Annotated in this window: 56 protein-coding genes and 1 pseudogene; 31 read left to right on the plus strand and 26 right to left on the minus strand. The window is 45.3% G+C overall.

All coding sequences use genetic code 11. The annotated features are described in order from the left end of the window. Window positions 1-371 precede the first annotated feature (371 nt). The 17 genes and pseudogenes from AB4623_RS09995 to rlmJ all read left to right on the plus strand — a co-directional run bounded on the left by AB4623_RS09995 (window position 372) and on the right by rlmJ (window position 20,686). Complete coding sequence (locus AB4623_RS09995; protein ID WP_008216860.1) at window positions 372-581, plus strand: DUF3283 family protein; 210 nt, start codon at window positions 372-374, stop codon at window positions 579-581. A gap of 96 nt (window positions 582-677) precedes the next feature. Then, window positions 678-1,394, plus strand: a complete 717-nt coding sequence (locus AB4623_RS10000; protein ID WP_010432326.1) for a YebC/PmpR family DNA-binding transcriptional regulator — start codon at window positions 678-680, stop codon at window positions 1,392-1,394. A 161-nt stretch (window positions 1,395-1,555) separates the two neighbouring features. After that, a pseudogene (locus tag AB4623_RS10005) lies at window positions 1,556-1,720 on the plus strand (LysR family transcriptional regulator); the annotation flags it as partial. A 12-nt stretch (window positions 1,721-1,732) separates the two neighbouring features. Then, complete coding sequence (locus AB4623_RS10010; protein WP_102428112.1) at window positions 1,733-2,608, plus strand: NAD(P)-dependent oxidoreductase; 876 nt, start codon at window positions 1,733-1,735, stop codon at window positions 2,606-2,608. A 460-nt stretch (window positions 2,609-3,068) separates the two neighbouring features. Continuing rightward, window positions 3,069-3,749, plus strand: a complete 681-nt coding sequence (locus AB4623_RS10015; protein WP_372122578.1) for a hypothetical protein — start codon at window positions 3,069-3,071, stop codon at window positions 3,747-3,749. A 46-nt stretch (window positions 3,750-3,795) separates the two neighbouring features. Further along, entirely contained in the window at window positions 3,796-4,494 is a 699-nt protein-coding gene (locus tag AB4623_RS10020; protein WP_372146311.1) for an ABC transporter ATP-binding protein, read from the plus strand. Then, window positions 4,482-5,780 carry an ABC transporter permease gene (locus tag AB4623_RS10025; protein ID WP_372146313.1) on the plus strand — a complete coding sequence of 433 codons (1,299 nt, stop codon included), beginning with the start codon at window positions 4,482-4,484 and terminating at the stop codon, window positions 5,778-5,780. Before AB4623_RS10020 ends, AB4623_RS10025 begins: the two co-directional genes overlap by 13 nt. Continuing rightward, complete coding sequence (locus tag AB4623_RS10030) at window positions 5,773-6,567, plus strand: outer membrane lipoprotein-sorting protein (RefSeq protein WP_017072335.1); 795 nt, start codon at window positions 5,773-5,775, stop codon at window positions 6,565-6,567. The genes AB4623_RS10025 and AB4623_RS10030 overlap by 8 nt, the downstream gene beginning before the upstream one ends. Window positions 6,568-6,576: 9 nt before the next feature. Continuing rightward, window positions 6,577-7,869, plus strand: coding sequence for a hypothetical protein (locus AB4623_RS10035; protein ID WP_372146315.1), 1,293 nt, complete (start codon window positions 6,577-6,579; stop codon window positions 7,867-7,869). Continuing rightward, on the plus strand, window positions 7,869-8,903 hold the full coding sequence (locus AB4623_RS10040) for a sensor histidine kinase (protein ID WP_017072337.1): 1,035 nt from the start codon (window positions 7,869-7,871) through the stop codon (window positions 8,901-8,903). Before AB4623_RS10035 ends, AB4623_RS10040 begins: the two co-directional genes overlap by 1 nt. Before the next feature lie 72 nt (window positions 8,904-8,975). Further along, window positions 8,976-9,824: a LytTR family DNA-binding domain-containing protein gene (locus AB4623_RS10045; RefSeq protein ID WP_017066907.1), complete on the plus strand. Its 849-nt coding sequence runs from the start codon at window positions 8,976-8,978 to the stop codon at window positions 9,822-9,824. Window positions 9,825-9,999: 175 nt separating this feature from the next. Then, on the plus strand, window positions 10,000-12,762 hold the full coding sequence (locus AB4623_RS10050) for a M16 family metallopeptidase (protein WP_372146317.1): 2,763 nt from the start codon (window positions 10,000-10,002) through the stop codon (window positions 12,760-12,762). 298 nt (window positions 12,763-13,060) lie between these two features. Next, window positions 13,061-15,829, plus strand: coding sequence for a M16 family metallopeptidase (locus tag AB4623_RS10055; RefSeq protein WP_372146319.1), 2,769 nt, complete (start codon window positions 13,061-13,063; stop codon window positions 15,827-15,829). Between the two features lie 292 nt (window positions 15,830-16,121). Further along, on the plus strand, window positions 16,122-16,586 hold the full coding sequence (locus tag AB4623_RS10060) for a hypothetical protein (RefSeq protein WP_017072340.1): 465 nt from the start codon (window positions 16,122-16,124) through the stop codon (window positions 16,584-16,586). Between the two features lie 276 nt (window positions 16,587-16,862). Further along, the gene (gene secD, locus AB4623_RS10065; RefSeq protein ID WP_372146321.1) at window positions 16,863-18,662 is read left to right on the plus strand and encodes a protein translocase subunit SecD; all 1,800 of its coding nucleotides are present in this window, start codon (window positions 16,863-16,865) and stop codon (window positions 18,660-18,662) included. 2 nt (window positions 18,663-18,664) lie between these two features. After that, window positions 18,665-19,618 carry a protein translocase subunit SecF gene (gene secF / locus AB4623_RS10070; protein WP_372146323.1) on the plus strand — a complete coding sequence of 318 codons (954 nt, stop codon included), beginning with the start codon at window positions 18,665-18,667 and terminating at the stop codon, window positions 19,616-19,618. Window positions 19,619-19,819: 201 nt separating this feature from the next. Next, on the plus strand, window positions 19,820-20,686 hold the full coding sequence (gene rlmJ, locus AB4623_RS10075) for a 23S rRNA (adenine(2030)-N(6))-methyltransferase RlmJ (RefSeq protein ID WP_372146325.1): 867 nt from the start codon (window positions 19,820-19,822) through the stop codon (window positions 20,684-20,686). A gap of 298 nt (window positions 20,687-20,984) precedes the next feature. Here the strand turns inward: rlmJ and AB4623_RS10080 are convergent, their stop codons facing one another. The 3 genes from AB4623_RS10080 to AB4623_RS10090 all read right to left on the minus strand — a co-directional run bounded on the left by AB4623_RS10080 (window position 20,985) and on the right by AB4623_RS10090 (window position 24,131). Next, on the minus strand, window positions 20,985-22,073 hold the full coding sequence (locus AB4623_RS10080; protein ID WP_372057706.1) for an alkene reductase: 1,089 nt from the start codon (window positions 22,071-22,073) through the stop codon (window positions 20,985-20,987). 59 nt (window positions 22,074-22,132) lie between these two features. Beyond that, window positions 22,133-23,341 carry an MFS transporter gene (locus tag AB4623_RS10085; protein WP_065583950.1) on the minus strand — a complete coding sequence of 403 codons (1,209 nt, stop codon included), beginning with the start codon at window positions 23,339-23,341 and terminating at the stop codon, window positions 22,133-22,135. A 106-nt stretch (window positions 23,342-23,447) separates the two neighbouring features. Beyond that, on the minus strand, window positions 23,448-24,131 hold the full coding sequence (locus AB4623_RS10090; RefSeq protein ID WP_102332307.1) for an SDR family oxidoreductase: 684 nt from the start codon (window positions 24,129-24,131) through the stop codon (window positions 23,448-23,450). Window positions 24,132-24,304: 173 nt separating this feature from the next. Here AB4623_RS10090 and AB4623_RS10095 point away from each other — a divergent pair, with 173 nt between their 5' ends. The 4 genes from AB4623_RS10095 to AB4623_RS10110 all read left to right on the plus strand — a co-directional run bounded on the left by AB4623_RS10095 (window position 24,305) and on the right by AB4623_RS10110 (window position 26,751). After that, window positions 24,305-25,234: a LysR family transcriptional regulator gene (locus AB4623_RS10095; RefSeq protein ID WP_229647557.1), complete on the plus strand. Its 930-nt coding sequence runs from the start codon at window positions 24,305-24,307 to the stop codon at window positions 25,232-25,234. Between the two features lie 113 nt (window positions 25,235-25,347). Then, complete coding sequence (locus AB4623_RS10100) at window positions 25,348-25,740, plus strand: GFA family protein (RefSeq protein WP_017057647.1); 393 nt, start codon at window positions 25,348-25,350, stop codon at window positions 25,738-25,740. 29 nt (window positions 25,741-25,769) lie between these two features. Further along, on the plus strand, window positions 25,770-26,237 hold the full coding sequence (locus AB4623_RS10105) for an OsmC family protein (protein ID WP_017065091.1): 468 nt from the start codon (window positions 25,770-25,772) through the stop codon (window positions 26,235-26,237). Between the two features lie 169 nt (window positions 26,238-26,406). Beyond that, complete coding sequence (locus AB4623_RS10110; RefSeq protein WP_017061272.1) at window positions 26,407-26,751, plus strand: ribosome recycling factor family protein; 345 nt, start codon at window positions 26,407-26,409, stop codon at window positions 26,749-26,751. Between the two features lie 144 nt (window positions 26,752-26,895). On the opposite strand, the gene AB4623_RS10115 is transcribed toward AB4623_RS10110, so the two are convergent. From AB4623_RS10115 to AB4623_RS10190, 16 genes are all read right to left on the minus strand, one after another. Beyond that, on the minus strand, window positions 26,896-27,135 hold the full coding sequence (locus AB4623_RS10115) for an RNA-binding protein (RefSeq protein WP_017061273.1): 240 nt from the start codon (window positions 27,133-27,135) through the stop codon (window positions 26,896-26,898). A 131-nt stretch (window positions 27,136-27,266) separates the two neighbouring features. Continuing rightward, window positions 27,267-27,935, minus strand: coding sequence for an SDR family NAD(P)-dependent oxidoreductase (locus AB4623_RS10120; RefSeq protein WP_017065090.1), 669 nt, complete (start codon window positions 27,933-27,935; stop codon window positions 27,267-27,269). Window positions 27,936-28,206: 271 nt separating this feature from the next. Then, the gene (locus tag AB4623_RS10125) at window positions 28,207-28,470 is read right to left on the minus strand and encodes a hypothetical protein (RefSeq protein WP_017061275.1); all 264 of its coding nucleotides are present in this window, start codon (window positions 28,468-28,470) and stop codon (window positions 28,207-28,209) included. Between the two features lie 246 nt (window positions 28,471-28,716). Beyond that, a complete protein-coding gene (locus AB4623_RS10130; protein WP_065583946.1) occupies window positions 28,717-29,259 on the minus strand; it encodes a DUF3833 domain-containing protein in 543 nt (180 codons plus the stop codon). Further along, window positions 29,256-29,831, minus strand: a complete 576-nt coding sequence (locus AB4623_RS10135; protein ID WP_372146327.1) for a chalcone isomerase family protein — start codon at window positions 29,829-29,831, stop codon at window positions 29,256-29,258. The genes AB4623_RS10130 and AB4623_RS10135 overlap by 4 nt, the downstream gene beginning before the upstream one ends. 3 nt (window positions 29,832-29,834) lie before the next feature. After that, window positions 29,835-30,356: a DUF2878 domain-containing protein gene (locus AB4623_RS10140; protein WP_372146329.1), complete on the minus strand. Its 522-nt coding sequence runs from the start codon at window positions 30,354-30,356 to the stop codon at window positions 29,835-29,837. After that, complete coding sequence (locus AB4623_RS10145) at window positions 30,334-31,614, minus strand: class I SAM-dependent methyltransferase (protein ID WP_372146331.1); 1,281 nt, start codon at window positions 31,612-31,614, stop codon at window positions 30,334-30,336. The genes AB4623_RS10140 and AB4623_RS10145 overlap by 23 nt, the downstream gene beginning before the upstream one ends. A gap of 105 nt (window positions 31,615-31,719) precedes the next feature. Then, on the minus strand, window positions 31,720-32,526 hold the full coding sequence (locus AB4623_RS10150; RefSeq protein WP_017061280.1) for a DUF1365 domain-containing protein: 807 nt from the start codon (window positions 32,524-32,526) through the stop codon (window positions 31,720-31,722). Then, on the minus strand, window positions 32,523-33,794 hold the full coding sequence (locus AB4623_RS10155; protein ID WP_102393346.1) for an NAD(P)/FAD-dependent oxidoreductase: 1,272 nt from the start codon (window positions 33,792-33,794) through the stop codon (window positions 32,523-32,525). The genes AB4623_RS10150 and AB4623_RS10155 overlap by 4 nt, the downstream gene beginning before the upstream one ends. A 2-nt stretch (window positions 33,795-33,796) precedes the next feature. Continuing rightward, the gene (locus AB4623_RS10160) at window positions 33,797-34,528 is read right to left on the minus strand and encodes an SDR family NAD(P)-dependent oxidoreductase (protein WP_017061282.1); all 732 of its coding nucleotides are present in this window, start codon (window positions 34,526-34,528) and stop codon (window positions 33,797-33,799) included. Beyond that, complete coding sequence (locus AB4623_RS10165; protein ID WP_017061283.1) at window positions 34,528-34,959, minus strand: nuclear transport factor 2 family protein; 432 nt, start codon at window positions 34,957-34,959, stop codon at window positions 34,528-34,530. The genes AB4623_RS10160 and AB4623_RS10165 overlap by 1 nt, the downstream gene beginning before the upstream one ends. 14 nt (window positions 34,960-34,973) lie before the next feature. Then, the gene (gene phrB / locus AB4623_RS10170) at window positions 34,974-36,389 is read right to left on the minus strand and encodes a deoxyribodipyrimidine photo-lyase (RefSeq protein ID WP_372146333.1); all 1,416 of its coding nucleotides are present in this window, start codon (window positions 36,387-36,389) and stop codon (window positions 34,974-34,976) included. Continuing rightward, complete coding sequence (locus tag AB4623_RS10175) at window positions 36,386-37,333, minus strand: YbgA family protein (RefSeq protein WP_372146335.1); 948 nt, start codon at window positions 37,331-37,333, stop codon at window positions 36,386-36,388. The genes phrB and AB4623_RS10175 overlap by 4 nt, the downstream gene beginning before the upstream one ends. A gap of 174 nt (window positions 37,334-37,507) precedes the next feature. Then, window positions 37,508-38,188: a ChrR family anti-sigma-E factor gene (locus AB4623_RS10180; RefSeq protein WP_017060966.1), complete on the minus strand. Its 681-nt coding sequence runs from the start codon at window positions 38,186-38,188 to the stop codon at window positions 37,508-37,510. Further along, complete coding sequence (locus AB4623_RS10185; protein WP_372146337.1) at window positions 38,181-38,828, minus strand: sigma-70 family RNA polymerase sigma factor; 648 nt, start codon at window positions 38,826-38,828, stop codon at window positions 38,181-38,183. Before AB4623_RS10185 ends, AB4623_RS10180 begins: the two co-directional genes overlap by 8 nt. 110 nt (window positions 38,829-38,938) lie before the next feature. After that, entirely contained in the window at window positions 38,939-39,559 is a 621-nt protein-coding gene (locus AB4623_RS10190) for an LON peptidase substrate-binding domain-containing protein (RefSeq protein WP_017065084.1), read from the minus strand. A gap of 252 nt (window positions 39,560-39,811) precedes the next feature. On the opposite strand from AB4623_RS10190, the gene AB4623_RS10195 reads away from it, so the two are divergent. Continuing rightward, on the plus strand, window positions 39,812-40,198 hold the full coding sequence (locus AB4623_RS10195) for a tautomerase family protein (protein ID WP_017072356.1): 387 nt from the start codon (window positions 39,812-39,814) through the stop codon (window positions 40,196-40,198). A 158-nt stretch (window positions 40,199-40,356) separates the two neighbouring features. Here AB4623_RS10195 and AB4623_RS10200 read toward each other — a convergent pair whose 3' ends face one another. Further along, window positions 40,357-41,154 (minus strand): DUF4344 domain-containing metallopeptidase, encoded by a 798-nt coding sequence (locus AB4623_RS10200; protein WP_017060970.1) that lies wholly within the window; start codon window positions 41,152-41,154, stop codon window positions 40,357-40,359. Between the two features lie 326 nt (window positions 41,155-41,480). Between AB4623_RS10200 and AB4623_RS10205 the strand changes: the two genes are divergently transcribed. Further along, the gene (locus AB4623_RS10205; RefSeq protein ID WP_017060971.1) at window positions 41,481-41,837 is read left to right on the plus strand and encodes a YibL family ribosome-associated protein; all 357 of its coding nucleotides are present in this window, start codon (window positions 41,481-41,483) and stop codon (window positions 41,835-41,837) included. A gap of 316 nt (window positions 41,838-42,153) precedes the next feature. Beyond that, complete coding sequence (gene gltS, locus AB4623_RS10210) at window positions 42,154-43,380, plus strand: sodium/glutamate symporter (RefSeq protein WP_017060972.1); 1,227 nt, start codon at window positions 42,154-42,156, stop codon at window positions 43,378-43,380. A gap of 437 nt (window positions 43,381-43,817) precedes the next feature. Here the strand turns inward: gltS and AB4623_RS10215 are convergent, their stop codons facing one another. Together AB4623_RS10215 and AB4623_RS10220 are read right to left on the minus strand one after the other, a co-directional pair. After that, entirely contained in the window at window positions 43,818-44,474 is a 657-nt protein-coding gene (locus AB4623_RS10215; RefSeq protein WP_104216093.1) for an NAD(P)H-dependent oxidoreductase, read from the minus strand. Window positions 44,475-44,765: 291 nt separating this feature from the next. Further along, window positions 44,766-45,632 carry a glycerol kinase gene (locus AB4623_RS10220; protein ID WP_372146339.1) on the minus strand — a complete coding sequence of 289 codons (867 nt, stop codon included), beginning with the start codon at window positions 45,630-45,632 and terminating at the stop codon, window positions 44,766-44,768. A 571-nt stretch (window positions 45,633-46,203) separates the two neighbouring features. Between AB4623_RS10220 and AB4623_RS10225 the strand changes: the two genes are divergently transcribed. From AB4623_RS10225 to AB4623_RS10235, 3 genes are all read left to right on the plus strand, one after another. Beyond that, window positions 46,204-48,096 (plus strand): PTS mannitol transporter subunit IICBA, encoded by a 1,893-nt coding sequence (locus AB4623_RS10225; protein ID WP_017066361.1) that lies wholly within the window; start codon window positions 46,204-46,206, stop codon window positions 48,094-48,096. Between the two features lie 183 nt (window positions 48,097-48,279). Then, window positions 48,280-49,428 (plus strand): mannitol-1-phosphate 5-dehydrogenase, encoded by a 1,149-nt coding sequence (locus AB4623_RS10230; RefSeq protein WP_372146341.1) that lies wholly within the window; start codon window positions 48,280-48,282, stop codon window positions 49,426-49,428. 50 nt (window positions 49,429-49,478) lie between these two features. Next, the gene (locus AB4623_RS10235) at window positions 49,479-50,015 is read left to right on the plus strand and encodes an MltR family transcriptional regulator (RefSeq protein WP_198592367.1); all 537 of its coding nucleotides are present in this window, start codon (window positions 49,479-49,481) and stop codon (window positions 50,013-50,015) included. A gap of 261 nt (window positions 50,016-50,276) precedes the next feature. Here AB4623_RS10235 and nagB read toward each other — a convergent pair whose 3' ends face one another. Together nagB and AB4623_RS10245 are read right to left on the minus strand one after the other, a co-directional pair. Continuing rightward, window positions 50,277-51,077, minus strand: a complete 801-nt coding sequence (gene nagB / locus AB4623_RS10240; protein ID WP_017057618.1) for a glucosamine-6-phosphate deaminase — start codon at window positions 51,075-51,077, stop codon at window positions 50,277-50,279. Window positions 51,078-51,686: 609 nt separating this feature from the next. After that, entirely contained in the window at window positions 51,687-52,040 is a 354-nt protein-coding gene (locus AB4623_RS10245; RefSeq protein WP_017061517.1) for a DUF413 domain-containing protein, read from the minus strand. A gap of 154 nt (window positions 52,041-52,194) precedes the next feature. Between AB4623_RS10245 and AB4623_RS10250 the strand changes: the two genes are divergently transcribed. Beyond that, window positions 52,195-53,085 (plus strand): LysR family transcriptional regulator, encoded by an 891-nt coding sequence (locus AB4623_RS10250; protein WP_017061518.1) that lies wholly within the window; start codon window positions 52,195-52,197, stop codon window positions 53,083-53,085. A 183-nt stretch (window positions 53,086-53,268) separates the two neighbouring features. On the opposite strand, the gene AB4623_RS10255 is transcribed toward AB4623_RS10250, so the two are convergent. Beyond that, the gene (locus tag AB4623_RS10255; protein WP_017061519.1) at window positions 53,269-53,472 is read right to left on the minus strand and encodes a hypothetical protein; all 204 of its coding nucleotides are present in this window, start codon (window positions 53,470-53,472) and stop codon (window positions 53,269-53,271) included. Window positions 53,473-53,708: 236 nt separating this feature from the next. Between AB4623_RS10255 and AB4623_RS10260 the strand changes: the two genes are divergently transcribed. The 3 genes from AB4623_RS10260 (at window position 53,709) to AB4623_RS10270 (ending at window position 56,151) form a co-directional block, all read left to right on the plus strand. Continuing rightward, on the plus strand, window positions 53,709-55,085 hold the full coding sequence (locus AB4623_RS10260; protein ID WP_017061520.1) for an AlkA N-terminal domain-containing protein: 1,377 nt from the start codon (window positions 53,709-53,711) through the stop codon (window positions 55,083-55,085). 25 nt (window positions 55,086-55,110) lie between these two features. Continuing rightward, the gene (locus AB4623_RS10265; RefSeq protein ID WP_017061521.1) at window positions 55,111-55,593 is read left to right on the plus strand and encodes a methylated-DNA--[protein]-cysteine S-methyltransferase; all 483 of its coding nucleotides are present in this window, start codon (window positions 55,111-55,113) and stop codon (window positions 55,591-55,593) included. Between the two features lie 171 nt (window positions 55,594-55,764). Next, entirely contained in the window at window positions 55,765-56,151 is a 387-nt protein-coding gene (locus tag AB4623_RS10270) for a hypothetical protein (RefSeq protein WP_372146343.1), read from the plus strand. A 14-nt stretch (window positions 56,152-56,165) separates the two neighbouring features. Here the strand turns inward: AB4623_RS10270 and nhaD are convergent, their stop codons facing one another. Beyond that, window positions 56,166-57,605, minus strand: coding sequence for a sodium:proton antiporter NhaD (gene nhaD / locus AB4623_RS10275; protein WP_372100731.1), 1,440 nt, complete (start codon window positions 57,603-57,605; stop codon window positions 56,166-56,168). Window positions 57,606-57,671 lie beyond the last annotated feature (66 nt).

Here is a 57,671-nt window from a genome sequence, read left to right on the forward strand (position 1 = left end):
TTAGGCAACAACGCCTATCGGAGGCGGTATTAAAAACTTAGATGAATCAAACATTGCTCATAGAGTCACTTTTGAAGTTCCTTTAGACCTCCCTTGCCAAGCTTTTACTAATATAGAGTAAGCGTGTTAGTTATGCTGCTGCTTTTCTCGAAATGCAGCAGCATTGGCCATACAAAGATAACATTTACCCCTCTACTTTTTATCTTGTAACGGCTCTTTAGCCAAACACACTTTCCCAAACTAGCTTGACCTGCATCAGCGACTTGCTGCTTTCTCGTCCGACAACCCCCACTATTGCTCATAGTATTGGTTTTATGAGGCTGCTCTATGATATATTTCTCGGCCAAGCGTATTACAGACGAAGGCTAATAATGTCTATCAACCTTTCACTCCTTCCACCCAGTGAGAAAAATAAAATCGAACTGGATAAGCAAGCATCGTTTCTTGTATGGAAACTGAAGCAAGCGAAATGTGGCCCTGAAGCCATTGTTGAAGAAGCAATGAAGCTAGGTGACCCAGATGAAAAGGTGTGGTTTGAACAGTCTGTAGAAAAATACAAACGGGTAATGGGTGTCGCATAAACGCAGACAAACCTTGCCCAGCAGTGCTGTAGAATTGAAATGACACAGTAATTTGCTAGAATTTGCACCGTTAATTGAATCAGAGAGAAGATCCCGATGGGAAGAAGTTTTGAAGTGCGCAAGGCCTCAATGGCGAAAACTGCAGGCGCAAAAATTAAAGTTTATTCTAAATACGGTAAAGAGATTTACGTACTGGCTAAGAACGGCAGCTCTGACCCAGACATGAACCTACCTCTTAAGCACCTGATTGCTAAAGCGAAGAAAGACCAAGTACCAGCACACGTTATCGAAAAAGCGATCGATAAAGCGAATGGCGGCGGCGGTGAAGACTTCCAACCAGCTCGTTACGAAGGTTTTGGCCCAGGTGGCACAAGTGTAATCGTTGACTGTCTAACTGATAACGGCAACCGTACTTTCCAAGACGTTCGTCAATGTTTCGTTAAGACTGGCGCGAAAATCGGTGTTGAAGGTACTGTGTCTCACATGTTCGCTCACCAAGCTGTATTCCAGTTCAAAGGCGAAGATGACGAGATCATCCTAGAAACGCTAATGATGGAAGACGTAGACGTGACTGACGTTGAGCTAGAAGACGGTGTTATCACTGTATTCGCTCCAACGACTGAGTTCTTCAAAACGAAGACTGCACTAAACACTGCGTTCCCAGAGCTAACGCTAGACGTTGAGGAAATCACTTTCGTTCCTCAAACAACTACACCAGTAGCTGAAGAAGATTCTGAGAAGTTCCAGAAGTTCTTAGACATGCTTGACGACTGTGATGACGTTCAGCAGGTTTACCACAACGCTGAGCTGTAATCTTTACAGTAACAACAGTTATTAAAAAACCGAGCCTAGTGCTCGGTTTTTTTATGAACGTTATACCTGATTTTCCTTGATCATCGTTCCATAATGTACGGCTGACAAAGCGTTCTCTGGTCGCGATTTATCGCTGAACTTCATTATATTGTTCGTCTTATCCCGACATGAATCTGATTTAAGTACTCCCTGAGTATCATCGGGGTGATCGCCAAGCGTATTTAGTGTACAAAGAAAGAAAATATCAGCCAAAGGCTTTGACCCTGCTTATTGATGCATTGATTGAGAGTGTTCGATCTTTTCATAGCGATGGTTTGGTCAAATAAAAGGAGAAAGAAATGAAAGTAAGTTTTATCGGGCTAGGCGTTATGGGTTTCCCAATGGCAGGCCATCTAGTCAAAGCCGGTTTTGAAGTAACGGTATTTAACCGCACTCACAGCAAAGCGCTAGGCTGGGCTGATAAACACCAAGGTAAAGCGGCTGAATCTGTGGCTGAGTGTGTAGCGGAAGCTGACGTGGTATTGGTTTGTGTGGGTAACGATGACGACGTACGCAGCATGACAACCAGCGAAACAGGCGCATTGGCAGCGATGAAGCCAAACGCGATTCTTGTCGATCACACTACAACGTCTGCAGTTCTGTCTGAAGAGCTTGAAGTGGCAGCGAAGCAAGCCGGTATTCGCTTTATGGATGCACCTGTATCTGGTGGCCAAGCGGGCGCAGAAAATGGCGTGCTAACCATCATGTGTGGTGGCGAACAAGCGCTTTTCAACGACCTTCAACCTGTGTTCGAAGCTTACGGTAAGTCGTCAGTTCTTATGGGTAAAGTCGGCCAAGGCCAACGCGCGAAAATGGTTAACCAGATCTGCATTGCAGGAGTGTTGAATGGCTTATCTGAAGGCTTAGTGCTTGCTGAAAAATCAGGTTTGGATATCCCAACTCTGGTTGATTGCCTTAAAAACGGCGCTGCTGGCTCATGGCAGATGGAAAACCGTGCTACCACAATGGCACAAGACAAGTTCGATTTTGGCTTTGCAATTGATTGGATGATCAAAGACTTAGGTTTCTGTCTAGATGAAGCTGAGCGCCAAGGCATCCAGCTTCCACTGACTGAAAAGACCAACAACGCCTACAAGGCACTGTCTGCCGAAGGACAAGGCCGCATGGATACATCAGTATTGATGAAAGCCGTGGTTGAAGAGACAAAGAAGTAGAAAGATCGAAGTAATAGGAACTTCGTTTAGATAACTAAAAATAGCCGCGGATTAGCGGCTATTTTTTTGGTTTGAGCTCTGCCGAGTGCGTTAATCCAAAATAAATCCCCTCCTAGCCTCCCCTTGATTCATATGTAGATCCCTTGCTGATCGTGGAGAGGGGAGGAATAGAACATCGATCGTTAAAAGTGTCGATATATGTTCAGTGCTAAAGAAAGTTCTCCCCCTCTGCTAAAGATCTAGAGATATTGATGAACCCAGATTGAGGGGGAGTTAGAGGGGGAGGTAACTATGGCTAATTATGCGAATAGTGTTCGTCTAGTTCCTATAAGGTTGAGACCCCACTCACACCGCCTCTCAACCATTCACTCCTTATAATTACCATTCGTCGCATTGGTAAAACTGCACGACAAATTCTAGTTAACCTTTCAACGTCAACATTTGAAAGGGATTAGAAATCATGACTACTTCACACTCATTTAATTCAGGCTCTACAACTTCTGTGCTTAAGCGTTCATTACTGATTGCACTTGTTTCATTCGCACCCACTTTGGTGCAGGCCAACCCGAGTTCAGACGTGCTCGATATCTACAACCAAGCGGCGCAAGGCAATGAAGACTTGGTTGAGGTGGCTTATGAACGCCTTAATGACACGCTGCAACAAGACGGCGCTACGCCACTGACTTTAGTTTATTTAGGAAGCACAGAAACCCTGATGGGGCGTGATGCGTTCTTACCTTGGAACAAGATGAAGTATGTGGAGAGAGGCTTATCAACCATTGATAAATCACTGGTGCTGCTGAAAGACGAAGACCAACCAATTCATGAACAACCCCGTGTTCAAGGGCTGCCAGATTCTTACCTAACTCGCGCAATGGCCGCCGTTACTTACACCTCTCTGCCAGACATGTTTAATCATTTCGATCGTGGTTATGACCTGTTCCTCTCGCTATTGGCTGAAGATGCTTTCCAGCAACAGCATTTCGCTGTGACATCGTGGATTTACCGTTATGCGATTGAGGCATCGATTCGTGCTGAAGACCTAACGCAAGCACAAGCGTGGCTAGAGCAAATGGAAACGGCCGATGCCGACAACATCGAAACGATGACTGCGAAGGCCCTAATAGCGAAAGCGAAATAAAGGGCATGGAAGCTAAACAGTTGGTTAGTAATCAGAGGAAAACGGGATGATTGAATTTAAAGATATCGGCAAAGCATATATCACAGGCGGTCAACGTGTTGATGCATTAAACGGGGTCGATGGCCATATCCAGCGCGGTGAAATGGTGGCGTTGTGTGGCCCGTCGGGTTCTGGAAAAAGCACACTTTTGAATATTCTTGGTTTGTTGGATATGAGCTATCGAGGACAGATCAATATTGATGGCCAACCGTATCCGACAGAGCAAATCGCCGCTGCACGCTTTCGCCGTCAGTCGTTGGGTTTTGTATTTCAGCGCTTCAATCTGGTTCCAGTGATGACGGCACTTGAGAACGTGGCCTACCCATTGATGTTGAACCAATGTTCGAAACAAGAACAGCAGACCAGAGCACAAGAGATGTTGGAGCGTGTTGGGCTAGGCGAATATGTACATCATCGCCCAGACAATCTTTCAGGCGGCCAGCAGCAACGTGTCGCGATAGCCAGAGCGCTAATCCACAACCCAAGCTTAGTCATTGCCGATGAGCCGACCGCTAGCTTAGACAGTCACACCGCCAACCTTGTGATCGACATTATGAAAGAGCTCGGCCATGAAATGGGCACCACCTTTATTGTCGCAACGCATGACCCAAAAATGGCGCAGCGTTGTGACCGAGTCATTGAACTTATCGATGGTCAACTGGCACTACAAGCCACAGCAATGGAGGCAATCTCATGGGCAAGTTAACACAAAGAATGAGCACTTTTTTGCTTCCTACCTCGGTGCGTTTGGCGTGGCTTAATTTATTGAGAAACGGTCGCCGTAGTCTGCTTTCGGTATTGATCATCGCAATTGCCGTATTTGCGCTGACCTCGGCTGGAGGTTATGGGCTTTATACCTATGAATCTCTGCGTGAATCGACCGCGCGCGATACTGGTCATCTTACTTTGAGTACGCCGGGATATTTTGAGCAAGATGAAGACATGCCGCTGAGCAATGGTCTAGACAATGTTCAAGCCCTAACCAAGAGCATTATTGGCGACAGCAATGTGCGTGGGGTGCAGCCGCGAGTCTATTTTAGTGGTTTGGTGTCTAACGGCAGCAAGTCGAGCATCTTTATGGGAACAGGCGTTAATGAGCGCGAGTTCGACATGAAAGGACCTTTCCTTGACGTGCGCAGCGGTCAAACTCTCTCTGATGTGAAATCTCCCAGATACGACAGCCAAGAGCCACAAGTGATGCTGGGAACCGACCTTGCTCGCAACCTCAAAGTTGCGGTTGATGATTGGGTGACACTGCTCGCCACCACCAGTGACGGCGCATTGAACGCTTTTGATTTTAAGGTGCAGGGTATTTACTCGACAGGAGTGCCTGAGCTGGATAAGCGTCAGCTTTACGTTCATATCACCACCGCTCAAGAGCTTTTGGCTTCAGACAAAGTCAGTACCTTGTCGGTGTTCTTATTTGAGACAAGCAAGACCTCGACCGTTCAACAGCGTATCCAAACAGCTTTAGATCGAAATAGTGCGAGCCAAAGCGATCAAGGCACAGAGATCGAGATCACCCCGTGGCAAGATCGCGCGTTTTTCTACACCAAGGTGAAAGATCTTTACGACCGTATCTTCGGCATCATGGGCGCGGTGATGGCATTGGTAGTGTTTGTGTCGTTGTTTAACACCATGACCATGTCGGTGACCGAGCGTACTCGTGAAATTGGCACCTTGTCGGCACTTGGCAGTTACCCTTCTGAAATCGTGGCGGGTTTTCTAAAAGAGGCGGGCTTACTGGCGGTAATTGGCAGTGCGATAGGCGCACTAGTGAGCGGTTTAGTGTCGGTGTTATTGCTGGTGATTGATGTGCAAATGCCGCCACCTCCAGGCAGAACCGAAGGTTACCCACTCAACATTTACTTCTCACTGGAATTAGTTGGTTACGCCACTTTAGGTGTGCTGACGATATGTTTGCTGGCTGCTTATTTCTCTGCTCGAAAAGGTGTAAATAAGCCAATCACGGAGGCGCTGGTTTATGTCTAAATTAACTCATTCATTCAATACCTTGGCTTTAGCGTTGGGCTCTGTTTTGGCTTTGGTTCTAGCATCGACGCCAAGCTGGGCAGTTGATTCACAACAAGTCACAGAGATGATCGCGAAGGCGGATAGTTACCGGTTGAACAGCGCACAAGCCTCTAAGGTAGTGTCTTTAGTGGCGTTGTATCAAGACGAGCAACTGGACAAAACCCGTGAATACAACGTCTATACAAGACCAAATCGAGAGTCGTTGGTGGTGTTCAAATCAGCCGTCGAGGCAGGTCAAAAGATGCTGATGATAGAAGATAATTATTGGCTACTGATGCCGAAATCTCGCCGTCCCATTCGTATTACCCCGATGCAAAAGCTATTGGGTGAAGCCTCGGTAGGGGATATCTCGACGCTGACGTGGAGTGAAGATTACCAAGGTGAGTGGGTTGCTGAGCAACGAGTTGAGATGCCAAGTGGCGAGACACTCGATACCCATCACCTAAAGCTCGCGGCGAAAACTAAGGGTGCCAGCTATCAGTCGATTGATCTGTGGTTAACAGCAGACCGAGCGTTTCCAGTTAAAGCGGATCTGTACCTGCGTTCAGGTAAACTGGCGAAACAAGCGTGGTTTGCTGAAGGCGTGCGTGATGGACTGCCAACAGTGATGTCGATGACCCTGCTCGATAAGATTCAACCAAGAAAGAAAACCGTGATTGAGTACCGCGAAGTGAGTGAACAAAGCTTGGCGGATAAATACTACAACCCTGCCTACCTATCGCGTAACAGCGTGTCTGGACTTTAGGTGAGCGTCATGAAAGCTTCCAATCGCCGATTCCACATCAAGTATTCAGCCGTTACTTTGCTTGCTTTGTCTTGTGTGAGTAACACGATTCAAGCGGACGATCTGAACTTGGCGTGGGATTGGCAACTCAGTGCAGAAGCCGTTGAATCGCGAGAGTCGCCATTTAGCCCCTTACCAACTGATAATCGTCAGTCATTCAATGGCTTGCTGGATCTTGAGGTTGGATATGGCAATTGGCTTGGTCTGTTCGCAGTGAAAGCCAACGATATTCTAAGTAATAACCCTCAACAACAAGACGCGAGCTTTGAGTCTGAATTCATTGTGCGTGAGTTGTTTTGGCAAGGGGGCGCTGAGCTGTCGAATTCATTAATCGGCGACCATTACCTCGATGTCACGCTTGGCAAGGTTCGTTTGGATTGGGGCGTGGGTTATGGCTATCGACCGTTAGACATCATCAAGCCTTATCGACAAAACCCGGTGGGCATTGTCGCAGAAGAGGGCGCGGGTGTGGCCTCGGCGTCACTGTTCGATATGACGGGAGAATGGACACTGCTTTACAGCGATTCGTCATGGACTTCTCAAGACGTAAATGAATTCGAAAAGCAGAACCAGCAACAAGGCTTTGGGCTGCGTCGTTACAACCTAGTGGGTGACCATGAGTATCAGTGGGTCGCTTATTATGACGATGTACGTCACGGCTTGCTTGGGGCGAGTTTAGTGTCGGTATTAAACCTCGCGTGGGAGTTTCATGGCTCGGTGGTCTATCAACGACAAAGCCTTGGCTACAGTCAGCCTAATTCAATGCTTAAACCTGTGTATCTTGAAGAGCAGGGCGAAGCTTATCAAGCGTTGGCAGGACTAACATGGGCCAATGACACGGGTCACAATGTGGTCTTGGAATACTGGTTTGATAGCCGCGCTTGGAGCAATTCTGAATGGCAAAGCGCAATAGAAAGTGCAGAGTTTTTGTCTGTTAATCCGATGACAGCATCACTAGCAGGGTCTTACGCGCAAGGTTATCAACACGCCAATTTGGTTCAACACAACATCATGTTTCACTGGTCTCTGGATTCGACACATGGCTGGCTTGAAGATATCACGCCGACATTTGATGTGATGTTATCTCCTCAAGATGGCGGCTTTATTGCTACCCAGTGGCTCAACTATCAGGCTTTAGATAATGGCAATTCATCGTTGGATTTGGAACTTGCTGCACGCTTTCTAGGCGGTAAAAGTGATTCTGCTTACGCCAACTTACCCGATAGTCATATGATTCTCTTAAATATCAAAGGACGATTTTAATGGACACTTCTTCAAACAGTCGGTTTTCATGGATTAAGAGTTTCGCGTTCACCACGCTATTTTGTGTTCTTATTGCGATTACAACCCATACGATTTGGGGCGGCGGATTAACGGTTAACCTGGCAATCAGTTTTGGCTTTGGCTACAGCGCCGTGGGTTCTTCTTTCATCTTGGTGAAGTTGTTTAAGAGGACATCTCGAACGCTTGAGGTGGGTATCTCAATGGTGATCGCGATGACCTTTGGTACCTTGAATGCACACTATTGGTTGAACGGCTTTTTCGGCTCTAACCTTTCCGATCTTAAGTCTGTGATGCTGCTTGGTGTGATCTTTTGTTCCGTTTGTTATTACTATTTCTACACAAGAGAGCAGCAGCTACGTGCCGACAATGAATTAGAAGTGGCCAAGCGTCGCCAAGCTGATCAAGAAAAGGTGGTGGTGCTGAGTCAGCTTAAGCAACTGCAGAGCCAAATTGAGCCGCACTTCCTGTTCAACACGCTTGCGACCATCAATGTATTGATTGAGAGTGACAGCGCGAAAGCCAAGTTGATGCTCGAAAAACTGACCGACTTGTTGCGTGTGACTTTGAAAAACAGCCGCACTGAACAATCGACCATCGCACAAGAGGTCGACTTGTTAGACGCTTATCTTAATATCCAAAAGATACGCTTGGGTGAGCGCTTAACGTTCTCGATTGAAACACACGAGATTAGCGATTTGCAGGTGATTCCACCGTTCTTGATTCAACCTTTGGTCGAGAATGCACTCACGCACGGCATCGAGCCCAAAGCCGCTGGTGGCCAAGTGAATATTCGTATTACTCAACAAGCACAGCAGCTAAAAATTGAAGTGGCTGATAATGGCGCTGGGTTGAAAACGCCTTCTGCGAATACGGGTCACGGTGTTGGGTTAAGCAATATTCGTCAAAGAATCGAAACCCTGTATGGTGATAAGGCGAGCCTAACGATTACTGAACACGCTGAAGGCGGGGTAGTCTCGACGATCTTGTTACCGTTGACTGAGGCAGCCGCCTAGAATTACAGATCAGAAAACACCGAACAGTGACGCAAAATAGACGATTTACAGTGTGAATTTAAAGGACTAACCATGAACAACCCAACAGTACAGCCGAGCGTAACGGCGATAATCGCAGACGATGAAGCACTGTTAAGGCACCACTTAGACAAGAGCCTTGCTGAGGTTTGGCCGGAGTTAGAAATCGTCAGTAAAGCACAAAACGGTTTGGAGGCGATGGAGAGTATTCAGCAGCTTAAGCCCGACGTGGCTTTTCTCGATATTCGTATGCCGGAACTGGATGGTATCTCTCTGGCGAAACAACTCAACAAGTTAGATTCACCGCCATTGATTGTGTTTATCACGGCTTATGACGAATACGCGGTCAAAGCTTTTGATCACAATGCGATGGACTACCTGCTTAAGCCAATCAATGAAGAGCGTTTACTGGCCACATGTCAGAAAGTGCAAGCGCGTCTGTCGAGCAATCAAACACAAACAGGTACCACGCCAGAACAGCCCGATATCACGGCGTTAATGGCTCAGCTTCAACAACTATCCCAGTCGACGTCACAGCAAACGCAGCCTCCTTATCTATCGGAGAAAAAGTATCTCACATGGCTCAAAGCCAGTGTAGGGGAAGACATTCACCTAATCGCCGTCGATGATGTCGCTTACTTCAAAGCAGAAGACAAGTACGTGTCTATATTTAAGAAGGGTCAAGGGGGATCGCTAGAGGAGTATATTCTTCGCGTGTCACTAAAAGAGTTGATAGCGCAACTCAATCCTGATGAGTTTTGGCAAATCCACCGTTCAGTGGTAGTGAAAGTTTCCGCCATTGATAAGGTGAAGAAAGGGCTCTCAGGTCAGATGTCGGCGTATGTGTCAGGGGAAAAGCTACCGATCAGCCGTGCCTCGCAAGCGTTGTTTAAGGGTATGTAGCGTACGAGCAAAAGGCGCGACATATCACCTTTATAATTGATTCATGTAATTTATAAATTAAACACTTTCATATTTATATCGAGTGACTCTAAAATTTTAGTCGTTTGATTTAATGGCGAATTATTACACTTTGGCGATCGGATATATTGAAGCAAAGCCCTTCAAAGAGATCGTTATGAAAGCATACTATTTAGTCGTCGTATTGAGCTCCACATTGCTAGGTTGCAGTTCTACTCCTCATCAACAAACGTTATTGAAATCCGATCCATATTGGGTCACAGGTGAATTAGATAACGGTTTAACCTACCACGTTTACCCTGACCGAGAACAACCAGTATCGGTACGCTTACTTGTGCATGCCGGCTCTTTTCAAGAGAGCGATCAACAAAAAGGTTATGCCCATTTTGTTGAGCACATGGCGTTTAATGGCAGCAACAATTTTTCAGGGAATGATGTAGTAGAGTTATTTGAGCAATCTGGTGCTAGCTTTGGCGCTGACTTAAATGCTTATACCTCTTATCAAGAAACCCTCTATAAGTTAGATCTACCCGACAACAAGAATCTAGATAAAGCGTTGGCATGGTTTAGAGATATTGGCGATGGTTTACTGCTGTCCGGCGCTGAGATCGAAAAAGAGAAAGGGGTGATATTAGGAGAATTTCGACACACACGAGTTGAAAATAAGCCTCTCTCATTTAAATTCTACGATCATATGGTTGAAGGCACGAATTACCAAACCAACGATCCCATTGGCAATAAAGAATCCGTTTCTAATGCGAATGTTCAAGAGTTAAATAACTATTACCAAACCTGGTATCAACCTCAGTTAGCCGAGGTGATTGTCTCTGGTGATATCACTCTGGCAGAAGTGATCCCTTTGATTGAAGAAACTTTCTCTGATTGGCAAAGAGGCACAACACCGGTTCCCGTGAAGAACACGTCAGCGGATTACAATACTCAAGATTTTGTGGCGTATGGAGCTGGGAGCGAGCCACCGAGCATCGGGATAGTGATTGAGCGTGGGCAAAGAGTGACACAGAGCCATGAGCAACAACATCAGCTTTGGCTAGATGATATTGCTCAACAACTCATCCAACAAAGGTTGAATTCAGATTTTGTTGACGCTGCATTGCCAGTGCAATGGGTTGCTTCGACTCCCTATTTCTTAGAGTACCAAAGGTATTCCATTACTACGGTTGGCTTTCCTCTCGATAGTCGAGAGCAAAGCCAGCAGCAGTTTATTTCTACTCTCGCCTCATTGCGTGATTATGGTGTGAGCGAATATGAATTCACGAGTGTGATACAGCAATACCAAGCTAACCTTGATGACATTCAAGCTAACTGGGAGAGAATGGACGCAGTAGCTCATGCTGACGGTAAGTCGACGGCGCTGGTGATTAACCAAACGGTTCAATCACAGCTTGATTATAAGTCGAGCTTGAAAGAGTTTCTTTCGAGTACGGATCTAGAAGCCGTAAATGATAATTTAGATGATTTACTTTCTAGTCCATATATTTTGGGATTAGGTTTATCGTCTAAAGAAGACTTGCAGGCAATGAATAACGAGCTAAAAGATGTCAGAAAAGCCTATAAAAAGACAGGTAACAGACCATTGCTCGTTACTGCAAGCTCGGCGTTTAGTGTACCAGCGTCTCAAGGTGAAATTGTAAAACAAGTTCAGGTGAGTGACGATCCTAATTTGAAGCAATGGACACTAAGCAACGGCATTGAAGTTTTGTATCTCCGTAACTCTGAGGCTGGTAATAGTGTTGGGGTTTACTATGCAAGTGAGGGGGGAAAAGCGGCGCTGAGTCCTTCGCTGTTTCCTGCTGTAGAGATTGCTCTGCCAGCTTCGATTCGTAGTGGTGTTGGTAAATTTAGTGGTTCGGAGTTCACCGCTCACTTGAGACGCGAAGACATTGAAATCTACCCCTTTATCAACTTTACTCATCATGGTTTAGAAATAAGCGCCAAGAAAAAGACGCTTGCAGAGGGTTTAGCTGCGCTCCATACCATTGTAACCGAACCTAAAATAGACAGTGCCCAGCTTGAGGCTGTGAAGTCTGAATTTGCTCAAGATCGTACAGCATATTTAGAAACACCAGTTGGTCAGTTTATTCAGATGGTTAATCGCAATAGCTATCAAACAAGCAGCCGTCACATGATGCTTGAAAGTGACGATATTAAAGCTGTCACGTCGCAAGATATACTAGACGTACAGCATCAACTCTTTCAAAAATTAAGAGACAATACATTGGTTATTGTTGCTGATATTAACCCCGCTGAAATTAAGCCTCTTGTGCGTCAATACGTTGCATCGTTGCCATTAGAAGCCGCTGTGTCTCCTGATTATCAGGTGGCTTATAGTCCTGATTCGAAAGAACGAATGGATATATCCGTCAATAATGAAGACAGCAGTCAGTATTTATTGCGTGTGATTTCCCAGCAAGCTCGGGATCAAACCGCAAAAGATGTGTTTATGGACGATATGCTTCAGCGCGTGTTGTCGAGCCGTTTAACGGCTTATGTTCGTGAAGAGTTAGGTTTGGATTATGCGCCTTATGTGTACTCGGTTGCACAAGACAGTGAGCCGAGTCATGACTGGTTAATCGGCTCTTTAACGGCTCCAGAAAACTCAGATAAAATTGAACAGGCGATTGATAAGGTCATTGCTGAAGCGGCAAAAGGGATTTCTGAAGATGAGACTCGGACGGCCGCTAAGCAGCTTGTAGCGGACCTTACTCCACTTAAATATAAGCCTACCGAACAAGCTTGGTTTATTTCTCGTTATTTGATTCATGACTATGGTTTTGAGGTGTTGTTCGACCTGCAGGGGACGGCAGACTCAATTTCTAGTCAAGACATGACAGAGTATGCGAAAGAAATTTTTGGTGATAACAGCTATCAGCTGAAGAATTTGTTAAGCCCACAAGGTTAGGTCTAGTTAGGTGAGTGGTTTTCTTGAAAGCCGCTTCTACTTTTTATATGTGGATTCACTTACAAGCCAAATGTTCAAGCATTTGGCTTTTTTTTTATTGCACTGACAAGCGAGTCTAAAATCGATGTATTAGGCTCTTATCAAAACACCACTTTAAATGAGCACAGCGATCTTACATAACGATTTATGATTTATAAAATAAAGATCTAGATCACAAAGATACTCATCAGGTTCAATATTAAATAATAATCGTTAGCTCAATCTGTATATTGTCGATGAATGACATTAAGAGGTTGTTATGAAAACATATTATTTAGCGACGGCTCTATGCCTCACCTTAGTTGGCTGTAGCTCAACATCAAAAACTACCGAAACGCCAATCCAGCCGGATCCGGCATGGGCTTCAGGCCAACTAGAAAATGGCCTTACTTATCATGTTTATCCAGATCATGAAGAATCCGTATCTGTTCGTTTAGTCGTGCACGCCGGTTCGATTCAAGAGACTTCTCAACAAGAAGGCTACGCGCACTTTTTGGAACACATGGCATTCAATGGCAGTAAGAATTTCTCTCAAAATGATGTGATTCGTCTATTCGAAGACGCAGGCGCTAGCTTTGGTGCTGATATTAATGCCTACACTTCTTATGAAGAGACGGTCTACCAGTTAGATTTGCCAGATAACATCCAATTGCAGTCTGCTTTGACGTGGATGCGTGACATTGGTGATGGCCTGGATCTATCAAGTTCAGAAGTCGAAAAAGAAAAAGGCGTGGTTCTTGGTGAGTTCCGTATGGCTCGCCTCGATGATAAGTCATTCGGAGATATATATTATGATTACTTCGTTGAAGGCGGCCCGTACGAATCGCAAGATGCATTAGGGACTAAATCGTCGATCGTGAATGCTACTCCTCAAGGCATCACCAACTTTTATCAGACTTGGTATCAACCTCAAATAGTTGAGCTGGTCGTTTCTGGTGATGTGGACATCAAAACTGTGATTCCACTTATTGAAGAAAAGTTTTCTAGCTGGGAGCGTGGCGATACGCCGAGACCAGAGAAACAGAAAACGACCTCATTCAATGAAGATGATTATGTTGAGTACGCAGGAAGAGAAGCGCCAAGCATCACTCTGACGTTTAACCGCGGTTCAAATATAGTTGAAAATCATGCTCAGCAGAATCAACGCAGGTTAGATGAAACCGCTCAGCAATTGATTCAACGACGATTAGAAGCGGTGCTCAATGATGCCGCGTTCCCGACTCAATGGATTGCATCTGATAGTTATCGAATGGGCGCTTTTTACTATTCGTCAATAAGTGTTGGGTTTCCGGCTGGAGACCGTGAAGTTATCCAACAAGATCTGCTTTCTACATTGGCATCATTGCGTGATTTTGGTGTTTCGGAAACGGATATTGCTGGCGAACTGTACTACTACCAAGACTTGCTGGATAACATCGAGCATAACTGGGATAAAATGGACAGTGTTGAACACGCGAATTACAAAGTGAGTGCGTTAGTCAATGATCGAATAGTCCAATCACAGAAAGATTATCAAGCAAGCTTGGAAGCTTTCATCGCTAACTTGAGCCTTGAAGTGATTAACGACAACATCAAGAATCTACTTTCTGATGATTACTTTATTGTTATTGGGATGGATGACTCCGAAGACAGAACCGCGATCATCAACTCTCTCGATAGTTTAAAAGCCACGTATAGCGAGGCGGGAGTTGCGCCGCTTGCGATTGGAACAGCCAGCGCTTTTGCTGTACCTAGCTCGCAAGGCGAGGTTGTACTTGCTGAACAAATGTCTATTGACCCATACATCCAAAAGTGGACGTTAAGCAATGGCATCGACATGTGGTACCTGCGTGATTATGAGGCAGGTGATGATGTTGGGGTGATGTACATGAGCCTCGGCGGAAAAGCCGCTTTGGATCCGAGCTTGTACCCAGCTGTTGAGGTTGCGTTACCTACCTTCGCTCGAAGTGGTGTCGGTGAGTTTACGGGCTCTGAGCTTTTAGCGTACTTTGATCGTGAAAATATTAGCGCCGATTCTTTCATTGGTAATACTCGTCATGGTATTGAATTTAATATCAATAAAGACGGACTTAAAGATACGTTTGCTGCGCTTTATACCTTCATAACTGCGCCTAAAATTGTTCCCGAGCAGTTAGAGGCAGTGAAACAGGAGTTTGTACAAGGTCAAGAATCTTTCTTGAGCAGCCCTGTCGGTCAGTTTGAGCGCGCAAGAAACCAGAATATCTATCGTCAAGACAGTGGCCACCTCTTTGTTGATAAAGAACGTGTTGAAGCGGTTTCTGTGGAAGACGTCGCTAATCTTCATCAGCAATTGTTTGGTCAAATGAGGCATAACCAATTGGTGATCGTGGGTGACATCGACCCAAGTGAATTAAAGCCTTTGGTTGAGCAATACTTGGCTTCGATTCCATTAGAAAAAGCTGAGGTTCCTGAATTTAAGGTGGCTTACAAGCAGCCATCTGAATCACGCATTGATTTAGCGATCAACAATGTGAATAGTGCAGAGTACATCCTACGAGTTATCTCTGAGCCTAGCGTTGAAGTTAAAATGTCGGCAAAAGATGTTTTCATGGAAGACTTGCTGCAGCGCTTGCTGGCGACTCGTTTAGATACCTATATTCGTGAAGAGTTGAGCTTAGATTACTCGCCATATGCGTATTCAGCATCCGCAGATAGTGAGCTGAGTGGTGAGTGGGTTATCGGGGCGATGGTAGCGCCGGAGAACGTTGACCAAGTCGAAGTGGCGATCGATAAAGTGATTGCAGACCTTTTACAAGGCGTCTCTGAAAAGGAAATGCACGCAGTCGTGAAACAGTTTGAAGCGGACTTCACGCCTCTCGAGACGAGCTCTATTGACCAAGCATGGTACCTGTCTCGTTATTTACTTCATGGTTACGATATCGAAGCTTTGTCTCAAGTTGAGCGAGTGGCAAGGTCGATCACTGCGGAAGACATGAATCAACTTGTCCAACGCATCTTTGGTGAAAATAGCCGTAAGGTTAAGAACATCATGCGTCCTAAAGCCTAAAGCCTAAAGCCTAAAGCTTGAAACCAACAGAAAGAGACAACTCAAAGCCAAGCGAGCACCGCTTGGCTTTCTTGTTTTCCCACCATTCATAACGTCTATGCCTCACCTGTTGTTAAGCCGTTTTAGATCTATGTAAATCTAAATTTTGAGATCGCTTAATCGGTTGCATCGTATCATTTTCTAAAAAAATGTTTTAAATCAAGACAGCGTTTCATTTGTATTGTAGATTGACGATCTACGAGAATGTTGTTTGGATATTAGATTGCTTAAACTGGGTACCCGATTAGTCTTAATGTTGTTTTTACTGAGCTTTGGCTTAGTGAATTCTAACGGCTATTCGTTTCCTTCTAAGCCATTTCAAATATACTCGGCTCAAGAGCAATCTTCACAGAATGATCTTTGTAAACAAGCTGATACGGATAATCCGTCGAGCTACTTAGAGTGCGATAAGGCTCAGTTTGGCACCGTGCCTTCTGGTGACAGTTCTAACTATCACGACACCGAATCAAGCCTTCAAGCAGCAAACTTCAGACGTATGCTCAGTAACGAGCAAGAAAGCGTGGCCGATCTTGAGCCTGCTTATCATCTACTGATTGACTTCTCTCCCCCCTCAATACTGGCTTCCCTGCTCTTCAACACGCCGTTGTTGGATTCCAAGCTGCACTGGACCAGTATTGTGAGTTCTCCGTCTTCCCGGCTTTCGGGGTGGAAAGAGGGCAACATCCAATACTCGCATTTCCGAGAACTTCTTAGCTAATCGTTTGACCCTAAATTGGTCGTATCGATGGTCGCCTAGTGCCCATTGAACTCGCCAGTTAACCAAGACAAACATAGCGACATCAGCTTTAGCATCACTATCTTTCAATCAGCTTGTTCTGGTCGTGATTAGCCATCGCTCGTGTTCGCAAAATATTAGACATACCAATCGTAGTAAATAACTGGTCACCCTAGCTGGTTAAAATGCTCGATCACTGCTTTTTTCTGGTGCTATTTTTGAGCACGTATTTACGGTGATTGGTAGAAAGAAGAGATCTTGACTGTGAAAAAACGCATTCAAAGAAAACAAATTAACCACTACTCAAAGTGGAAATACGCGGTGCTTATCGCCACCATTATCATCATGGTTCTGAGTGCTTTACCTTCTTGGTATGGCGAGAATGCGTCGGTTCAAATTAACAACCGTTCTGAACAGACCATCGATGCTAGCCAAATTACCCAATACCTTGCGAGCGAAGGCATTCAAGCCAAATCGGCATTTCAAAAAGACCAACGTTTAGTCGTAATCTTGGAAGACGCAGAACAACAAGCGAAGGCTAAAGAGGTGCTGAATGAGCGCCTATTGGACAACGCGACGGTTGCGCTAGCGATGGAGCCAGCAGCTCCGAAATGGCTGACTGACATGGGCTTCGCACCGATTCAGCTAGGCCTTGATTTACGTGGTGGTGTGCAGTTCCTGTTAGAAGTAGACATGGAACCGGTTTACCACGCACAAGCGCAATCTGTAGTCGATGAAATCACCAGCCAAGTGCGTTATGCACGCGGTAAAGTGGTGAACAACCAAGTTGAGTTTAACTTCCGTACTGATGCCGATTTCGAGAAAGCACAGAAACTGATTCGCGAAGAGTTCCCACAATGGCAACGTGACCGTTCAGATAAATCGCTAACGTTAACTCAGTCTGAAGAAGAGCAAAGAACGCTACGTAATCTAACGGTTCAACAAAACCTGCAGATCATGCGCAGCCGTATTGAAGAGCTAGGCATCACTGAGGCATCGATTCAACGCCAAGGTGAAAGCCGTATCCGTATCGAATTACCGGGTGTACAAGACCCTGCAGCTGCGAAAGACGTGATTGGTGCTACGGCTTCATTAGCGTTCTACTCTGTGTACGACAACGCAACGCGCAATACTCAAACTCTGAAAGATTCAGATGGTAATCGCGTAGTGGTTGCTCGCAAAGCAGTGCTGAGCGGTGAATACATTATCGATGCACGCAGTGGCATTGGTGAAATGGGCAGTGCAGAAGTAAACATCACGCTTGATTCTTCTGGTGGTAAGAAAATGTCTGAGTTTTCTCGCCATAACATCGGCAAGCCAATGGCGACCGTTTACAGCGAATACAGCCGTGACAGAGCCGGTAACAGCGAAAAAACCAGCGAAGTAATCAGTGTGGCAAACATCCAATCTCAACTGGGTAGCCGCTTCAGAATCACTGGTGTAGGCAGCATGGCAGAAGCACAAGAGCTTGCTCTATTGCTACGTGCCGGTTCATTAACAGCGCCTGTTACCATCATTGAAGAGCGTACTATTGGCCCATCTCTGGGTGCTGAAAACGTAACGAATGGCTTTGCTGCTTTGGCTCTTGGCCTTGGTCTGACTCTCACGTTTATGGCGCTATGGTACCGCCGCCTTGGTTGGGTCGCGAACTGTGCATTGGTGGTTAACATGACCACGTTGTTTGGTTTGATTGCCTTGCTACCGGGTGCGGTGTTAACTCTGCCGGGTATTGCGGGCTTGGTACTGACCGTCGGTATGGCGGTAGACACTAACGTGCTTATCTTCGAGCGTATTCGAGACAAGATGAAAGAAGGGCGCAGCTTTGCTAGCTCTATCGATCGTGGTTTCGATAGCGCATTCTCGTCAATTTTCGATGCTAACGTCACCACCATGATCGTTGCTGTGGCTCTATACACCATTGGTAATGGACCGATTCAGGGCTTCGCTCTGACTCTAGGCTTAGGTCTTCTAACCAGTATGTTCACGGGCATTTTTGCTTCACGAGCGATCATCAATTTGGTTTGGGGGCGTGACCAACGCCACGATGTAAGGATTTAAGCATGAGTACTTCAAAAATGACTATTTCAGACCGCTATTTTTCAAATAGCTATATTTCGGATAAGAATATGACTCGCTTTCGTAAGGTGATGTCTGCGATATCTATTGTGCTGTTCATGAGCTCTGTGATGCTGGTGGCGGTGAAAGGTTTTAACTGGGGCTTGGACTTCACAGGTGGTGTGGTTGCCGAGGTTCAGCTCTCTGATCAAGTCACCAAAGATGCGTTAAAAACAAAACTTGATGCAGCTTTCCAACAAGACGTGCAAGTGGTTGGTATGGCAGAACAGGATCGCTGGACAATCCGTTATAGCCAACTGACAGACGCTCCACAGCCAAACTTAGTGGATGCTTTGTCTTCTGTAAGCGACCAAGTAAAAGTGCTTAACAGCAGCGTGGTTGGCCCTCAAGTTGGTCAAGACATGGTTGACCAAGGTGGCTTAGCGGTATTGGTGTGTTTCCTAATGATCATGCTGTACCTGAGTGTACGTTTTGAATGGCGTTTAGCACTCGGCGCCCTTGCCGCGATCATCTATGACGTGACGCTTATCTTGGGTCTGTTCGCTTTTACTCAGTTCGAGTTCAACCTGACTGTGTTAGCGGCTGTGTTGGCGATTTTGGGTTATTCATTGAATGACTCGATCATCATTGCCGACCGTGTCCGTGAGATGCTGCGTGGTAATCCAAATGGTGACACTGACAACCTGCTTAACGAATCGGTTAAAGCGACCTTCTCACGCACCATGGTGACCTCAGGTACAACGCTAATCACCGTATCTGCACTTTGGCTACTTGGTGGCGCTGCGCTGCAAGGTTTCGCGATTGCACTGGTTGTAGGTATTGTCAGCGGTACGTGGTCTTCAGTTTCAGTAGGTATCACACTGCCTAAGTTACTTGGTCTACAGCCTTGTCACTACCAAGTGAAAGCGCCGGTAGAAGTTGAGGGTGAGTACCCTTAGGTTATCTATTGGTTAACAGTACAACTTAGTCAGTAACGTCAACAAAGCCCTTCGTTTATAACAAAACGAGGGGCTTTATTTTTTATAAGAGTCAAACAGTTACAGAAAAGAGAGCCTATTTCAAAAAACGATGGATTGAGCAGGCAAGCCCTCATGATATGAAGTATGTTTAGATGACGTTCGTAGAAATGAGGCAAGGGAATGGAATATCGACATCAATGTCATGTAGGCGACCATGGTGATGCGCTAAAGCATCCAGTATTGAGTGCACTTGTTCAGTCATTAATGCAGCAACATTCACGCCTCAATGTTATCGACACGCACTCTGGTACAGGGTGTTATGACCTCACTACTGCACCCAGTAATCATGCTGGTGAGTTTGCTGAGGGGGTCGGGTACTTGTGGCGAAACAAGGCTTATCTTCCTCCGGCATTCGCTTCTTTTATGTCGGTGCTGGAATACTACAATCCGAATCAGCTTATCTCTTTGTATCCCGGTTCTGCTGCCATTACCTATCAACAAGGCCGCAGCCAAGACAGTTTCTATTTTTCAGACATCCAGCAAGACGAAGCCGACCTATTACAAACCAACATTGAGAAGCTGCAACGCGATCTTGATGTTTCAAGTAAGCTCACCATTACCGCGGGCGATGGCTTGAAAGCACTGCCTGACGACATAGCAAAACACGATAATCATCACCTGATTGTTATCGACCCACCCTATGAAACCGATTCTGAATATCTCGCGGTGATTGATGCCTTGGTTAAGGCATATCAGCAATCTGAGAAGGTTTCGGCCCTGATTTGGTATCCGCTTTACACGGATGATAAGAGCTCACTGATTCTGAATCACTGCGTGACAGCGGTAAAAGATGGCTTGCTACCAAGTCCGATCAAGTCGGAACTTCGCCTTAGAGAGCCCAAGGGTGATGATCGCCTGATCGGCAGTGGTTTGCTGTTGTTCAATCCACCACAAGGCATTGCGGGAACGGTCGCAGATACGCTCGATTATTTACACAGCCAACTCGCCACTAATGGTGAAGGCTACTGGCAAATGAGAAGCTTATAGATCTGATTTTTATGGGTTTTATGATGGTTTTCTAGACATCACTCACTAAACCACTGTTATCTATGTGGTTTAAATTGACCAAACGCTAACTTTTATCGATTGATTAATTGCAGTGAATCATTTAAAAATAGAATATCAATGCGCACAAGTGCATAATGGCTCATAAGTTAAATAATTAGTCCCAGATTAATATCAGATTGTGGTTTACCCCCTAAACTGCATTAGGCTCGCACTAGTCATGCGAGCCTTTCTTTTGCCTGAAGGAAAATCTAAGGCAGTTCTATCAATTTAAGATTCACTACAACACTGGATAATCGATGTAGCCTTTTTCGTTGCCGCCGAACAGAGTGGCGCCATCAAGTTCTGATAGTTCGCTGCCGTTTTGTAGGCGTGAAACTAGATCTGGGTTAGCAACGAATGGGCGACCAAATGCGACGAGATCGGCGTAGCCTTTGCTTAGTACTTCTTCGGCGCGTTGTGGTGTGTAGCTGCCGGCAACGATGATGGTGTTAGAGAACAAGGCTCTTAGTTCGACACGGAAGCTTTCAGGGATAACTGGAGCATCATCCCAGTCGGCTTCTGATAGGTGCAGGTAAGCGATGTCTCGATCTTGAAGTGCCTTCGATGCCTCTAAAATCGTTGGTACGATATCTGGGCAGTTCATGTCTTTGAAGGTGATGAACGGCGCCAAGCGCACACCTACTTTATCGGCACCTATCTCTTCAATCACAGCATCAACCACTTCGATTAGGAAGCGAAGTCGGTTCTCGCGGCTACCGCCGTAGTTGTCGGTGCGTTTGTTTGAGTTGGTTCTTAGGAACTGATCAATCAGGTAGCCATTGCCACCGTGTATTTCCACTCCGTTGAACCCTGCCTCGACTGCTTTTTTCGCTGAGTTAGCAAAATCTTGAACAACACGATCGATGTCTGCTTGGGTCATCTCTCTTGGTTGGATGCAATCCACCATGTTGCCGTTACCATTCTCATCAGAGATCCAAACCTGCGTTTCTATGGGTGCCAGTGCTGAAGGTGCAATCGGCAACTCGCCTTTTTGAAAGGTAGGGTGTGATACTCGGCCTACGTGCCATAGTTGGCAGAAGATCGCGGCACCTTGCTCTTTTGCTGCTGTGGTGACTGATTTCCAACCTTCGATTTGCGCATCGGTATAAACGCCGGGTGTGAATGAGTAACCTTGAGAGTCATCTGAAATTTGTGTGGCTTCAGTGATGATAAGTCCTGCACTTGCTCGTTGTTGGTAATAAGTCGCCATCATGTCGTTGGGCACGTTTCCAGGTTGGCTAGTGCGAGCGCGTGTCATGGGTGCCATAACCACGCGATTTTGCAGTTCTAGGCCTTTCAGTTCTGATTTTTCAAATAATTTGTTCATGGTTTCTACCTTGTTTTAATGCTGTGATCTTTCGTTTTGTATTGGGGCGAGAAGTCGCGTTATTTGCTTTCTGCTGGGCTGAAAATAGAGTTGCTTTGTGGCTTGCCCGCTCGGTTGGCTTTGGCGATAAGCAGCAAACCAATCACTGGGACAACAACGGCTGCGAATGGAATCATGCCTGCGCCTAGTTGGCTGTCGAGTACCATGCCGCCAAGGAATCCACCAAAGGCATTGGCTAAGTTAAACGCTGAGATATTCGCAGTTGCTGCTAGCTCTTGGCCTTCGCCACCGTGGTTCATTACTCGAAGTTGCATGGCAGGGACGTTCGCAAATGATGCAATACCAAAGACAAATGCAGCTGCAACGAAGAGGATTTTGTTGTCTACCACAAGGCCAACTACAACCAATGACACGATCATTGCAACGGCCCAAAACATTGAAGCTTTGCCTAGGTTTTTATCTGAAGAGCGTCCGCCCAAGGTGTTACCGATGATTAAGCCGACACCCACAATCACTAAGATCCAAGTAACAGACTCTTGACCGTAGCCGGTGATGTGCATAGCGATTGGCGCAAGGTATCCGTATAGCGTCATGAAGCCAGACCAAGCAAAAGCAGTGATTGCCAAGCTGATCAGCAGCATTGGGTTTTTGAACGCTAGAAGCTGAGTTTTGATGTCTTTCGCTTCACTGTGACCTGTCGATTTAATCGATATCAAAATGGCAAGCATCGCGATAGTGCCAAGTGCTGCCACGGTAAAGAAAGTAGTGTGCCAGCCGAATTGCAAGCTGACCCATGTACCAGCTGGAACGCCAAGAACGTTAGCGAGTGTTAAGCCTGCGAACATTTGGCCAACGGCACGACCTGCCATTTTTTCAGACACTAAGTTGGTTGCAACAACCGCACCGATACCATAAAAAGGGCCTTGCACTAAGCCTGCGATAACACGGCTGGCAAGTAGAAGTGGGTAGCTAGGAGCAAGGGCTGATAAGACATTACCGATGATGAACAGTGCCATTAAGCCAATCAGTACCATCTTCTTGTTAAAACGTGCGAGGTAGATGGTTAAGATCGGGCCACCAATAACGATAGCCAATGCGTAAGCACTGATTAGGTATCCGGCTTGACCTTCGGTGATCGAAAGCGATGTGGCAATTTGTGGAAGGATGCCTGCAATAACAAACTCAGCGGTGCCGATGGCAAAAGCTGCGAGTGTCAGTATCCAAACTTGGAATGGGATCTTTTCTTTATGGATCGCTTCTGATTTCATAGTGAAGTACCTGTGTTAATTCTTGTTTGTTAGGACGTGAGATACACGCCCTAACGATTGTTCTTTATGTCTTTGCTTCTTTGCTTCTTTGCTTCTTTGCGGAGTGTTAGCCGAGTAGAGCGCCGCCATCGATATCGATGATTGACCCTGTGACGTATGGGTTATTAATTACGAACAGGTAACCCATGGCTATCTCTGAAGGCTCGCCAACCTTGCCTGCGGGTAGGTTGTTTTTGGCGTTGTCGTACATGCTTGTACGAGCGGAATCGTCCATGTTTTTGTAGGCTTCCGTCATGGTTAAACCCGGGCTAACGGCATTGACTCGAATAGGTGATAGCTCTTTCGCCAGTATTTTGGTTACGCTTTCTAGTGCGGCGTTGATGGCGGTTTTTACGTAAGTACCAGCAACAACTTTGCGTGACAACATGCCAGTTGTGAACGTGATAGACCCGTTTGGTGTCATGTAACGAGCGGCATGTTTGGCTACGTTTAAGCTGCCCCAAAACTTAGTGTCAAAAGCTGTCTTGGCGTCTGCGGTTGCTACGTCTGTTACTTTTCCTGCGGGAGCGGATGAGCCAGCCGTTACGATTAAGTGGTCAAACACGCCAATCGATTCAAAGTATTCACAAATTGATTTTTCATTGCTGATATCAAGTCCTGTATGTCGGCTAGCGATGTGCACTGTGTTGTTTTCGTTTCTCAATTTCATCGCGAGTGCCTTGCCGATACCTGATGTGCCACCAATGATGACGAAAGTGTGTTTCTCTTGTTTAGTCGATTCGTTAGTCATGCTCTGAATTCCTGCGTTGTTCTGTTGATGTTTGCCATTATATTTATTCGACTAAATTTGATAATTGGTTAAAATATAAATTCATTATTCGGTTAACCTGAATAGTGTGACTGAGTATTCAAATCGAGCATTAAGATCGAGAAGTAAGACAAAGAGGTGGAAGCGAGAATCGTATGGATAAGTTTTCAGATATGGCGATGTTCGTCAGTATTGTTAAGCATCACGGGTTAGCGGCGGCGGGGCGAGAGTTAGGGCTTTCTCCTGCGACCATGACAGCAAGGCTGCAGGCGCTTGAAGAACGATATGGTGTGAAGTTGTTGAATCGAAGCACGCGTCATGTGTCTTTGACCGACTCAGGGGAGCTGTATCACAAGGCATGTTTGGAGATTTTAGACAACGTCAGTGAGGCCGAAAACCTGATTCAAAATGGCGTAAAAGAAGTCAAAGGCTCGCTAAAAATCGCCGCGCCTAAAGACATCGGAAAGCAGTACATTCTTCCTATACTTTCGGAGTTTTGCCAGCAGTATCCGGACGTGATCCCTTACCTGTATTTAAACGATAACCTCTCGAATATTGCTGAATCTGGCATGGATATCGTGGTCCGTTATGGTGAACTGGTCGACAGCAGTTTGATATCCAGACGCTTGTCACCAAGCCGACGTGTGCTGTGTGCTTCACCAGAATATCTCGCCAAACACGGCACGCCGATCAAGCCACAAGATTTGGTTGAACATGACTGTTTGGCTATGCTGCGTAGCAATGAAGAGCTCAAGACATGGCACTTTCAAGATCATGATATGAAGAAGGCTGTGACGGTTGTGCCGAAGCGCTTTTCAGACGATGGTGAAGTGATTCGATACTGGGCATTGCAAGGAGAAGGGATTGCGTTGAAGTCGGTACTCGATGTGCAAGATGACATCAATAACCAACGCCTTGTGACGCTACTTAATGGCTACATGAAGAACTTCAACACCGCGATGTCGGTGTCGAGTGCCGATTTGAATGTGGTGTACATCAGCAAGAAATATCAGCCCAAGCGTATCCGGTTGTTTCTTGATTTCTTGTTTGAGCGGTTTGGCGATTTGGTTGAAAAGTCTAGTTAGATTAGCCGAGAAGCAGCGCATGACAGATCTCTCGAACTCAACACCCGGGTACGGACAGAGAACATTGAACTGGTTATGATACGACCAACATAAGGATGTGATTGGAGAGAAAAATGAAAGTCGTCGGAGATACGGTTATCCAACCTTTTCACAAGGCAACCTGCCATTGCGGTGCGGTTGAACTAGAGCTCAGTTTACCTAACGGGATAGAAAAACCACGCCGCTGTGATTGCTCGATCTGTCGTCGCAGGGGAGCGATTGTGGGCTCTGTTGCGCTGGATGGCATCAAGATCCTTAAAGGTGCAGAGCATCTCAAGCTTTACCAATTCAATACCAATACCGCGAAGCATTACTTCTGTTCAAACTGCGGTATCTATACCCATCATCAGCGCCGTTCTAGCCCAAACGAATACGGTTTTAACATCGGCTGTTTGGAAGGGGTGAATCCTTTTGATATTGGTGATGTGGTGACCAACGATGGTGTCAATCATCCAGCTGATCGTTAATTTATTGAGCTTTAAAAAGGGAAGAAATTATGTCTGAATACGGAGCGATCATTCGCTGGAAAAAAGCAGAAGATGAAGTCTTTAGCGACAATCAATACAGTCGAGGTCATACGTGGGAGTTCGATGGTGGTGTCACTGTGCCTGCTTCGTCCTCTCCACATGTTGTGCCACTGCCGTTTTCGGTGGAAGCGAATGTTGATCCAGAAGAAGCGTTTATCGCGGCACTTTCTAGCTGCCATATGCTGACGTTTTTGGGCATTGCCGCAAAGCAGAAGTACGTGATCGACTCCTATGTCGATGATGCGATTGGTGTGCTGGAAGAAGATGAATCTGGCCGCTCATCGGTCACTAAGGTGACTCTGCGCCCTAAAATTGTGTTTTTAGGTACCAAAAAGCCCACCGCCAAGCAGCTCGACAAACTGCACCACTTGGCGCACAAAAACTGCTTTATCGCGAACTCGGTAAAAACGGACATTGTGGTAGAAACTAAAGCGTAAACCACACACGTTAACATCCAAAAACCGCGAGGTTGCTTAGTGCATCACTGGCGGTTTTTTTGTGTCTGTGTAATCCTACGTACGGTTTTAATTGAGTGACAGTTAGAAAGTTTTGAGAGATAGGTAGAGAGCTCTTGAATGGTAGGAATAGATTGATTAGCAGAGAGTTATGTTTAGCGTCCCATTGAATAGTTTTGTACATCGTGTGAGTGATAAAAGCCAAGTGATGGTGAATGCTGCGGAATGTGGATGTCAGTTGAAACGAGTTCGTCGTTCGCGTAATTGGCTGTTGGTCGCTCAAGAGTATCAACTCGTTGAATTTAAAACGATGTTAACCCATGAAAAAGACGGTTGGATAGCAATTGCAATCGACAAAGTGCTGCCTAAACCCGTGGTGTGTTTGGCATCTCTGTTGGCCGCTACACCTTCAATGACTGTGGCTCAGCTGGTGATGGAATCTGGATGTTCAATGGCCGAAGCAAGACGTGCTATTGATGAACATGAAGGTCTGTAGGCGTATTCAAATCGTGTGAAAAGAGAATTGCGAGCAGCAAAAAGCCCGTAACGATATTGCGCTGGAAAACGTCATATCGTTACGGGCTTTATCATCTGTGCTGCTGTTAAGCTAAGCCATGCGGCTGATGAAGCATTGAATCGATTAAGAGTTCGCTACTTTTACACGAATCGTGTTTTTGCCAAGCTTTGACAAGTTCAGCTTGTTTAGTGCCGCTTTAGCTTCTTCTTGCTCTGGCATTTCAACAAAAGCGAAGCCTTTTGAGTCGCCAGTTTCTTGGTCTAAAACTAGGCTGCACTCTTTTACTGAGCCAAACTCAGAAAATAGCACACGGATGTCTTGCTCAGAGGTAGAGCGCGATAGGTTACGAACTAGAAGTTTCATAATAAACCTTGAATATGAATTTACGCCGAGCATTGTCGCACACTTTCATGCTCACCCTCACAAATAATTACTCTAATCATTTCTTTGGTAATGTGTCGCTCTATTTACCGATTAAGCGAGCTGTTTACCTGCTAGCCGCGGTTTATCGTGATATCTGACACGAATCCATGCTCTGTGCTGGTCAACGCCTGTTGTAGCATCTGAGCGGCTTCTTGCGCGGTCATAAAGCTCGAGGTATCCATGCCTTTACCGCTTGTATTCCAAAACTCGGTCGCCATTCCTCCAGGGTAAACCGCCACGATTTTCATCGGGTGACCTTTTAGCTCTAACCTTACCGATTCGATAAAGCCTTTCACGGCCCATTTTGCCGCGCAGTAGGTGGACTCTTCCGCTTTAGCACCTTGTGCCGCCGTCGACATCACCACAGCGATGGTGACCGATTGATCTTTGTAGCGCTGTACAAGCTCGCGAATCAAAAAGATCGAAGACTCAATATTGTTCTTCAGCATGTCGCTGATGATGGTTGGATCTTGCTGTTCTATCTTACCGAAGTACCCACTGCCAGCGCTGTGGATCACCAGTTTCGGCATTTCAGGTAACGCATCCAATAACTCGCTCACTGAGTGCGGGTCACAGAGATCACACGCTTGGCTAATGGTATTCGCAGGTAGGCCTTGCGCCACTTCTGCTAAACGTTGTGCATTGCGACCTGTAATGGCTACGCGCTGAGCGTCGGCGTTAGCATATTGTTTCGCGAGAGCTGCGCCTAAACCGCTGCTTGATCCGGTAATTAAAATCATACTGTCTTCAATTTGTAGAGTTGATTCGAGATAGTAAGGGGCTAGGCTAAGATTTTCTGAGATCTATGGCTAAAGTTGATCGATAGCCTGGTTGATAGGTTGATAGGTTGATAGCTTGGGTGATCGGTCGAGCGGTAAGGCTGAGCTAAGAAAGTGGGGGAAAGCCGTTAAGAATCGACGGGTTTAGCAAGAAATAACAGCGTTAAAAAACAACGAACTAACAAGTAAAAGCGCCGGCATAGAGCCAGCGCTTTTGAGTAATCATAAGTGATTATTCGTCGTCGAACTGTTTGATCGTGAACGCGTCTTCGATTCGGTTAAGCTCTTCTTGTTCTTTCACTCGCTTCTCTTCTTGCAGAGTCGCTCTCGTTTCGTTGAAACGTTTTTTCTCTGACTTAGTCAGGAATTTTACAGCTTTTTTGTTGGTCAGTGCGTAAGCAACTACGTCTTCACCTTTTTCTCTGCGGTCGTTTACGCGTTGTGAGAAACGTTCATTGTCGCGAGCTTTACGCTCCGCTGAGGTCAACTTGCTCATGCTTTAAAGCCTTTTCAATTATTCATGGTAGGGAATCTACGCTTAGCGAAACAAATGGGGACTGCTTAGTGTCAGTCTAGTCCATTTGTATGCTGGTGGCGCATCTTAGCACAATGGCTTGAGCATGCAGGTATGCTATTCGAGGGATCAAACAAAACAGCCCACAATTTTCGTTGTGGGCTGTTTTGTTACGTACTGGAGATGTAGTCATCGTTTTAAAACTAAGAATCAGAAACGGCAGTTACATCAAATCTTCTCGATGTATAAGATGACCTCTCCGACTTTAAAGCCAAACTTAGACATCTCAGTCTTGTTGAACAAGCGTTTATCGTCCATTAAGAACATCCAATCATCGAGCACCACTTCATAGGTGCTGCCGTCTACTTCAATCTCTAAGTCATATTTCCAATACAGCGCAGAACCTTGGGTTTCACCATAAGCGGTTCCAACGACATCGTTGGCAGTCCCAGAATAGGTGTTTTCGCCCGTTTTGATTAGATTCCAAACGCGAGTTGAGCGCTCGCCATCAGCAAAAGAGAACCACTCTTTTATTTTTCCGTTGTCACCGTCCCAAGTCGCGATCAGTTTGGCATCAAAGCGGCGCAGTAAGTTACCAGAGCGGTCTAGCACCATGCCGTAGGCCATTAGCTCGCCATTAAAAAAGGTTTCAAGCTTGAGCTCTGGCGTAGTGTCGACATGGTCTTCTAAACTTGCAGAGCCACAGCCCACTAGCCAAGTTAGTGAAAAAAATGCCAGAGCAAATTTTATTATTGTTGTTTTTGGATTCATTTGTTCAAACTTAAAAGTTGTTTACGAAGACCGGGTTCAGAGGTGTTTTCAGACAACCAAATCGCTAGAAAGGCTTCACCAAATTGCTTGTCTTGGATGGTGCCGATCGGTTGTTCATCGAAATAAAAACGACTTACGTTATCTTCAGCGACACGAATCGTGAGTGTGCTTCCTTCTTCCACGTTCGGCCACATCGCGTACAAGGGTTTCAACCAACGTTGAATGTTGCTGTCAGAGTAGCCAAGCTTGTTCCACTGATCTTCGGTAGCGTCTACGAGGTCTTTGCTATCGATAGAGCGGTAATACTCAAGCTTCAAAGCTCGTTCGGAGTTGGTTGGAGTCGCGTAGAATTCTGCCGAGTAGAGAGTCCAAAACAGGTAACTCATTTCACCCTCACCACGTTTGTTCAGATCATCGACAGCAGAGGCTCTAGCGTGTCCGGCAAATAACAGCGCAGCAAAGATTAACGGGAGAGTAATAAAGCTTAGAAGTGTGTTTTTTGCTTGCTGATGAGCGCGAACAATACCTCGCTCAGGTTTGAACGTTTGTGTCGGGTTGCGTGGATAAGCCATAAGTCACCTCGTTATTGCCATTTTAGGTTGTATTAAGTTGGAGTGGGCGGCCACCAGTAAGGGCAACAAAATCCCCCAACTTATTGCAAGGGCAGCAACTACCGATGCATCTGGCCAAGTAGTAAGAAGAGCACCAGCTTTGATGCCTCCCCAATAACTACTAGTACCTGCTACGAACCCTATGACAAACAAGATCACTTTCGAGCATTTTAAAAGCCAATTTAGGCTGTGGTTAAAACTGATTAAGAACATGATCCACAGGCAGACAAGCCACACCGGGAACCACGATTGATTCGCAATTTCAGAGTCGACGGCAAACACGCCGAAGTGGAGTAAGAGGCTATCAAGCAATAGCCCCAATGGTAATAAAATGAGTATCTTCAAATCGCTACTGCGAGTCGGTGATAGAAGGAAGTGAACCACTACAATCAGTGGTGTGACGAACGGGGCTTGCGCGGTAAAGAAAGCACTGCAAACCCAGGTCGCTTGAAACAGTACGAGATTAATAATCCAAAACCGCTTCATCTTTTTCTCCAAAGTAACGAGGTTTTCTTGCGACTACATGGTGAGTGCTGATCACGCGCTCTTTGAATGCGCCTTCACAGTAGCAGAAGTAGAAGGTCCATAAGCGTTTAAACTCTTCTGAATAGCCGAGAGACTCTAGCTCTTCCCAACTATTTTCAAAGGCGATGTTCCAATCATTCAGCGTTCGAGCGTAGTGCAGGCCAATGTCATCAATTTCTTGAACCACAAGGTCGGTGCTGGTCGCAAGGTGTTGGGTCATCACTGAAACAGAAGGTAGGCAACCGCCGGGGAAGATGTACTTCTGAATAAAGTCGACACCTTTGCGGTATTTGTCGTAACGGCTGTCAGCAATAGTAATTGCTTGAAGCAGCATCTTGCCTGAGGGCTTAAGTAGCGAGGAACATTTTTCAAAGAAGGTTTGTAGATACTCATGTCCGACCGCCTCTATCATCTCGATCGAAACCAACTTGTCATACTCACCAGTGAGATTGCGATAATCCTCTTTGAGCAGGGTGATTTTGTCGGTTAAACCAAGCGCTTTTACTCTCTGTTCAGCAAGTGCATGTTGGGCATCTGAGATCGTGGTAGTGGTGACGTGGCAACCGTAGTGTTGCGCCATGAAGATGGCTAAGCCGCCCCACCCTGTGCCTATCTCGACCACGCTATCTTTCTCAGACAGTTCTAGTCGCTCACAGATGGTTTTCATTTTGTTTTGTTGAGCCTTCGACAAGGTTTCTGCGTCTTCGCTGTAGATTGCGGAAGAGTACTGCATCGAGCTATCTAAGAAGCGCTCATACAGCTCGTTGCCAATATCGTAGTGGGCGAGAATATTTCGCTTAGAGCCTTGCTCGGTGTTGGCATTCTTACGACGCAGCAATAGGTTTTTGATGCGAGAAATCCATTGTGTCTTGTCATCAAGCTCATCCAATTGGGCTTGGTTACGAGCCATGATTTGAATCACACGCGTTAGATTTGGGCTGGTCCATTTACCATCGATGTACGCTTCAGATGCGCCGATACTGCCGTTGATGACCACATCTCTAAAAAAGGTCGCATCATGAATCACGATTCGACCTTTCAAGTCTGCTTCTCGATCACCGAACACCGAATGCTGGTCGCGCTCAATGATCTCGAGCGTCGCGAATTGCAGGCTTTCTAACACCTTGAAGATTAAAGCTCGATATTTACAGTTGCTTGAAACAGCAACGGCTTTAGCTTGTTGTTCAATATTGTTGTTTTGTTTGGCAAGCTGTTCCATGTAAACCTCGCTGATAACTCATTCTAATATTTTGTGCCAACTAAGCTGAGTTCTGCTCCTTGATTGGAGCGAACCCAAGCTTCAATTGAGTTCTTTCATGTGCGCTTAAGACGTTGAGTCTGGATGCGCCACAAACGGTACTTTTTTCAGGAATAATTTGAGAGCCTGATAATAAATTCCCATCACGACTTTTATCGTCATCGCCGGAATCTTGAATACCGTTCGTCTAATGTTTGTCTTGGTTACTGACTGCTTCGTCAGAGCCAGTGTCGCATCGAAAAGCTTGTCGTCTCGGCGGCTTTCGATGTGAACTAACGTGCGTTTCGCTGGTGGCTTAATCTTCCAAAAATAAGTCATGTTCAAATCCATGAACGGCGAAACGTGAAACTCTTTTTTTACCTTCAATTCTTGGTGCATGTCGATGAGATAGTAGTGTCTTTCTCGCCAAGGCGTGTTACTCACCTCAGCCAACATGTACTTACAATCTCCAGTCTCGTCATAACAGAAGAAACAGTTGATTGGGCTGAAGTAGATGCCTAAACAGCGGCACTGAGCCAGCATCGTCACACGGTTTGAATCAGACCAAACCCCACCAAGTTGTTGCACTTTGGAAGCTATACGTTGCTTAAGTGATTTTGGTTCATCCGTGGTGACATTTTCTTTTTTTTCAGCGAGATAATCCGATTCGACAAAGCGAATCGGGTTGTACCAACGAGTTCCGAACAGCGCACTGCGCGCTGTGGTTTGGGGCAGCTCATCAAGATCTAACCCCATCATATACAGCTGATAGCTGAACTCATGAGTGATGTCGCCAAAGCGGCGATGTCTGACGTTACCCCAATAGATACCGCTGAGCTCTTCACTCTTTTCGGATGCGATCCCCATCTCGGGTGTCAGGGTTTGACTGTTCATAGCGCGGAACTCGTACTCAAATCTAAACCGAAGCGTTTGGTCACATCGAGTGCACTGTGGACACCGTCTTCATGGAAGCCGTTATACCAATAAGCGCCAGCAAAGTGCGTCTGGTTTTTGCCACAGATTTGCTCACGCTTGTGCTGAGCTTCGACCGTGTTCGAATTAAGTACCGGGTGATGATAAACAAAGCTGCGAATAATTTTTTCTGGGTCGATGGCTTCGCTTTGATTCAAGGTGACACAGAAGGTGTCTTGGCTTTCGATGCCTTGCAGAATGTTCATGTTGTACGTGACACAGGCAGGTCGTTTACTGTCGCCATCTAACATGTAGTTCCAGCTTGCCCAAGCCAGTTTTCTGTCTGGTAACAAACGAGTATCGGTGTGCAGAACCACTTCATTGCGGCTGTATGGGATCTCGCCCAGTACCTGTTGCTCTTGTTCTGTTGCATCACCAAGCAAGCGTAAGGCTTGGTCTGAGTGGCAAGCAAAGATTACTTCGTCGAAACCTTGTGCTCTGCCATCTTCAAATTCAATCGTGACGCCTGTTTCTTGGCGAGTCACTTGTTTAATCGATGTATTCAGTGCAACAGTCTTACTTAGGCGTGAAAGGATGATTTCAACATAAGAACGCGATCCCTTTGGTATCACATACCACTGAGGACGGTTCGCGATATCGAGCAATCCATGGTTGTAGAAAAACTGAATGAAGAACTTGAGCTCAAACTCTTCCATTTCTTCCAAGCTTGTCGACCAAATCGCCGCGCCCATCGGTAAGATGTAGTGCTGGCTGAAAAAGTCGGAAAATTGATTATCTCGTAGGAAACTGCCAAGGGTAACGTCTGGTGTGAATTCATTGCTTTCAAACTGAGCCTTACACAGCTTGTTGAACTTGAGAATGTCAGACACTAAAGACCAGAACTGAGGTTTGAAGATGTTGCTCCTCTGCGCGAATAACGAATTAATGCTGTGGCCGTTGTATTCAAACTTGGTCGTCGTGTTGTGGACGCTGAAGCTCATCTCAGTCGGTTGCCTTTCGACATCGAGTTGTTCTAGAAGCTGATTGAAATTCGGGTAGGTTCGATCGTTGAATACGATGAAACCTGTATCTATCGAAAACGCCGAGCCTTGATGTTCAATATCAACGGTCGCGGTGTGCCCCCCAACGTAATCATTCTTTTCGAATACTGTTACGTCGTGGTGCTTATCTAATATATGCGCGCAAGTGAGTCCAGAGATACCTGAACCAATAATGGCGATTTTCTTCATTGTTATACCATCCTTGAAGCGAGTTTTTGCCAAACTGGAGTTGGGAGCATTCTTAGTAGCTTCATCAACATGATGAATCGTCTTGGGAAATCGATTTCACTCTTTCCTTGAGCGATACCATTTACGATTCGCTGAGTTGCGGCCTCACTACTAATAATCATAGGCATAGAGAACGTATTTCGCTCGGTTAATGGCGTTTCAACAAAGCCAGGGTGCACAATTGAGACATGAATGTTGTGCGTTGCCAGATCAACCGAAAGTGTTCTGCCTAAGTAGGTGAGGGCTGCCTTTGAAGCGCCATAAGCCTCGGCTCTTGGCAAAGGTAAAAAGCTGGCGCTGGAGCTGACTAAAACCAAACGGCCGCCGGGCTTGATGTTTTTTAACCAAGCTTTAAGGGCGTAGCCAATTGAAATTAGGTTTATGTTGATGACGCGCTCAAAAAGCTCGGCATCAAAATTCACTGGGTCGTCGATGTACTCACAATCACCCGCATTTAAAATCAGCAGATCGAGCGGCTTGTCTTGGTCGAGTTCTGGGAAGTTGTGGTAATCAGTCAAGTCGAAACAGAGCGGTGAAATTGATGAATGCGCGACGTCTGTCTCGTGCGAGTCAACTAAGGCTTGCAGCTTGTCTGAGTTGCGGCCACAAGCAATCACCTGATGCCCTTGCTGAGCGTAATCTTTAGCTAGGGATTGGCCGATACCAGAGGTCGCGCCTGTAATCATAATACGCATTATCGGCTCGCCCTCTTTTTGATGGATTTGATCGCGCAGCCCAGTACTGGAATGTGTTCGTACAACATAGAGCCGACGTCGAGGTAGTCTCTGTGGTAGACCACTTGACCGTCGAGCATCTTAAGGTGGCTGTGCCCTTGTACTTCGATTGGCTTTTGCCCATTTAATTGCTTGTGAGCAAACTGCATCGTCCAGTAAACGGAAGCTTCGTCGTTCGCTTCGAAAGTGTGTTCGATATGAAAGTAACAGCTGGTTACTTGGGTGTAGAGGTTCTCGAAGTAGTGCGTAAGCGCCGAAATACCGCTGACATGATGCAGCGGATCTTGGAATTCAATATCAGGGTGATAAACCGTCTTAAGCACGTCGAAATTGTCGGTTCCGAGTTCTCGATACATGTTGAGAAAGTTATCAAGCCATAGAGAGTTATCCATAATATTCACTCTAATTATTTGAAGAAGGCTAAGGCTCTCAATCGTGCTTCTTTATGCTCAACGATGGGTTGCCAGTATTCGCTGTCTATTCCGTTTTTAGCGATAAAGTCATGTGGGAAATGTACATGCTTATCTGGGATATTTTGCAGCTCTGGTATGTACTTACGAATAAAAATTCCTTTTGGATCAAACTTTTCACTCTGAGTGATTGGATTGAAAATTCGGAAGTAAGGTTGAGCATCACAGCCAGTACTTGAAGCCCACTGCCAGCCACCATTGTTGGCACTAAAGTCTCCGTCGATAAGGTGCGACATAAAGAAACGCTCGCCCCAACGCCAGTCAATAAGCAGGTGCTTGGTTAGGAAGCTTGCCACCACCATTCTTAGTCTGTTGTGCATCCAGCCCGTTTCAACCAGTTGACGCATTGCGGCATCAACCAATGGATATCCTGTTTTTCCTTCGCACCAAGCTTTGAAGCTAGGATGATCGTGATACCAATCTAAACCATTGTATTTTTGCTGAAAGTTAGCACCTTTGACCAGTTTAGGGTGGTGGAACATCAAATGCTTATAAAAATCTCGCCAAATCAATTCATTGAGCCAACAAAAGGCCGGTAATTGCGTATCAAATAACAGATCGGGTTGCTGCTGAATCAATTGAATCGCTAACCAACGTGGGCTCACGGCGCCAATCGCTAAATAAGGTGATAGCCCCGATGTTCCTTTAACTGAGGGAATATCTCTCAGACGTGCGTAGTCGTTGACTTTATTGCCTAAGAAATTGGGGATCACATTGCCCAATACATCTTGGCTTAATGGCCAGCGACTCGAATCAACACGCGGAAAATCGAAATCATAGTCAGCAGAGATGGTTAAGGCTTGTAAGTCGTCAGGAAGCTGTGTTTGTGAACGTTCAGCTGACTCGACAGGAGCTGGACTGCAGATGATGCCTTTCACCTGAACTTCTTTTAACCAAGCGTTCTTAAAGGGCGTAAAGACTTTGAACATCTCGCCTTGTTTGTTGAGAACGCTACCGAGTGGCAGCATAGCGTCACAATCGCTGATCTTCAGGTTTAGGCCGCTTGAAATCAGCTTTTTATCGCGAGCTTGTTCATCGACCTCTGGTTCAGAGTTAGCGTAGACGCACTTGGCATCAAGCTGCTGGCACAAATCGATGAGCTGTTTGGATTGGTCGTCAAAGTCGCTAGCTTTCAGGTGAAGCAACGTTATCCCGAATTCAGCGAGCTGGGAATCGAGTTGTTTTAGATGACGATAGATGAAATCAGCTTTGATCGGCGCAAGGTGGTGTTGCCGCCACGTTTGAGGCGTTGAAATGAAAACGGCGGTCGTTACGCCGTTTTCAACTGCCGCGACGAGCGCTGGGTTATCGTGAATCCGCAGGTCTCGTCGTATCCATAGTATGTCGCTCAATATCCGTATCTCAGTTTAAGTTCTTGAGGGTGCGGGTTTAGGTAAACCTGTGATTCTAGGTATTCGTTCGGGTATTCCATCAGGTAGTGATTGATCAGTGTCAGTGGCACTAGCAGTGGAACAACGCCCTCTCTGAATGATGCGATCTGGTTGGACAGCTCTTGCTTGTGAGCGCTACTCAGTTGTTTTTTAAAGTAACCCTGCAAATGATGCAGCGTATTGGCGTGACTGCCTCGATTCGCGTGATGAGACAACGCCGTCATCAAGCCTTCGATGTATTGAGCCGCTAGTTCGTCGATATCTAAATCATTACCCGCTAGCAGTTTGCCTAAGCTTTTGTAACCCTCAACGTGGTGACACATGACTAGATATTTGTGGGCGCTGTGGAACTGAATCAGTTTGTGCTTGGTCACACCTTCATCCACAAGATCGAGCCATTTTTGGTAAGTGAACACTCGAGTCATGAAGTTTTCACGCAAAATGGGATCGTTAAGGCGGCCGTTTTCTTCAACGGGAAGTAACGGGTTGCCGTCCATAATTTGTTGGGTGAACATGCCTATGCCTGTCGATTCAGAGCCGCGACCATGGTGGTGGTACACCTTCACGCGCTCCATGCCGCAGGTTGGGCTTTTTTGACACACAATAAAGCCAGCAATGTGTTGGTTTTTCTTTGAGTAGTTTTGACCGAACTCGATCAGTTCGTTGGTCACATCACCTGAGCCATCAGGGCGAGAAACATGGATGATGTCATCTAGCATTCTTGTTTGACGAATGGTTGGACGAGGGGTTGGAAGACCAACAGCCATCTCTGGGCAAACAGGTTCCAATTCCACGTAGTCTGCTAGGTCGTCTGTACAAAAACGAGAGCGTTTATGACCTGTGTCGAAACGTACTTTGTGTCCAGCAACACATGCACTGATACCGATTTTGATTTTCTTTTCCATTGGCCAACTCCTTTGCTCTTGCTCTGAGCTTTTTCTTATAGTTCAACATTGCTAATCGTATTTACAGAGCTGGGTGTGTTTTTACTTTGACACCGTAGTTGTTTTTATTCAGATGTATTGACGATATACAGGGTAGCTTTATGCCATCCTGTATATTTATAGCCTGCAACTGGGTTAATAGATATATTTTCCAAGTGGATTGAATAGTTGGCTCACACCTTTTGTGAAGTAAAGCGCATCACTTGAAACGGTTAAACAGACACAACCTTCTTTTGTTGCCGGTTGATGAGTGTGATTGCCATCCAACCAGATGAAGTCACCTTTGTTGTAAACGCCCATTTCGTCTTCGAAACTGCCCTCTAGAAGAAGCGTGATCTCGAAGCCTTTGTGGGTGTGGCAAGGCACTTGTCCATCTTTGTCGATGTGCAACAAGCTGGTGTGGTGTGCTTCGTCAGCAAAATCGAGTCTTGCTCGTGAAATTTTGCCTAGGTTCATCCAGTCCTTTCTCGCTACTGAGTTTAGAGCGCGAGGGATTGTGAATGTCGTGTCAGCAACAGTTACTTTCTGAACCTCTGGAGTCACTTCAACAGACTGAGAAGTATCAGCTGTGATTTGCTCTATCGCGTCAAAATCAAAGTCCATGTCGTCCATTGAGAAGCTGTCTAGATCTTCATTTGAGAATACTGGCTCTGCGTCAAAAGCATTATTCGCTGCTACAGCTGTAAGCTGCTTGACTTGTTGTTGGCAGTGTTCACACAGCTCTACATGGCTAGAAACAATCAAAGAAACTGAATCAGCCAACGTGCCATCGACGAAGTCTTTCAAGATTGCCGCGTTTGGGTGATGTTTAATCATGGTCTTGTTCCCCCATGTGAACTTTTAATTTGGCTAAAGCGAGTCTCAGACGTGATTTCACTGTTCCAAGTGGGACGCCAAGTTGCTGAGCGAGTTGCTCTTGAGAGAGCTCTTGAAAGTAAACGCCTTTGACGATGGTTTTCTGAGCGAGAGGCAACTTTTCTATTTGAGTCATTACGTGTCGGCTCATCAAATGGTCACCGAATGGCAAATCTTCGCTTTGAGACTCGGCTACCATCGCATCGATTGGCCAGATATCGTCGGCTATCGTTTGTTCGGCTTTCGCTTTCACTTTGCGCAATATGTCGAATGCTGCATTACGCATTACCGTGTAGACCCAAGTGGTCGCAGCGCCTTTATCTACATTGTAGAGATGTGCTTTCTTCCAAACATTAGTCATCGTGTCTTGAACTAGCTCGTTTGCAGCAGCTTCGCCACCCAACTTACTGATACCAAAACGCTTGATCTTAGGAGCGAAGAACTTGAACAAACAGGTGAACGCCTGCTTGTCTCGGTCTGTACCAACCAACACCAGCCAGCTCGAGAGCTCTGTCGGTACTTTGTTGTCTGTAGGTACTTTGTTATCGGGAATAATGACATGCTCCTTGCCGTTCCCTGAACTTCTGCTTTCCACTTGCATAGTAACTAACCATCATGCGAATTTGATGGGCACTACGTGAAAGGAGAAAGTCGGGATCACTTTAATTTAAATTAATTTCTACTATACAAAATTATAGTGAAGAAAAGTGCTTATTGCCCCGTAATGATTTGATTCAAAAAAGGAACTAGAGACGGAAAACTGGCTGGCTCAGTAAATTCTGTTTTCTTTTCCAGTGGGATAGGCATCATTTCGAGCAATCGCGCACAGATCCATTGTGGGCTCTCAAAATCAGGAGTGGGATAGAGTGTTCTTATCGAATCGTGGTCGCGAAACAACTGAACCAAAAAAGCGGTAAACACGTTAGGCACTTTATATTCATCGGTAGGCCAGTGAGGCAACAAGCTGAACTTACTTTTAATCAGGTCATCATCGTCTCGAAACGACCCATGCAATTGCACCAACTTTTCGCCTTCGACATCAATTTCTAATATCTGGTCGTCCGACATATTGAAGTCGACGATGGTCACCTTTGTTCCCCAAGAGCTGAGATGATCAGAGTTAGATTTGTCTTGAGTGGCGATAATGAAACCATCGCCCTGCGCTGCGTGAGCGACCATCGCGAGATACTTTGGCTCAAAAATGCGCAGTCTTTGTCTGCCTCCCGGTAAAAGGAAGATGGGGAGGGGAAACACAGCGAGCTCCAGAGAAGACTCTACGGGTGTTTCTGGTTCGGCGTCTGTCCGCGTGGTCTTCCTAGGTGAATTCGGCACATAGTACTCCTTAGTTCAGATGTGATTCGAGAAGATATACGCGGGGAGGGTGGTGTTCGATCAATTCGCTTCGGCTTATGTTCGCAAAGGGATAGATATTTTGTTGCACCTGTTCATAAATTCATTGTTTTTACCTTTTCTCATACGCGTCATTAGGTAATATATGAACAAATAGTAAGCGAATGGGTAGTTGCCAGACGATGCTTCTATCTGACGTTCTTCTATACCTAACATCGCATCAAAGGAATGGTCATGATTGTTATTTATGGTATCAAAGAGTGCTTAAATCCAATTAAGTTGCAGCTCTCTAATGTGTTGCAGCAGTGCTTGAACAGTGAAATGGGTTTACCCGATGACAAGCGAGCACATCGGTTTGTGCCATTGGAACGAGATGACTTCTTTTACCCGGAAGGAAGAACAGAAGCCTATACCGTCATTGAGATAAATATGATGGAAGGTCGAGCGGTAAACACCAAAAAGCGCTTAATTAAGAAGATATTTTCTGAGATAGAGAAGCAGTTAGCTATCTCTCCAATTGATATTGAAATTTCCATTAAGGAACAGCCATCGCATTGCTGGGGATTTCGAGGGATGACCGGCGATGAAGCTCAAGATCTGAAGTACAAAGTGAACGTCTAGGGTTTAAGCTCTTAACTCTTAACTCTTAACTCTTAACTCTTAACACGTAAGACTTAAGCCAATCTATCGAGTGACGGCTTTGGAATTTGATGCCAAAGCCGTTTTCCTAGTTCTCGACACTAACCTTTAAGCATCTAAGCATCTAAGCATCTAAGCATCTAAGCATCGTCACTCTTTTTTAAATACTGATGCCAATTTTCATTGATCACGTCAAAGTGCTCAACGCAGAACTCTTTTCTGTCTTTCAAATAGTCGTTTTCCACTTCATCGAGCAAGTTCTTATAGGCATCGGGATCGCTGCCATACACCAAGCATAACGTGGAGAAGTAACGCTGCAGGTCGAAACTGTGCTCGTCGATGTATTCCCCCAAGTCGTAATACTCTGGGCGGTCTTCTGACTCGAAAGCGAACATGTCTGCAGCGCTGATAGCAGCGTCGGCCCCATGCTCTACGTAGTTAAGCAGTAGCACGGTTGCTAGGTTATCAACCGCATCTTCTTCTTTGCCCAATATGGCAATGTTCTGATCTTCGATATACGCATGCCCAGTCTCGTGTAGCAGGGTGTGCAGCAAGGTATCAATAGCGCCGGTTTGCGCAGATTTCCCATACTCTTTTTCGTATTGGTTCTTCTCAAAGTAATTGAGTGACTCAGCGTAAAAACTGTAAGGGATCAGTACTTGATGGGTTTGTGGATCGTAGAGTGGTCCTTCTTCCCCGCCATATTGAATGGTTAATGGCTTCTCAAACATGAAGAGTTGGTTTGATAGGTCGACCACGGTGTCATTAACGCCACTGCTTTGAATCTCTCGTTTGAGCTGCTCTTCTTCGGTATTTTGCGGTGTAGAGTACTCGACGATTAGGTTACTTTGGGTGGCTTGTTCACTAGATGCATAAGTTGTGGCAAACATTGCACTCAGGGCTAGGCTGCAGGTCAATGTTCGTTTCAATAATGTCATCGGCTATCCTTGTGATTACGTTGCGATTCAGAGTCGTGCTGGGGGTAACAACTCCAAGCTGTGTACCCTGATTTAGTTATTGCGTTAGAGTATAAGTTTAGACGGAATTTTGATGCATCGAGGACTGCAATTTTTGAAGTAGGCGCTATCCTATCAATGAATAATCCGCTTAGAGATTCGCCACAAAGAATAAGTAAGCTGAATGAGCGGTGTCGATGTGATTCGTTTCTATTGGTAATTAACAGATAAATTTCGGTTCAACACAACCCTTGTGCTATACTCCGCGCCCCAATCCGAATTGGCTTGTTTAATCTTAGGAAATTATTATGAGTGTTAAAAACGAACTTCAACAAATTAACAACCGTCTAGACAAGTGTCGCCACAAGTTAGATGCTGCTAAAACTCGTAATGATCGTCCTGTTGTTCGTCAGTTCGAGGAAGAGATTAAGAAGCTAACTAAGAAAATTGCCCAGCTTAAACACAAAGAAAGCTATGATGTGAACCAAGAGCGTAAGTCTCTGGTTGATATGCCATTTAGCCGTGAGATCACTAAGGCTGAGCAAGCGGATATGGGTAAACTTAAAAAGTCTGTTAAAGGACTCGTAATTGTTCACCCAATGACGAAGATCGGTAAAGAACTTCGCATTGAGGTTATGACTGGTTACGCACCGAAAAAATTCTAATTACCAGCGATGGTGATGAAAGAGGAGCTAGAAATAGCTCCTTTTTGCTTTTTTAGGTATTAAGAAAGCAGAGTCAGCGGCATAGATACTCACGCCGTTTTCAACTTTTAGGAGGTGATTGTTGTCACAAATCCTTTTATCTCCTATAAAAGTTAACGTGCTACTAACATGGTACTAAGCGATCGCAGTAATGTGTTCGCTTTTCGAATCCACACTTTCTCTCCAGTTTGTATAAATATAGGTAGAGCAGCACAAATAATTACAGATAAAACTAGACTCATTAGGGAAGATGAGAACGTAAAAAAATAGAGGTTATATGAATCAATTAATTTCAATTGGACCACTAGAATCCTTCCTAATCGCGATTAGTGTTTTGTTTCTAGGTCATTTCGTCAATGCAAAGCTTCCGATTCTCAAAAAGTACAACATTCCAGAGCCCATTGTCGGCGGCTTGATTGTCGCTTTTGCTATTACAGCCCTGCACTTTAACGGCCTTGATCTTGAGTTTTCCTTGCCCCTGCAGAACACGTTTATGTTGATGTTCTTTGCAACGGTCGGTCTTGCGGCGAACTACACGCAGCTGATAAAAGGTGGTGCTAAGGTATTCCTATTCTTAGGGGTAGCGTCGGTTTACATCATTATCCAAAACGGTGTAGGCGTAACCTTAGCTACGGCACTAGGCCTTGAACCCTTGATGGGTTTGATTGCTGGCTCTATCACCCTTTCGGGCGGTCACGGCACAGGCGCGGCTTGGTCTCAAACTTTTGCAGACACGTTTGGCATTGCAAATACGCTAGAAATCGCGATGGCTTCAGCGACCTTTGGTTTGATCATCGGTGGTATTATCGGTAGCCCAGTGGCGCAAAAGCTGATTGATAAAAACCAGCTTGAATCTGAGTACGGCACTGGCACGCAAACACATGAACGCTTCCCTGAACTTGTTACTTACAACGAGTATGAAGAAGACAAAGTGACGGCGAAGAAGGTGATTGAAGTGTTGTTCATCCTTCTTATCTGTATCACGGGTGCGAAGTACCTAGAGCAGTGGGTGGCGACTTTTGAAATTTCTTGGTTGATGATTCCTGACTTCGTTTACGCGTTGTTTATCGGTGTGTTCATCACTAACGTGTTTGAAGTGACTAAGCTGCATAAGACTGACAGCGAAACGGTCGATATTCTTGGTACGGTGTCATTGTCACTGTTCCTAGCAATGGCGCTAATGAGCCTTAAGCTTTGGAACATATTTGACCTTGCGATTCCGTTCTTGGTTATCCTGGCGGTTCAGGCGGTTGTGTTAGGTATCTTCTCTTACTTTGTGACGTTCAAAGTAATGGGTTCTAATTACGACGCAGCGGTTATGGCGGGTGGTCACTGTGGTTTCGGCCTAGGTGCAACACCAACAGCGGTAATGAACATGGGCTCTTTGGTGAACCGTTTTGGTCCTTCACCACAGGCGTTCATGGTGGTGCCAATTGTTGGTGCCTTCTTTATCGATATCGTTAACCTGATTATCCTTCAAGGTTACATCTCGTTTATCGGTTAATGTTCGCCTTTGTTTAAACGCGATGAGCTCATCGCACTAAGATGAACACAAGAAAGCCAGTCTGTTGACTGGCTTTTTTTGTTCTTGTTTATCGAGGTTTTCTTGCCTGATACCCCTGCGGTTAGGGCTCTGTCACATCAATAACTAGGGCGTGTTGATCTTTCGAGCTGATCTTTGCAGTGAGTTGCTGGGTATTTATACAAGGCAGAGGCATCGATGTGTAGCTAGCCTACATGAGAAGCCGATAACGCAGTAGAAATGACCAGCAAACGCTGCCCGAAGGGTTCGAGCTGGGCGCCACCGCAAAAAGCGTTTTACTCTTTGTTGAGGGAGGTTTGCTTAGAATGACTAGGCTACTTCTCCCTCGCCGCGATTAAAACGCTTTTGACTAGGCGTCCCCATCCGAACAAAATTTAACCACGAAAGGTCAACACGCCCTAAAGTGTTGTAATGACTTCATCAAGAGCTAGGCGCGCTTTTGGTTTGCCGTAGTTGTAGTCTTCGCCGTCTTTGTGGTAGCCGATAGCTAGAGCTACATCAACAACGTGACCTTCTAGTTCGTCAGCAAACTCTTCGCTGATCATAGCTGCATCTACACCTTCCATAGGTGTTGAAGCGATACCTAGACGAGCTAGTGTGTGCAGTGTGTTACCTAGTGCGATGTAAACTTGAGACTTAGTCCAGTTACCGTTGAAACCTGTTTCGTCTGTGTTCATTTCTGCGAATGCGTAAGCACCTAAGAACTGCTCGTACATTTCAGCGGGTAGGTGACCAGAGCTTACTTCTGTGTCAGCACGCTTTGCGAATTTCTCTTTAGTGTACTTAGGATCGTGAGCAAACAGGATTGTATGTGACGCTTCTTTCGCATGTGGTTGGTTAAACTGGAACATGTTTTCGAAAGTATTGTGGAAGCGTTGTTTTGCTGCGTCACTCTCAATGATGATGAATTTCCAAGGCTGAGAGTTGATAGAAGAAGCTGACAAGCGAAGTGCTTCTTTAATTACTTCCATGTCTTCCGCAGAGATGCGCTTTTCTGCATCGTATTTTTTAGCTGTGTAACGAGTGTTTAGATCAGTAATGATTGGATGAGTCATGTTGAATCCTAATATCTATCAATAATAAATGTTGTAGGGTTTTATGTTCAGTCACGTCAACAATAAACGGATAACCAATTTAAACGAATCTCTATAGATTGAACGTCTAAATAGTTATCGAACATGCCCCAATAAATCGAGTATCTGCGGTAGCTCAAGTCGATGGGTGTAAGATAATAGAAGAATGACTCGGGAAAAATAGCGAACATATCAAATCACTATGGTTAATAATGTCCATAATGATTCAATAAGTGTGATCTTAATGGAGGTGGAATCTCTAGATTCAGTAGCTTAGTACGCTTTGATACCATATTGGCGCAATAATGGCGGAAGTACGCTGTCTAGGTTGGGGATATCTTCTGGCGTGATTTCGATTAAACCAAAACCATGCTCTTCATAGATTTTTCTCGTAGCTTCACGTTTATTTTCGGCGATTGGCGCAGAATCAGTTCCCCAGAACTGGATGTATACTTTGCCACTTGGTAGATAAAAATCGCTGATCACTTCTTTTGATATCGGAAGCGGACGCTCGTACGCATGGACCACTCCTGCCATATAAAGCCAGTTATCAATGATCAGCTCTCCCTTTGATCGAACATAATGCCCGTCTAAGCTTCGGTGCTTCGCCTCAAATTTCTGACGAAAACTGGAGAATGACACATCGGTCGAGTGGCTTTCAGCATCATGCCCTAGGAATTCAACAACAGACTGCTTTAAACGTTTATTGCGAACCAATGAGTTGTGCCATACCACGAATAAGTTTTGAGTCGCTTTGTCTTCTCTTTGTTCACCTCCGGCTTTTAAGCCTGTAGAGGTGACATGCCAACCGTCTTCTTCTTTTGTTATCCAACCAAGCTCGTTGAGCAGTAAGTTGATTTTCTTTGCGCTGAGTTGAAAGGCACTGCCAAGCTGGGTGGCGGTGAGTGTTTTTCCTGAGAATGAGTCCAAATCGATAAGCAGTTTCTCTGGCCAGACAATAAAGACACCAAACTTCTTGTGTTCGACATATTCCCCACCAAAGCTTTCTCCCCGTTCTGTGAGAATCCAACGCTCTTGTGAACGCACTATATAGCCCGCTGTTTTTAGATCGCTAAATAAAGCTTTAGCTTCTATGCCTTTTTGTTTAGCGAGTGCGGATGTGGAAATTTTGTCTGACATAGTCTTTTCTCAAATAGCGGAGTGATCAGCTGATGGGTGTTGGATATATATATGATGCGATAGCGTTGGTAAATACCATATCACATCTATCAATGCTAACTGCAGTTCAGTGGTCTATGTTTTTAGTAGAGCGTTAGGTCTCGTTTTGTATGTTTAGCAAAATGTAGCCCAACCTGTAATTAAATTACAGATATCTCGATTTTGCTCATCTGGGTGCATATTTTATATACGTGACACGATGTTCTTTTATACGGTTTATATAGATCTTAGATGCTATATTTTATTAAATGTGATTCTGATCACTATTTATTTTTAAGTATTACAAAATAAAGTGTGATCTAGATCTTGTGTTAATGATATTTATTCTCATTAATTTGGCTTTGTAATTTAAATTCATGGTGTTTTTGTGATCTAAGGTGTGCTTGTTAACCCGAAAGTGTTTTTCGTGTGTGATGGCTATCACGAAAGTTGGGCTAAGGTGCATTTTGGAAATGTTGTGATACATTTTAATCGACTTTTGAGTACACACTTTCGGTCATTTGACCAACCAATACATTACGGGGTTCTACCTATGTTATCACCAGAAGCAAAGATTAAGGTTCAAAACTTTGGTCGTTTCTTATCCAATATGGTAATGCCAAACATCGGCGCATTTATTGCGTGGGGTTTCATTACTGCACTATTCATCCCAACGGGTTGGTGGCCTAACGAAACGTTAGCATCAATGGTTGGTCCTATGATTACATACCTACTGCCACTATTGATTGGTTACACCGGTGGTAAAATGGTTGGTGGTGACCGCGGTGCGGTAGTGGGCGCTATCACAACAATGGGTGTTATCGTTGGTACTGATATCCCAATGTTCATGGGTGCAATGATTGTAGGTCCACTAGGTGGTATCGCAATTAAGAAATTCGATGAAGCTGTTCACGGTAAAGTGAAGAGTGGTTTCGAAATGCTAGTGAACAACTTCTCTGCGGGTATCATCGGCATGATCTGTGCGATCATCGCGTTCATCGTGATTGGTCCTGCGGTTAAGATTCTGTCTGGCGGACTTGCGGCTGGCGTAAACGCAATGGTAGAAGCGGGTGCACTACCTCTAGCATCTATTTTTGTTGAACCTGCGAAAATTCTATTCCTAAATAACGCAATCAACCACGGTATCTTCTCTCCACTAGGTATCCAGCAATCTGAAGAGATGGGTCGCTCTATCTTCTTCCTAATCGAAGCAAACCCAGGTCCTGGTTTTGGTCTTCTACTTGCTTACATGGTGTTTGGTAAAGGTAGCGCGAAGCAATCTGCTGCTGGTGCATCTATCATCCACTTCCTAGGGGGTATCCACGAAATTTACTTCCCTTACGTTCTAATGAACCCACGTCTAATTCTTGCGGTAATCGCAGGTGGTATGGCGGGTGTATTCACTAACGTAATGTTCGATTCTGGCCTTATCTCTCCAGCATCTCCAGGTTCTATCTTCGCAGTCTTACTGATGACGCCAAAAGGCTCTTACATCGGCGTGATTCTATCTGTTATCGCAGCAACGGCAGTATCGTTTGTTGTAGCGTCAATCCTTCTTAAAACATCAGCGCAAGATGATGAGGAAGATTCACTAGAGAAAGCTTCTGCACAAATGAAAGACATGAAAGCGTCTTCTAAAGGTGCAGCAGCAGAAGCAAACGTAAACCTAGCGGATGTAAAAGCAGTTTATGTAGCGTGTGATGCGGGTATGGGTTCAAGTGCAATGGGTGCAGGTCTACTACGTAAGAAAGTAGCAACAGCTGGCCTAGACATTGAAGTAACCAACTACGCAATCAACAACCTACCGGCTGATTCGCAAATCGTTATTACGCATAAAGACCTAACAGACCGTGCTCGTAGCACTGTGCCAGGTGCGATGCATATGTCTCTAAGCAACTTCCTAGACGGCGGCGTATACGACCAACTAGTTGCCGAGCTTGTCGATGCTCAAAGTGGTGAAGCGAAAGTAGAAGCTCCGGCTCCTGCAGCAGCTCCAGCGCAAGAAGGCAACAAGCTTGCACTCACTGACGACAGCATCTTCCTTGGCCTTAAAGCGACTCAAAAAGAAGACGCAATCAAGTTTGCTGGCGAACAATTAGTAAAACTTGGCAACGTATCACCAGAATACGTAGATGGCATGTTTGCTCGTGAAGAGCTTGTGTCTACTTACCTAGGTGAGTCTATCGCAGTACCACACGGCACAATCGAAGCGAAACAGTACGTACAAAAAACCGGCATCGTTTTCTGTCAGTACCCTGAAGGTATTCAGTGGGGCGAAGATGAAGATGATATCGCGAAGATGGTTATCGGTATTGCCGCACAAGGCGATGAGCACAACATGGTGCTGATGGCGATTACCAATTCACTCGATGATGAAGAAGCTGTGGAATGCCTACAGAACACAACAAACCCTGCTGATGTTCTACGTATTCTCAACGGAAACTAAAAAGCTCTAGTCAAGCTCCTGAGTGAAGGAGGCCGGTATCCCCCTACTGGCCTCATTTTCGGTCTTAATCTTTCTAACAAGATTCAGTCTGAATAGCTTACTGCTTAATGCCTAGGGCACATCGTCAAGGCATGTTGTTGAGCAGTTAGCTATCTAGATTCAAATATTTATAAGGTCAAAATTATGAAAGCGTTACATTTTGGTGCAGGTAATATCGGTCGTGGTTTCATTGGTAAGCTTCTTTCTGATGCTGGTATGAAGGTTACGTTTGCTGACGTAAATGAAACGGTTGTAAATGCGTTAATTGAACGCCAAGAATACCCAGTTAAGATTGTTGGCGAAGAGTGTGTTGTCGAAGTTGTTAAGAACGTGACAGCAGTAAACTCAGCGACAAGCGCAGTAGTAGATTGCATTGCTGAGTCTGATCTTGTGACGACTGCAGTGGGCCCTACGGTTCTTAAAATCATCTCTAAGTCTATCGCTCAAGGCATTGAAAAGCGTGCAGCAGCAAACAACACTGCACCAATGAACATCATCGCGGCAGAGAACATGGTTCGCGGTACTAGCCAATTAAAAGCAGCCGTGTTAGAGCACCTTTCTGATGAAATGAAAGCGTTCACTGAAGAGTACATTGGCTTTGTTGATTCTGCGGTTGACCGTATTGTTCCACCGGCAGAAGCGGGCGAAACAGATCCTCTAGCGGTAACGGTTGAAACGTTCAGCGAGTGGATCGTAGATCAAACACAATTCAAAGGTGAGATTCCAAACATCCCAGGAATGGAATGCACTGATAACCTAATGGCTTTCGTTGAGCGTAAACTGTTCACGCTAAACACAGGTCACTTGGTAACGGCATACCTTGGTGTGCTTGCAGGTCATGAGACTATTAAAGACTCTATCGAAGATGACGTAATCCGCGCTGAAGTAACAGCGACGATGGAAGAGAGTGGTGCGGTTCTGATTAAGCGTTACGGCTTTGATCCAGAAGCACACGCTGCCTACATCCAAAAGATTCTAGGTCGTTTTGCTAACCCGTTCCTACGTGATGAAGTAGACCGCGTTGGTCGTCAGCCAATTCGTAAACTGAGCCCGCAAGACCGCCTAGTTAAGCCTCTAAACGGTACATTAGAGTACGGCCTACCGAATGCTCACCTAGTAAAAGCAATCGCTGCTGCGTTCCATTACAAGAACGAAGACGACCCACAAGCGGTTGAACTTCAAGCAATGTTCGCAGAAAAAGGCTTTGCTGAGACATTAGCGCATTATTCTGAGCTGAATAGTGACTCAGAAGTTGTTAAACTAGCGGAAGAAGCTTATCTAGCATTGAAATGATAAACCATCAAAGTGCCACACCAGTGGCACTTTCTTATTGTCGAGCCGTTATGCCAATACAAACAAGCCATGAAACTGAATTACTCGAAGCCCTTTCGGAAGCTGAGAGTGCTAGCGCTTGCCTAATGGCTGCTTATGATGCATTGGACGACACGGTAGATGCCGTATTAAAAAACATCTTTAAGAAAGACGACACTGCAATTAAGTTCGTTGTCGAGCCACTTCTCAACAGTGGTGGGCCGTTAGGCGAGATCATGATTCGTGCTAAGTTGCTACTCGGACTTGGCGTGATCAGTAAAGAACTCTACGATGATCTAGAGGTTTTCGTTACCTTGAAAGAGTGGGCGAAAATACAGGGTGAAGACACCAGCTTTACAGAAGTTGATGTGATATTTGAGCTCAACAAGGTGCACGCGATTCAGCGTATTATGCCTATCGAATATGACGCGGAGATGGTGGAAACGATGTCTGGCCCAATGCTTGAAATGTTCTTGGGGCGACATAATCAAAAGGTGAAGTCGACGATCGTATTAGCTATCACTGACATTATCACTACCCTATGCCGAGATAACGCGCTGAGCTCTTAGCTCTAGTTTGCAGCTCTGCTTATCTTGTTTCACATCCTACATAACTTGTAGCTGTTCGTTCGTTTCAATACAAAGATTAAAATGATGGCGGTTTCTCTCGTTGGAGAAATCGCTTTGTTGTTTTTGTGCTTCTAAAAAATATCCGAAATATCTTCCCATTAAATACAAAAGCAGCAGGCACAAAAAAAGCCACATTCAGTGGCTTTTTCTATTCAAGACGCTCTCTTTATAAAAACGCCCTGCTATTCAAGACTATAGGAATTATAGGTCTTGGATGTTCTCAGCTTCTAGCTCTTGGAAGTAGCGTAGAGTCTTAACTTTTAGCTCTTGTTGAGCTGGCTCATCAGCAACGATGATAGCTTTACGGTGCATCTGTAGAGCTGTAACAGTCCACATGTGGTTTACAGAACCTTCGATAGCCATTTGAAGCGCTTGAGCTTTGTTGTGGCCTAGAGAAAGGATCATCACTTCTTCAGCATCTAGAAGAGTAGCAACACCGATAGTTAGTGCGTATTTAGGAACTTGGTTGATGTCGCCATCGAAGAAACGAGAGTTCGCGATACGAGTGTCTTCAGTCAACGTTTTGATACGAGTGCGTGAAGATAGAGAAGAACCTGGTTCGTTGAATGCGATGTGACCGTCGATGCCTACGCCGCCCATGAACAGGTTGATTTTGCCGTATGAACGGATTTTCTCTTCGTATGCTGCACAGTGAGCATCGATATCTTCAGCTTTGCCGTCTAGCAGGTTGATGTTTTCTGCTTGGATATCAACGTGGTTGAAGAAGTTCTCGTGCATGAATGTGCGGTAAGACTCTGGGTGGTTAGGGTCGATGCCAACGTACTCATCCATGTTGAATGTTACAACGTGCTTGAAGCTAACTTCGCCAGCTTTGTAAAGTTCAATTAGCTCAGCGTAAGTAGTTAGAGGTGTGCTACCAGTAGGAAGACCTAGTACAAATGGACGCTCAGCCGTTGGAGCGAACTTGTTGATTGAATCTGCGATATGACGAGCAGCCCATTTACCTACTTTAGCTTTGTTGCTTAATGGAATAAGTCTCATTGATTTTGCCCCTAGAAATAAAATTTTATAGTGTTCTGAAACATTAATTCGCATTATAAAATAAGTTATCCAGTTCCGCTATTGTTTTAGGTCAAGTTTTTGCTTTTTTCGTCGTAACTGTGACTGGAACTCTCAAAATTGCACAATTATTGTATGGATATTTGGTGGCGTTAAACAAGATTAATACGTTTGTCATATACAGCAATGTTGATCTAATTCAGCACCTGAAAGGGTTGGTGTGTTTCTATGCCTTGATACGATTATTGCAATAATGGCATCGCTCGAACCATTGACGAATTTTGGTGCATTAACGTGTTTCGAGTATAAACAAGCGTTGAGCGTATAGTTGAAACTAGAAAAATAATGATGGCAATGGAGCGCTATCGTGATAAAAGACAGGGGCAGGATGAAGAACGATGAATCTCAGTGGGATGATGAATACCCATAAGATTGAACGAGAGCTGTGTTTTAGTCACGCTATCGCTATGAATTGTATATAAATATTGGTAAAAATGGATAGGTTGGCTAAACTTACCAATTAAAAAGAAGATGTGTGTTTGAAGGCAAAAAAAAGCCCAAAGTGATGAGGTATCACTTTGAGCGATTTTACTAATCTTCTAACACTAACTCACTTTCGTATTCTTCCCTAGATACGTCGCCGCGTTTGCAGCCGTTTAGGGTGTGAAAGCGACGGCGTCCACGAGCCAGTTGAATGTACTTCAACCAAACACGCTCTAACTTGGACTTTGCCTTATGAGGGTGAGACAACACTTTAATGAAGTGTTTTTCTTCTGCATTGATTGGTGCTAGTTCACCAGTTTCAAGTGCAAGCATAGTGTCACCAAACAAGGTTAGGATTTCCTCTTCTGAAAGAGTAAAATCACCCGACTTAGCGAACCCTCTCGGGAATTTAATGGTGTCATAAAAACGTTTTTTTCCGTGTCGGAATTCGGTCTCAGACATATCAGCCTCAGTAATGTGGTTAGATAGAAATTAGTGTTTATTGCTCACGCGAAAATATTGTTAAAAGGCTAAAATAGGAAACAAAATGTTTTTGCCTTTACGATAAACAATCCTAGATCGGCTAGTTAGCAGATTTATTACAGAGATGTATTTGATGGATGTGAAAGTATTTAGAACCTTTCTTGAGGTTGCAAGGGTGCGCCATTTTGGGCGTGCAGCTGAAAACTTGTATTTAACACAAGCGGCGGTGAGTGCGCGGATCAAACAGCTTGAAGGCTATTTTGATACTCAGCTCTTCATTCGTGACCGCAATAACATCAAACTCACATCTTCCGGTGAACGTTTGATTGGTTATGCCGAAGTGATGGTGTCCACCCTACAACAAGCCAAATTTGAGCTGTCGTTAGAGAGTGGTAAAGCCTTGCAGTTAACGCTGGGCGGCACGCCGAATATTTGGGATGCGTATCTGCAAAACTGTTTAAGTGTGGTAACCGACTCTTTTGGTGGTTACGGCTTTATGGCAGAGGTGATGGGGCGCGAGCAACTGAACCGTAATTTGTTAGAACGAACCTTAGATATGGCTTTCGCGTTCGATCAGATCAAAGCAGAAGAGCTGAACTGTAAAAAAGTCGCTGACTTGGTTTTGGTGTTGGTATCAACGCAGCAAGATGATCTGGAATCTGTATTTCAACATAAGTATGTTTATGTGGATTGGGGAACGCGCTTTGGTTCTGAACACGCAGAACGTCACCCTAAAGTGCCAGCACCGTACCTACGTACCTCTACAGCCCGTATCGCCCTCGATTTCATTTTAGAGAAAGGCGGCAGTGCGTATCTTCCGGTGTCTCTAGTCGAACCTTTTATCGATTCGGGTCAGCTGCACAAGGTGAAAGGGGTTGAAGACTGGTATCTCCCAATTTATCTGAGCTACCGTAAAAGCAGTACCTCGGTTGATGCGATCATGCAGGTTGAGAAGTTGGTTAATGAGATTGACCCATCGACGGCTTACACATTGCAGCAAGCCGCTGAACAAGCACCTGAGTAACGGCATTCGCGGTAAGCAGTGGCTTTGCTGATTAGATTCAATAAAAAATGGCTCCCAACTAATTGTATAGTTGGGAGCCATTTTTGTTTTAAACCAGAAATGTACTTCTTTTCGGAACTAGAGATCGTTTCTAATTCCATAAATATCTTTTAAGCCTGGTATGTGTAGCCTTTATTAAAAGCCCTATAGGTTCATTAGATTCTCAATAGACTCTTCAAGAGAGTGTGACATGTACGAATGGATTTGATTGCCATCCGTTGCGTCAATCTCGATCATAGAAATCCCGTTGTCCGCTTTGTCTTCAAGAAAGCTTAGAGACTGCTCGACTGATTGACTGGTGAGAACCTGTTGATTTGATAAAACAATACGACATGTGTGTAGAACCATAGCCTTTTCCTTTTTATATTCGATAGGTCTCTGCATCTTGGCGTGCTAAGTACCGATCGTTGACGTTGTGAGAAGAATGTCCTCTCTAGGTTAAATTTAGTCGAATTGAATAAAATTAAAACCCTTTTTTGTGATTTATCTGACCTTCGCTTCCGAAAGTGGCTAGCGACAATGGTGGTTCACGGTAAACTTTTAGGTATCGGATCAAACGCTATGGTAAGTGGGAAGAGTACGGCATGTCGAAAAAGATCAATCACAACAGCAGCTTAACCAGTGAGCAGTGCCATTTGGCTCGATATGCACGAGATGCTCGCTTTGATGGGATGTTTTTTACAGCGGTGAAAACGACAGGAATTTTTTGTCGCCCGATTTGCCCAGCCACACCACCCAAAGAAGAAAACGTCGAATATTTTTCCCATCAAGCTCAAGCATTGAAAGCGGGATATCGTCCTTGTTTACGTTGTCGACCAGACAGCGCACCTTTTTCGCCGGCTTGGAAGGGCGTCGAAACCACTTTCTTACGTGCGATGCAGTTGATTGATAATGGCGCTCTGAATTCAGGATCTATCGTCGACCTTGCAACGCGGTTAGGTATTTCAGATCGTTATTTACGAACCTTATTCGACAATTACATCGGCGTGTCACCCAAGCAATATAGTCTGTACAGTCAATTGATGTTTGCCAAGCAGTTGCTGCACACCAGTAGCATGAGCATTACTGATGTCGGCTTTGCTAGTGGCTTCAATAGTACGCGCCGTTTTAATGATGCCTTTCAAAAAGAGCTGCAGCTTTCGCCAAGCCAAATTAGGCGAGCGAAGCCAAGTGACACTCAGAGTAATCATATTCAGCTTGGTTTTCATGGACCCTTAGATTGGAACCACTTGTTGAGGTTTTATCGACGAAGAATGATTGAGGGCTTAGAAGGCGTTGGCGAAGATTATTATAAGCGCACGGTAAATGTGAACGGGTCAAAGGGTTGGTTCAAGGCGACTTTAGCCAAAGATAACCGCTTGGATATTGAATTCGAGTTGGATGATATAAGCCAATTAAGAAGCTTGATTGCGAATATCCGCCGTATGTTTGATCTTGATGTCGATATTGCCAAGGTTGAGACGTTCTTTACGACTATCGATCCTAACTTGGTGGCTAAGAGTGGTATCCGTATTCCTGGCGTGTGGAGTGCTTGGGAGGCAGGCGTGAGAGCGATTCTAGGACAGCAAGTTTCGGTAACCGCGGCGATTGGTCAGCTTAACTTATTGGTCAAAGAGCTTTCTGATGAACATGAGAAAGCCAGCTTCCCAACACCAAAACAGATAGCGGACGCTGATGTTAGCTTCTTGAGAATGCCGGGAAGCCGCAAAGAGACCCTAAAGCGTTTTGCCGAATACATGGTCGACAATGAAGCTGAGCATCCTTCCAAATGGATTGAGCTAAAAGGGATTGGGCCTTGGACTATTCAATATGCACTGCTTCGCGGGTTAAGCGAACCTAATCATCTGTTGGTTGGTGACTTGGTGGTGAAGAAGTTTATTGAGCATCGCCCCGCCATCAACACGGAGAGTGTTTCGCCTTGGGGTAGTTACGCCACGTTCCACTGTTGGAATCAGTCTTAATCGGAATACTAAGCTAGGAGATATCATGGACAACCGTTTTACTTACTATGAGAGCCCATTGGGAACCGTGACGTTACAGGCGAACGATGAAGGCTTGCTCGGCCTTTGGTTCGAGACACATACCACCAAGCCGGAACCGTTGGGTGTTCAAGATGATAGCTTTCCGATCTTTGCATTGGCTATCGAGCAGCTTAATCGCTATTTCTCGGGCGAAGCTATTCAGTTTTCTGTGCCGATTGCAGCCAAGGGCACGCCATTTCAGCAGTCGGTTTGGCAGGCGCTGACGACCATTCCTTATGGAGAGACTTGGAGCTATGCACAACTGGCCGATGCGATAGGCAATCCGAAAGCCGTTCGTGCTGTGGGTTTGGCGAATGGCAAAAATCCGGTTTCAGTGATTGTGCCGTGTCACCGTGTGATTGGTAAAAACGGCAAACTGACGGGTTATGCAGGTGGCGTAGAACGTAAACAGCACTTATTGGTGATAGAGGGAAGAGAGCAAGACTAGCAAGCGATTTAGCCATGAGCCTGTCGAGATGCTGGCTGAATATCTCGTACTACTTAATGGTGAAGGCGAGTGGTTCTTAAAATATGACTTTGCATTAAAATCAACGCTTTCTGGGAAATATCGATTTGGTTGCATATCCTTTAACCATGTTCTCTAGGCAAGGATGCCCAAATGAATAGCCATCATTCACTTATACTCTGCTGCAGTAGCGCACTATTGCTGACGGGCTGTTTAACCGACACCAGTCGACCCTTCGAAGTACCACAACTTGCTCTGTTCAAAGGTATGTATGAGAACGAAGATAATGACAGTTATCTACTTTTTGAATCCGGGCAAGTGACTTATCAAACAACGGATAATTCCGTTACTCGAACCTATCGTGTTGATGATGACTTGATCACCATTGAGTTCAATTCTGGAAGCAGTCGAACTGACTCTAGACTAGTGATGCGCATTCAACAACAGGGCGAGATGCTAACTTGCAACCAATGCCCAGCGATACAATTGAGTAACGTCTGGACACTTGTAGATAAGCCTGTGAAAGACAGTTCGAACTAGAAAAGATCTCCGAATTAGAAAAGATCTCCATTCAGCCATAGGTGAGCGGCGATACTGACGGCATAGCCAATCATGATCACTGGCATCCATTTTAGGTGTCCAAAGAAGGTGTATTTTCCATGCGCCGCCCCCATCAATGCCACACCTGCTGCACTGCCTATAGATAGCAAGCTACCACCGACACCTGCGGTTAAGGTGATCAGTAGCCAGTTGCCCATCGACATTTGGGGTTCCATGGATAACACGGCAAACATCACCGGAATGTTATCGACAATAGCCGATAAGATCCCCACCATGACGTTGGCCCAAATTGGATCCCATTGGCTATACATCACGCCCGAGGCTAATTCCAAGTATCCAAGTAAACTCAAGCCACCGACACACATTACGACGCCGTAGAAGAACAGCAACGTGTCCCATTCGGCATGCGAAACTCTTCGAAATACATCGAATGGCACAACAGAACCGAGTCGTTTCAGGGCGCCTTCATCGTTATTGGCGATCGCCACCGCTTTTTTCTTCGCGAGTGAGTTGGGTAAAGTCTTACGTAAGTAATAACCAAAGAACTGCAGGTAGGCGAGTCCCATCATCATCCCCATCACAGGAGGGAAGTGGAGTACGGCATGGAAAGCAACCGCGGTCGCTATTGTCATGATGAACAAGAATACGATTCGTCTTGCACCACGTTTTAATTCAACGTGTTGATGAACCGTGTCGGGTTGGGTTGTGGGAACAAAGTAAGACATGATCATTGCAGGGACGAGGTAATTCATCACTGAAGGAATAAATAAGGGAATGAATTCACTGAAGCTCACATAACCAGCCTGCCACACCATCAACGTTGTGATGTCACCGAATGGGCTGAACGCGCCGCCAGCGTTAGCGGCTATCACGATATTCACACAGGCTAGGTTAACGAATTTAGGGTTAGATCCTGCGACTTTCAGAACCACGGCGCACATCAATAGAGCTGTGGTGAGGTTGTCGGCGATCGGTGAGATAAAGAAGGCCAGAATACCGGTTAGCCAGAACAGAGAGCGGAAATTAAAGCCTTTGCCCACCATCCACGCTTGCAGCGCATCAAACAGTCTTCTCTCTTCCATGGCGCTGATGTAGGTCATGGCGACGAGTAGGAAAAGTAACAGCTCAGCGTATTCCAGTAAGTTGTGTTCGAGTGCTTGCTTAGCGACTTCAACAAGGTTGTGTTCTTGGTAGATAAAACCAATGATTATCCAGATCAGTCCTGCTGCAAGTAACACTGGCTTAGATTTTCGGAGCTTTAGGTACTCTTCCATCATCACCACGATGTAGGCGACAACGAAAATGGTCAGGGATAGGTAGCCAGCGAATGAGTTGGTGAGCTTGAGTGGTTCTCCCAACTGAGAAGTGGCAGCACCTGCTACCGAAGAAAAGAGTAACAAAGAGAGAACAGCAGAAAGCTGGATACCTAACATGGATTACGCTCCGAAGTTAATAAGTTATTAACACGGGTAAAAGCGTAGACCTAAATAAGCATGTGG

This window comes from Vibrio sp. 10N.222.52.C12, from assembly GCF_041474215.1.
Taxonomy (GTDB): domain Bacteria; phylum Pseudomonadota; class Gammaproteobacteria; order Enterobacterales; family Vibrionaceae; genus Vibrio; species Vibrio crassostreae_C.

Coding starts and splice junctions, on each gene's coding strand:
- AB4623_RS09995 (WP_008216860.1), top strand. CDS start 372: ATGTCTATCAACCTTTCACTCCTTCCACCCAGTGAGAAAAATAAAATC.
- AB4623_RS10000 (WP_010432326.1), top strand. CDS start 678: ATGGGAAGAAGTTTTGAAGTGCGCAAGGCCTCAATGGCGAAAACTGCA.
- AB4623_RS10010 (WP_102428112.1), top strand. CDS start 1,733: ATGAAAGTAAGTTTTATCGGGCTAGGCGTTATGGGTTTCCCAATGGCA.
- AB4623_RS10015 (WP_372122578.1), top strand. CDS start 3,069: ATGACTACTTCACACTCATTTAATTCAGGCTCTACAACTTCTGTGCTT.
- AB4623_RS10020 (WP_372146311.1), top strand. CDS start 3,796: ATGATTGAATTTAAAGATATCGGCAAAGCATATATCACAGGCGGTCAA.
- AB4623_RS10025 (WP_372146313.1), top strand. CDS start 4,482: ATGGGCAAGTTAACACAAAGAATGAGCACTTTTTTGCTTCCTACCTCG.
- AB4623_RS10030 (WP_017072335.1), top strand. CDS start 5,773: ATGTCTAAATTAACTCATTCATTCAATACCTTGGCTTTAGCGTTGGGC.
- AB4623_RS10035 (WP_372146315.1), top strand. CDS start 6,577: ATGAAAGCTTCCAATCGCCGATTCCACATCAAGTATTCAGCCGTTACT.
- AB4623_RS10040 (WP_017072337.1), top strand. CDS start 7,869: ATGGACACTTCTTCAAACAGTCGGTTTTCATGGATTAAGAGTTTCGCG.
- AB4623_RS10045 (WP_017066907.1), top strand. CDS start 8,976: ATGAACAACCCAACAGTACAGCCGAGCGTAACGGCGATAATCGCAGAC.
- AB4623_RS10050 (WP_372146317.1), top strand. CDS start 10,000: ATGAAAGCATACTATTTAGTCGTCGTATTGAGCTCCACATTGCTAGGT.
- AB4623_RS10055 (WP_372146319.1), top strand. CDS start 13,061: ATGAAAACATATTATTTAGCGACGGCTCTATGCCTCACCTTAGTTGGC.
- AB4623_RS10060 (WP_017072340.1), top strand. CDS start 16,122: ATGTTGTTTTTACTGAGCTTTGGCTTAGTGAATTCTAACGGCTATTCG.
- secF (WP_372146323.1), top strand. CDS start 18,665: ATGAGTACTTCAAAAATGACTATTTCAGACCGCTATTTTTCAAATAGC.
- rlmJ (WP_372146325.1), top strand. CDS start 19,820: ATGGAATATCGACATCAATGTCATGTAGGCGACCATGGTGATGCGCTA.
- AB4623_RS10080 (WP_372057706.1), bottom strand. CDS start 22,073: ATGAACAAATTATTTGAAAAATCAGAACTGAAAGGCCTAGAACTGCAA.
- AB4623_RS10085 (WP_065583950.1), bottom strand. CDS start 23,341: ATGAAATCAGAAGCGATCCATAAAGAAAAGATCCCATTCCAAGTTTGG.
- AB4623_RS10090 (WP_102332307.1), bottom strand. CDS start 24,131: ATGACTAACGAATCGACTAAACAAGAGAAACACACTTTCGTCATCATT.
- AB4623_RS10095 (WP_229647557.1), top strand. CDS start 24,305: ATGGATAAGTTTTCAGATATGGCGATGTTCGTCAGTATTGTTAAGCAT.
- AB4623_RS10100 (WP_017057647.1), top strand. CDS start 25,348: ATGAAAGTCGTCGGAGATACGGTTATCCAACCTTTTCACAAGGCAACC.
- AB4623_RS10105 (WP_017065091.1), top strand. CDS start 25,770: ATGTCTGAATACGGAGCGATCATTCGCTGGAAAAAAGCAGAAGATGAA.
- AB4623_RS10110 (WP_017061272.1), top strand. CDS start 26,407: ATGTTTAGCGTCCCATTGAATAGTTTTGTACATCGTGTGAGTGATAAA.
- AB4623_RS10115 (WP_017061273.1), bottom strand. CDS start 27,135: ATGAAACTTCTAGTTCGTAACCTATCGCGCTCTACCTCTGAGCAAGAC.
- AB4623_RS10120 (WP_017065090.1), bottom strand. CDS start 27,935: ATGATTTTAATTACCGGATCAAGCAGCGGTTTAGGCGCAGCTCTCGCG.
- AB4623_RS10125 (WP_017061275.1), bottom strand. CDS start 28,470: ATGAGCAAGTTGACCTCAGCGGAGCGTAAAGCTCGCGACAATGAACGT.
- AB4623_RS10130 (WP_065583946.1), bottom strand. CDS start 29,259: ATGAATCCAAAAACAACAATAATAAAATTTGCTCTGGCATTTTTTTCA.
- AB4623_RS10135 (WP_372146327.1), bottom strand. CDS start 29,831: ATGGCTTATCCACGCAACCCGACACAAACGTTCAAACCTGAGCGAGGT.
- AB4623_RS10140 (WP_372146329.1), bottom strand. CDS start 30,356: ATGAAGCGGTTTTGGATTATTAATCTCGTACTGTTTCAAGCGACCTGG.
- AB4623_RS10145 (WP_372146331.1), bottom strand. CDS start 31,614: ATGGAACAGCTTGCCAAACAAAACAACAATATTGAACAACAAGCTAAA.
- AB4623_RS10150 (WP_017061280.1), bottom strand. CDS start 32,526: ATGAACAGTCAAACCCTGACACCCGAGATGGGGATCGCATCCGAAAAG.
- AB4623_RS10155 (WP_102393346.1), bottom strand. CDS start 33,794: ATGAAGAAAATCGCCATTATTGGTTCAGGTATCTCTGGACTCACTTGC.
- AB4623_RS10160 (WP_017061282.1), bottom strand. CDS start 34,528: ATGCGTATTATGATTACAGGCGCGACCTCTGGTATCGGCCAATCCCTA.
- AB4623_RS10165 (WP_017061283.1), bottom strand. CDS start 34,959: ATGGATAACTCTCTATGGCTTGATAACTTTCTCAACATGTATCGAGAA.
- AB4623_RS10175 (WP_372146335.1), bottom strand. CDS start 37,333: ATGGAAAAGAAAATCAAAATCGGTATCAGTGCATGTGTTGCTGGACAC.
- AB4623_RS10180 (WP_017060966.1), bottom strand. CDS start 38,188: ATGATTAAACATCACCCAAACGCGGCAATCTTGAAAGACTTCGTCGAT.
- AB4623_RS10185 (WP_372146337.1), bottom strand. CDS start 38,828: ATGCAAGTGGAAAGCAGAAGTTCAGGGAACGGCAAGGAGCATGTCATT.
- AB4623_RS10195 (WP_017072356.1), top strand. CDS start 39,812: ATGATTGTTATTTATGGTATCAAAGAGTGCTTAAATCCAATTAAGTTG.
- AB4623_RS10200 (WP_017060970.1), bottom strand. CDS start 41,154: ATGACATTATTGAAACGAACATTGACCTGCAGCCTAGCCCTGAGTGCA.
- AB4623_RS10205 (WP_017060971.1), top strand. CDS start 41,481: ATGAGTGTTAAAAACGAACTTCAACAAATTAACAACCGTCTAGACAAG.
- gltS (WP_017060972.1), top strand. CDS start 42,154: ATGAATCAATTAATTTCAATTGGACCACTAGAATCCTTCCTAATCGCG.
- AB4623_RS10215 (WP_104216093.1), bottom strand. CDS start 44,474: ATGACTCATCCAATCATTACTGATCTAAACACTCGTTACACAGCTAAA.
- AB4623_RS10220 (WP_372146339.1), bottom strand. CDS start 45,632: ATGTCAGACAAAATTTCCACATCCGCACTCGCTAAACAAAAAGGCATA.
- AB4623_RS10225 (WP_017066361.1), top strand. CDS start 46,204: ATGTTATCACCAGAAGCAAAGATTAAGGTTCAAAACTTTGGTCGTTTC.
- AB4623_RS10230 (WP_372146341.1), top strand. CDS start 48,280: ATGAAAGCGTTACATTTTGGTGCAGGTAATATCGGTCGTGGTTTCATT.
- AB4623_RS10235 (WP_198592367.1), top strand. CDS start 49,479: ATGCCAATACAAACAAGCCATGAAACTGAATTACTCGAAGCCCTTTCG.
- nagB (WP_017057618.1), bottom strand. CDS start 51,077: ATGAGACTTATTCCATTAAGCAACAAAGCTAAAGTAGGTAAATGGGCT.
- AB4623_RS10245 (WP_017061517.1), bottom strand. CDS start 52,040: ATGTCTGAGACCGAATTCCGACACGGAAAAAAACGTTTTTATGACACC.
- AB4623_RS10250 (WP_017061518.1), top strand. CDS start 52,195: ATGGATGTGAAAGTATTTAGAACCTTTCTTGAGGTTGCAAGGGTGCGC.
- AB4623_RS10255 (WP_017061519.1), bottom strand. CDS start 53,472: ATGGTTCTACACACATGTCGTATTGTTTTATCAAATCAACAGGTTCTC.
- AB4623_RS10260 (WP_017061520.1), top strand. CDS start 53,709: ATGTCGAAAAAGATCAATCACAACAGCAGCTTAACCAGTGAGCAGTGC.
- AB4623_RS10265 (WP_017061521.1), top strand. CDS start 55,111: ATGGACAACCGTTTTACTTACTATGAGAGCCCATTGGGAACCGTGACG.
- AB4623_RS10270 (WP_372146343.1), top strand. CDS start 55,765: ATGAATAGCCATCATTCACTTATACTCTGCTGCAGTAGCGCACTATTG.
- nhaD (WP_372100731.1), bottom strand. CDS start 57,605: ATGTTAGGTATCCAGCTTTCTGCTGTTCTCTCTTTGTTACTCTTTTCT.